We start from the raw sequence: 51,812 nt of genomic DNA on the forward strand, positions 1-51,812 counted from the left end.
CCGATGCCGGGCGGGCGGCCCCGCGCGCGCGGGGGGGACGGCCGCCCGTGGGGGGGGGGGTGGGCGGGGGGGGGGGGGGCCCCCACCCCCGGGGGGGGGGCCCCCCCCCCCCGGAACGGTCGTGCCCCGACGTGCGGCGCCGGTCAGGGAGCGGCGGCCAGCGTCGAGGGCACCGAGGTCCCGGTGCCGGCGTCGGTGAGGTTGGTGAAGACCTCCCGCGTCGCCGTCGACCGGTTCATGGTGATGAAGTGGATCCCGGGCACGCCCTCGTCCAGCAGCTGCCGGCACATCACCGTCGCCACCTCGACGCCGTAGGCGCGCACCGCCGCCTTCTCCTCGGGTGAGTCGCCGTCGAGCTCGGCGAACCGCGCGGCCAGGTCCTCGGGGAACGCCTGGCCCGACAGCTGCACGATCCGGGCGATCTGCCGCGCGTTGGTGACCGGCATGACGCCCGCGATGACCGGCACGTCGCAGCCGTGGGCGGCGACCCGGTCGCGCAGCCGCAGGTAGTCCTCGACGCGGAAGAACATCTGCGTGATCGCGAAGTCCGCGCCGGCCCGGCACTTGCGCACGAACATCTCGACGTCGGTCTCGAAGTCCGGCGAGCGCGGGTGCCGCTCGGGGAAGGCCGCGACGCCGACGGAGAAGTCGCCCATCGAGCGGATCAGCTCGACCAGCTCCGAGGCGTACTCCAGGCCCTCGGGGTGCCGGACCCACTCGGCCTGCGGGTCGGTGCCGGGCGGGTCGCCGCGCAGCGCCAGCAGGTTGCGCACGCCCGCGGCGGCCAGCCGGCTGACCACGTGCCGCAGCTCGGCGACCGAGTGGTTGACCGCGGTCAGGTGCGCCAGCGGTGTCATCGTCGTCTCGGCGGCGATCCGCTCGGTGACGGCGACGGTGCCCTCGCGGGTGGAGCCGCCGGCGCCGTAGGTGACCGACACGAACGACGGCCGCAGCCGCTCGAGCTGCCGCAGCGCCGTCCACAGCTGGACCTCGGCCTCGGGCGTCTTCGGGGGGAAGAACTCGAACGACCACGTGGGCCGCGACGAGGCGAGCAGCTCGCGGACGCTTCGGGTCACGGGTGCCGAGGGTACGGGGAGCCGCAGCCGCTGCATCCGTCCACACGCTCCCGGCAGAAGACCCGGGGAAGACGACGACAACGCGATGGCAGAGCGGCGAGGAGGTCCCGTGAGCGCCCACCACCGGCCCCTGGACAGGACGCGCACTACTCGATGGGGCGATACTGGCCGCGTGATCACCGGGGCGGCAGAGGCAGAGTCCGTGGTCCGGCCCCTGGCACCGCCCCTGGAGGCCGCCGACCTGGACCGGATCCGCGGCGCGGTGTCCGCGGCGCTGACCGGCTTCCTCGAGGAGCAGCGGACCACGCTCGCCGGGATGGCGCCGGCGCTCACCCCCGTCGTCGACGAGGTGTGCGCGCTCGCCGACGGCGGCAAGCGGCTGCGCCCGGCGTTCGCCTACTGGGGCTGGCGCGGGGTCACCGAGGACGTCAGCGGCCCGGCCGAGGACGACGCCGCGGTGCTGCGCGCGGTCGCCGCGCTGGAGTTCGTGCACGCCAGCGCCCTGGTCCACGACGACGTCATGGACGGCGCGCTCACCCGCCGCGGCCGGCCGGCCACCCACGTCGGGTTCGCCTCGCGCCACGGCGACGGCGGCCTGACCGGCGACGGCGCGGCCTTCGGCGTCGGCGCGGCCATCCTCGTCGGCGACCTCGCGCTGGTGTGGTCCGACGAGCTGCTGCGCCGCTCGGGCATCAGCGCCCCGGCGCTGGCCCGCGCCCGCTCGGTCTGGGACACCATGCGTACCGAGGTCACCGCGGGGCAGTACCTGGACCTGCTGCGCGCCGCCGGCGGCCTGCCCGGCGCCCAGGGCGCGCTCACCGTCGCCCGCTACAAGAGCGCCGGCTACACCGTCCAGCGGCCGCTGCAGCTCGGCGCCGCCATCGCCGGCGCCGGACCGCGCGCCGCCGACGTCTACACCGCCGTCGGCCTGCCGCTGGGCGAGGCCTTCCAGCTGCGCGACGACGTCCTGGGGGTGTTCGGCGACCCGGCCGTCACCGGCAAGTCCGCCGACGACGACCTGCGCGAGGGCAAGCAGACGCTGCTGGTGGCCCTCGCCGAGGAGGCCGCGGACGACGCCGGCCGCCGGCTGCTGCGCACCTGCCTGGGCAACCCGGACTGCGGCGCCGAGCAGCTGGACGCGCTGCGCCGGCTGATCGAGGACACCGGCGCGCGCGCCCGGGTCGAGGAGCGGATCGCCGAGCGCACCGCCACCGCCCGCCGCGCGATCGCCGACGCCCCGATCGCCGACGAGGCCCGCGCCGCGCTCGACGCGCTCGCCGTCGCCGCGACCTCGCGGACCGCCTGAGCGTGCGCACCGTCCCCGGGCCGACCGACCGGGTCGTCGTCGTCGGTGCCGGCCTCGCCGGTCTCGCGACGGCGCTGCGGCTGCGCGGCGCCAACCGCGAGGTGACCGTCGTCGAGCGCGGTGACGGTCCCGGCGGGCGCGCCGGCGTGGTCGCCCGCAACGGCTACGTGCTCGACACCGGCCCCTCGGTGTTCACCGCGCCGGAGCTGGTCGCCGACACGCTGGCCGCCGTCGGCGACAAGCTCGAGGACCGGCTGACGCTGGTGCCGCTGGAGACCGCCTACCGGGCGCAGTTCGCCGACGGCTCGCACCTGGACGTGCACGCCGACGTCGACCGGTTCGCCACGGAGGTCGAGGCGCTGGCCGGCCCGGCCGAGGCCGCCGCGCTGCGCCGCTACCTCGCCGACCTCGCCGAGCTGTACCGGCTGCAGCTGGACACCTTCATCGACCGCAACCTCGACACCCCGCTGGACCTGCTCGGCCCCGAGCTGTGGGCGCTGGTCCGGCGCGGCGGCTTCGGCCGGCTGTCGAGCCACGTGGCCCGGTTCTTCACCGACGACCGGCTGCGCCGGCTGTTCAGCTTCCAGGCGCTCTACGCCGGGGTCTCGCCGTTCCGGGCGATCGCCGCCTACGCCGTCATCGCGCAGCTCGACATCGGCGCCGGCGTCTGGCACCCGGCCGGCGGGATCGGCGCGGTGCCGCGCGCGATGGCCGCCGCGGCCGCGGACGCCGGCGTGGGATTCCGGTACGGCGCGACGGTGGAGCAGCTGGAGCTGCGCGGGCGGCGGGTCACCGGCGTCTGCCTGGCGGGCGGCGAGCGGCTGCCCGCCGACGCCGTCGTCGTGACCACCGACGTGCCCGAGCGGCTGGTGCCCGGGTTCTCCCGCCGGCGGCGGCCCACGTACTCGCCGTCGTGCGTGACCCTGCACCTCGGCGTCCGCGACGAGCTGCCCGGGCAGGCGCACCACACGATCAGCTTCGGCGCGGCCTGGCGGCAGGTGTTCGACGAGCTCACCCGCGACGGCCGGCCGATGAGCGACCCCAGCCTGCTGGTGAGCATGCCCTCGGTCACCGACCGGTCGCTGGTGCCCGGCGGCGGGCAGGTGCTCAGCGTCGTCGCGCCCGCGCCGAACCTCGACCCGCACTCCGGCGGCAACCCGGGCATCGACTGGGACGCCCTCGCCCCCCGCTACCGCGACGAGGTGCTCCGTGTGCTCGAGGCCCGCGGCTGGACGGGGATCTCCGACGCGATCGAGGTGGAGCACGTGGACACCCCGCTGACCTGGGCGCGGCAGGGCATGGCGGCCGGCACGCCGTTCGCCCTGGCGCACACGTTCGGCCAGACCGGCCCGTTCCGGACGCCGACGCTGCCCCGCCGCGGCCCGGAGAACGTCGTGCTGGCCGGCTCGTCGGTGCAGCCCGGCGTCGGCGTGCCGATGGTGGTCATCTCCGGGCGGCTGGCCGCCGAGCGGATCACCGGGCCGGTGCCGCGGTGACCGCGACCGAGCGGCCGATGACCCTGGCCGAGCGGCAGGAGCGCCTCGACGCCGCCTACCGGTACTGCGCGGCGGTCAACGCCGAGCACGGCAAGAGCTACCACCTGGCCACCCGGCTGCTCACCGCCGACCGCCGCCCGGCGATCCACGCGCTCTACGCCGCCGCCCGCACCGCCGACGACCTCGTCGACCACCCCGGCGCCGACCCCGAGCGCGACCTCGCCGACTGGTCGCGGGCGCTGCTCGACGAGCTGGAGGCCGGCTGGTCCGACGACCCGGTGCGGCTGGCCACGGTGCACACCTACCGCCGGTACCGCATCCCGGTCGAGCACCTCGTCGACTTCCTCGCTGCGATGACCAGCGACCTCACCGTCACCGGCTACGCCGACATCGCCGCGCTCGACCGGTACATGTGGGGCTCGGCGTCGGTGATCGGCCTGCAGGTGCTGCCCGTGCTCGGCACCGCGCCCGGCGTCACGCGGGAGGAGGCCGCGCCGCACGCCATCGCGCTGGGCGAGGCGTTCCAGCTGACCAACTTCCTGCGCGACGTCGCCGAGGACGCCGACCGCGGCCGGGTCTACCTCCCCGCCGACGTCATGGCCGCCCACGGCGTCACCCGGGAGCAGATCGAGGCCAAGCGGTACGACGCCCGCTTCCGCGGGCTCATGCAGGAGATGGTCGAGATCGTCCGCCGCCGCTACGACGACGCCGCCCCGGGGACGCCGATGCTCGCGCCGGAGTCCCGGGACTGCGTCCGCGCGGCGACGGCGCTCTACGGCGGCATCCTCACCGAGATCGAGCGCGCCGACTACCGGGTGCTCGACCGCCGGGTGACGGTGTCCAAGCCCCGCCGCCTCGGGATCTTCGCCCGCCGCCTCGCGAGCGCCCAGGCGGTGCGGCTCAGAAGGCGGCGCTCCTAGAAGGCGAGGGCCTGCGCGCGCCGGGTGACCTCGGTGTGCCGGTCGCCGCGCAGCGCCTCGACCGGGGTCCCGGGCAGCGACTCGTCCTCGCGGAACAGCCACGCGAAGACCTCGTCGTCGCTGAACCCGCCGTCCCTGAGGACGGTGATCAGCCCGGGCAGGTGCCGCAGGACGGCGCCGTCCTGCAGGAAGTCGGCGGGGATGCGGCTGTTGCCGCTGCCCGGCACGGCCATGAGCTTGCCCTCGCGGACCAGTTGCCGGACCTTGTTGGGCGAGACCCCGAGGGCGTCGGCGACCTCTGCCGGCGTGAGGGTCTTCATCTCGTCGGGCTGCACGGTCCGAGCCTAGGACGGCGCGGGACCCGGCTACCATCGGCGGCGGGCCGTGACTGGCGCATCGAGGTGGGGCACCACCGGGGAGCGGCCTGCACTCCCCCGCCGGGCGCCTGGGCACCGCTGACGCCGACACCCGCCAGGAGCCCCCATGAGCGACGTGACCCCCTCCTTCGACGCCGCCGCGGCGTCCACCGCCTACCGCAGCGCCCTGTCGGTCATCGCCGACGTCGAGCCGCGGGTGGCCGACGCGATCGGCGCGGAGCTCGCCGACCAGCGCGCCTCCCTCAAGCTCATCGCCAGCGAGAACTACGCCAGCCCCGCGGTGCTGCTGACCATGGGCAACTGGTTCAGCGACAAGTACGCCGAGGGCACCGTCGGGCACCGCTTCTACGCCGGCTGCCAGAACGTCGACACCGTCGAGGCGCTGGCCGCCGAGCACGCTCGCGAGCTGTTCGGCGCCCCCTACGCCTACGTCCAGCCGCACTCGGGCATCGACGCCAACCTGGTCGCGTTCTGGGCGGTGCTCGCCCAGCGGATCGAGTCCCCCGCCCTGGAGCGGGCCGGCGTCCGGCACGTCAACGACCTCACCGACGAGGACTGGGCCACCCTGCGGCACGCCCTCGGCGACCAGCGGATGCTCGGCATGAGCCTCGACGCCGGCGGCCACCTCACCCACGGCTTCCGCCCGAACATCAGCGGCAAGATGTTCGCCCAGTCCTCCTACGGCACCGACCCCGGGACCGGGCTGCTGGACTACGACGCCGTCCGCGCCCGCGCCCGCGAGTTCCGCCCGCTGATCCTCATGGCCGGCTACTCCGCCTACCCGCGCAGGGTCGACTTCGCGAAGATGCGCGAGATCGCCGACGAGGTCGGCGCGACGCTCGTGGTGGACATGAGCCACTTCGCCGGCCTGGTCGCCGGGAAGGTGTTCACCGGCGACTTCGACCCGGTGCCGCACGCGCACGTGGTCACCAGCACCAGCCACAAGTCGCTGCGCGGCCCGCGCGGCGGGTTCGTGCTGGCCCAGCCCGAGTACAGCGACGCCGTCGACCGCGGCTGCCCGATGGTGCTCGGCGGCCCGCTGCCGCACGTCATGGCCGCCAAGGCGGTCGCCTTCGCCGAGGCCCGCCGGCCGGAGTTCGCCGGCTACGCGCAGGCCGTCGTCGACAACGCGGTGTCCCTCGCCGAGGGGCTGTCCCGCCGCGGCGCCCGGCTGGTCACCGGCGGCACCGACAACCACATCGTGCTGCTCGACGTCTCCGGCTTCGGCCTCACCGGCCGGCAGGCCGAGTCGGCGCTGCTCGACGCCGGCATCGTCACCAACCGCAACGCGATCCCGGCCGACCCCAACGGCGCCTGGTACACCTCCGGCGTCCGGCTGGGCACCCCGGCGCTCACCACCCGCGGGTTCGGCGCCGCCGAGTTCGACCGCACCGCCGAGCTGATCGTCGACGTGCTGTCGCACACCAGCCCGACCGCCACGAAGGACGGCTCGCCGTCGAAGGCGAGGTACGTCGTCGACGGCGGGGTGGCCGAGAAGACCCGCGCGGCCGCGGCCGAGCTGGTCGCCGCGCACCCGCTCTACCCCGGGCTCGAGCTGTCCTGAGCCCGCGACGGCGGCCCGGCCCGGGGCGGGAGCCCCGGGCCGGGACCGTCAGACGTCGCTGTCGCGGTCCTCGGGCCTCTTCGACGTCTCGACCTCGGTCTCGGTGACCGGGGCGCCGCTGCCCTCGTCCGCGCCGCCGCGCTCGACCTCGCCCTGCGGGCCGGCCTCGGGTGTCTGCTCGCTCACGCGCTCGTCCTCCCCCTCGTCGATCGGTGCCCGCACGCCTACCCGCGCCGGGGCGGGTGCACGCGGGCGGCCCCTCCCGTGACCGGTGTGACGGGAGGGTGTGCCGGCCCGCCCGCCTGCGCGTGTGCCGACCGCTCCGGGGCGGTGCGCTCCTAGACTCCTGCCCGTGGACACCGCCGTGACCGACCCCGTGGTCGGCCTGGTCCTCGAGGGGCGCTACCGCCTCGAGGAGCGCCTCGCGCGCGGCGGCATGTCCACCGTCTACGCCGCCACCGACCTCCGGCTGCACCGCACGGTCGCGGTCAAGGTCATGGCCGAGCACCTGGCCCACGACCCGACGTTCGTCGGCCGGTTCACCCGCGAGGCCCGCGCCGCCGCGATGCTCAGCCACCCCAACGTCGTCGGGGTGAGCGACCAGGGCAGCGACCAGGGGCTGGTCTTCCTGGTGATGGAGCTGGTCCGCGGCCGCACGCTGCGCGACCTGCTGCAGGCCCGCGGCCGGCTGACCGTCGCCGAGGCCTTCGCCGTCCTCGAGCCGGTGCTGGCCGGGCTGTCGGCCGCGCACCGCGCCGGCATCGTGCACCGCGACGTCAAGCCCGAGAACGTGCTCATCGGCCACGACGGCACCGTGAAGGTCGCCGACTTCGGCCTGGCCCGCGCGCTCACCGGCACCGGGCAGACCAGCCACACCGGCGGCGTGCTCATCGGCACCGTCGCCTACCTGTCCCCCGAGCAGCTCGAGCGCGGCCGCGCCGACGCCCGCAGCGACGTCTACGCCGCCGGGCTGGTGCTGTTCGAGATGCTCACCGGCCACCCGCCCTACGGCGGCGACACCCCGCTGGCTGTGGCCTACCAGCACGTGCACCACGACGTGCCCCTGCCCTCGGCCGAGGTGCCGACCGTGCCGTGGCAGGTCGACGAGCTGGTCAAGCGGACGACGCGCCGCGAGCCCGCCGTCCGCCCGCTCGACGCCGGCGCCTTCCTCGCCGACCTCGAGGACGTCCGCAGCGACCTGAGCCTGGCCCGCGTGCCGGTGCCCACCGGGCGTAGCTCCGCCGGACCCGCCACCATCCGGCCGATCAACCGGCCCCCGCGGCGGCACCCCAGCGACCCCGGCGACGGCGGCACCGAGCCGGGCACCGAGGTGCTCGGCGGCGCCCGCTCCTCCCGCGCCGGCCGCACCAGCCTGCTGCCGAACGTCGGCACCGGCCCGACGGCCGACGTCGGCGGCCGGCGGCCCGCGCCGCCGCAGCGCACCGGCGTCTCCCCGCAGGTGCGGCGCCGCCGCGCGCGGCTGGCCGTCGCCGTCGTGCTGCTGCTAGCGGTCACCGTCGGCGCGATCGGCTGGTGGATGGGCTCCGGCCGCTGGACGCAGGTGCCCGCGCTGGTCGGCAGCGACCGCGCCGCCGCCGTCGACCTGCTGCAGGAGGCGGGCCTGGACCCGGTCTTCGGCGAGGAGCAGTTCAGCGAGACCGTGCCCGAGGGCGTGGTCATCTCCGCCGACCCCGACAGCGGCGAGGCGATCCGCAACACCGACGTCGAGCTGGTGGTCTCCAAGGGGCCCGAGCGGTTCACCGTGCCCACCGACCTGGTCGGGCAGCCGGTCGAGGCGGTGCGCGAGGCGCTGGCCGGCATCCCCGTCGTCCCCACCGAGCAGCAGGACTACGACGACACCGTCCCGGTCGGGTCGGTCACCGGCTTCGAGCCCGAGGCCGGCACGGAGGTCAGGCGCGGCGACCCGGTGGTCGTCTACGTCAGCCGCGGGCCGGAGCCGGTCGCCATCCCCAACGTCGTCGGCCAGCCCGCCGACGCCGCGCAGGCCAACCTGGAGGCCGAGGACTTCACCGTCGTCCGCACCGAGGGCCGCAGCGCCGACGTCCCCACCGGGGCGGTCATGGCGGTCACCCCGGGCCCGGGCACCGAGGCGCCCTACGGCAGCGAGGTGACCATCCAGGTCTCCATCGGCGTGCCGCAGGTGACCGTGCCCGACGTGACCGGCATGGGCGAGGACGAGGCGACCGCGGCCCTGGAGGCCGCGGGCCTGACGGTCACCACGTCCACCTTCATCACCGGCGACCGCGTGTACCGGCAGAGCCCGGGCGCGGGCACCGTCGTCGACCTGGGCAGCCAGGTGAGCCTGCTGCTGAGCTTCGGGTGACGTCGATCCCCGTCGGGGCGCACGTCCAGGTGGCCGGCGGCCTGGCCACCGGCGGGCTGCGCTACACCGACGACGTCGGCGCGCAGGCGGTGCAGGTCTTCGTCGGCAACCCGCGCGGCTGGAAGCGGTCGGCCGGCGACCCCGCGCAGGACGCCGCGTTCGTCGCGGGCCTGGCCGAGCGCGGCGTCCCGTCGTTCGTGCACACGCCGTTCCTGGTGAACGTCGGCTCCCCCACCCCGGCGACCGTCGACCGCTCGATCGAGACGATCGCCGCCGACCTCGCCCGCGGGGTGCAGCTGGGCGTGCGCGGCGTCGTCGTGCACGCGGGCTCCGCCGTGGACGAGGACCGCTACGAGGCGGCGCTGCGCCAGCTGCACGAGCGGCTGCTGCCGGTGCTCGACGCCCTCCCCGACGACGGCCCGCGGCTGCTGGTCGAGCCGACGGCGGGCGGCGGCCGGTCGCTGGCGGCCACCGTCGAGGACCTCGGCCCCTACCTCGCGGCGCTCGACTGGCACCCGAGGGTGGGCGTCTGCCTGGACACCTGCCACGCGTGGGCGGCCGGGCACGACCTGGCCACCCCGGGCGGGACGACGGCGACGCTCGACGCGCTGGAGGCCACCGTGGGCCCGGGCCGGCTCGGGCTGGTGCACGCCAACGACTCCCTCGACGAGCGCGGCTCCAAGCGGGACCGGCACACCACCATCGGCGAGGGCTCGATCGGCGTCGGTGCGTTCGGCGAGCTGATGGCGCACCCGTCGATGGCCGGGGTGCCGGTCGTCGTCGAGACGCCGAGCGCCGACCGCGGCCACGCCCGCGACATCGCCCTGCTGTGCGCCCTGCGCGACGGCCGTCCGGTGGAGTCCTCCGCCGCCTGAGCGGCGCGCGCGGGGAGGGCGACACGCCGCGGTCACCCTGCGGGTTCGCCTCTTCACTTGCGGTGATCTACGGCACGGGATTGGCTCGCATCCCACCGCGGCCGCCCGGTTGCGGAGAGTTCCCCGAGGAGCCGTCCTTGCCCACTCGTCGCACCCTGGCCGCCGGCGTCGTCGCGCTGGCGACCGCCGGCCTCGGCGTCACCGCCGGCCCCGCCTCCGCCGCACCCGCCGACGGCGGCCCGCGGGCCACCTACGTGGTCACCGTCGACCGCTCGACCCTCCCCGACCAGGCGGCGGACCGGGCCCGCGGCCTCGGCGGCCGGATCGCCCACGTCTACACCGCGGCGCTCACCGGGTTCGCCGTCGAGCTGCCCGAGGCCGCCGCGGGCCGGCTGTCGGCCATCCCGGGCGTGGTCGCCGTCGAGCGCGACCAGGTGGTCACCGCCGAGGGCACGCAGTCCGGCGCGCCGTGGGGTCTGGACCGCACCGACCAGCGCGACCTGCCGCTGTCCGGCACGTTCGGGTACGCCGCGACCGGCAGCGGCGTCACCGCCTACGTCATCGACACCGGCATCAACGACGCGCACGCCGACTTCGGCGGCCGGGCGGTCTCGGGGTACGACGCCGTCGACGGCGGCCCGGCGGACGACTGCAACGGCCACGGCACCCACGTCGCGGGCACCGTGGGCGGCACCACGTACGGCGTCGCCAAGGGCGTGCGCCTGGTCGGCGTCCGGGTCCTGGACTGCGCCGGCAACGGCACCACCTCCGGCGTCGTCGCCGGCATCGACTGGGTGACCGCCGACCACGCGGCGGGCGCGCCGGCGGTGGCGAACATGAGCCTGGGCGGCGGGGCGAGCACCGCGATCGACACCGCCGTCCGCAACTCCATCGCCGACGGCGTCACCTACGCCGTCGCGGCCGGCAACGGCAACAACGCGGGCGTGGCCCAGGACGCCTGCGCCTCCTCCCCCGCGCGCGTCCCCGCCGCGCTCACCGTGGGCGCCACCGACCGCACCGACACCGCCGCCTCGTTCAGCAACCACGGCACCTGCGTGGACCTGCTCGCGCCCGGTGTCGGCATCACCAGCGCCTGGCACACCTCGCCGACGGCGACCAGCACGATCAGCGGCACGTCGATGGCCACGCCGCACGTCGCCGGCGTCGCCGCGCTCTACCTGCAGGGCAACGCGGGCGCCGCGCCGGCCACGGTCGCCGGGGCGGTCACCGCGGCCGCGACGACGAACCACGTGACGCTCTCGCGCACCGCCACCCGGGCCGGCACGCCCAACCGGCTGCTGTTCAGCTCCTGGTGATCCGCGGCGCCCGCCGGCCACCCCCGCGGGGGCCGGCGGGCGTCTCAGCGGTCGAGGAGGTCGGCGAGGACGTCGCCGGCGCGGTCGACCGCGGCCCGGTCGACGTCGAGGTGCGTGACCAGGCGGATCCGCCGGGGGCTCACCTGGGACACCAGCACGCCGCGCGCCTTGGCGGCCTCGGCCACGACCGGCGCCGGGACGTCGTCGACGACGACCATGTTGGTCTCCACCGTGGCCGGGTCGACGCCCAGGCGCTTGGCCAGCAGCCGGGCGTGCTCGTGGTCCTCGGCCAGCCGGGCGAGGTGGTGGTCCAGCGCGTGCAGCCCGGCCGCGGCCAGCACCCCGGCCTGCCGCATGCCGCCGCCCAGGCGCTTGCGCCACAGCCGGCCGGCGGCGATCCGCTCGGCGGAGGCGACCAGCACCGACCCGACCGGCGCGCCGAGGCCCTTGGACAGGCAGACCGACGCGGTGTCGGCCAGCCGCCCGTAGGTCGCGAGCTCCACGCCGGAGGCGACGGACGCGTTCCAGATCCGGGCGCCGTCGAGGTGCACGGCGACGCCGGCGTCGCGGGACCAGGCGAACAGCCGCTGCAGCTCGGCCAGCGGCTGCACCCGCCCGCCGCCGCGGTTGTGCGTGTTCTCCACGGCGACGGCGGCGGTGGCGGTCAGGTGCCAGTCGCCGCGCGGGCGCACCTGCTCGATCAGCGCGTCCGCGTCGAGCAGCCCGCCGTCGGAGACGACCGTGCGGGTGGAGATGCCGAACACCGCGGCCGCGGCACCCATCTCGTAGGTGACCACGTGCGCGTCGGCGTCGCAGAGCACCTCCTGGCCGGGCTCGCACACCAGCCGCATGCCGATCTGGTTGCCCATCGTCCCGGACGGCACGAACAGCGCCGCCTCGTGGCCGAACAGGTCCGCGACCCGCTCCTCGAGCGCCCGGATCGCCGGGTCCTCGCCGTAGACGTCGTCGCCCACCTCGGCCTCGGCCATCGCCCGGCGCATCGCCGGGGTCGGCCGGGTGACGGTGTCGGAGCGGAGGTCGATGAAGGAGGTCATCCCGTCAGTCTTTCCGGCCCCGCTGCAGGGGCCCGCCGTGAGCCTGCGAACGGTGGGGGGCAGCGGGGTCCTTCATCCACGCAGCATCTCCGCCACGAGGAAGGCCAGCTCCAGGGACTGCCCGGTGTTCAGCCGCGGGTCGCAGGCGGTCTCGTACCGGCTGTTGAGGTCCTCGTCGCTGATCTCCATCGCCCCGCCGAGGCACTCGGTGACGTCCTCGCCGGTGAGCTCGACGTGGATGCCGCCGGGCCAGGTGCCCAGCGCGCGGTGCACGTCGAAGAAGCCGAGGACCTCGTCGACGACCCGGTCGAAGTGCCGGGTCTTGTAGCCGGTCGAGGACTCGTGGGTGTTGCCGTGCATCGGGTCGCACTGCCACACGACCTGGTGGCCGCTCGCGGTGACCTTCTCCACGATCGGCGGCAGGACGTCGCGGATCTTCCCGTTGCCCATGCGGCTGATCAGCGTCAGCCGCCCCGGGACGCCGTGGGGGTCCAGCCGCTCGACCAGCTCGGTGGCCTGCTCCGGGGTGGTGGAGGGCCCGATCTTGACGCCGATCGGGTTGGCGATGCGCGACATGAACTCCACGTGCGCGCCGTCGAGCTGGCGGGTGCGCTCGCCGATCCACACGAAGTGCGCCGAGGCGGCGTACGGCCGGCCCTCGTGCACCCGCAGCAGCGCGGCCTCGTAGTCGAGGATCAGCGCCTCGTGGCTGTTGTAGAGCTCGACGCCGCGCAGCGCGCTGTCGTCGACCCCGCAGGCCTTCATGAACGCCAGCGCCCGGTCGATCTCGCGGGCGATGACCTCGTAGCGGACGCCGGCCGGCGAGTTCGCGACGAAGTCCTTGTTCCAGTCGTGGACGGCGTGCAGGTCGGCCAGGCCGCCGTGCGCGTAGGCGCGGATCATGTTCATCGCCGCGGCCGAGTTGGCGTAGGCGCGCACCAGCCGGTTCGGGTCGGGGATGCGCTTCTCGAGCACCGGCTCCAGCGAGTTGACCATGTCGCCGCGGTAGGACGGCAGGCCCAGCGCGTCGGTGTCCGACGAGCGCGGCTTGGCGTACTGCCCGGCCACCCGGCCGACCTTGACCACCGGCACGCTCGCGCCGTAGGTGAGGACGACGGCCATCTGCAGCAGCGTGCGCGTGGTGCTCTGCAGGTGGGCGTCGGTGTTGAGGTCGAAGGTCTCCGCGCAGTCCCCGCCCTGCAGCAGGAACGCCCGCCCCTGGGCGACCTCGGCCAGCCGGCCGCGCAGCTCGTCGACCTCGCTGGGCGCCACGATCGGCGGCACGGACGACAGCGTCGTGAGGACGCCGTCGAGGGCGGCGCGGTCGGGCCAGGTCGGCTGCTGGGCGGCGGGGAGCTCGCGCCACCGGTCGAGGCCGGGCACCGGCTGCGGGGATGGGGACAGGCTCACGCCGTCGAGGGTACGGCGGTCCCCCGCCTCACCCGAAGAACACCTCGGCCTCGGCGTACCGCTCCAGCGGCACCAGCTTGAGCCGCGCGGTGGCCTCCGCGATCGGCACGGGGACGACGTCGGTCCCGCGCAGGGCCACCATGACACCGGAGCGCCCCTCGTGCAGCGCGCCGACCGCGGCCAGGCCGAACCGGGTGGCCAGCACCCGGTCGAACGCCGACGGCGTGCCGCCGCGCTGGATGTGCCCGAGCACCACCGCGCGCGCCTCCCGGCCGGTGCGCTCCTCGAGCAGCGCGGCCAGCGCCGCGCCGATGCCACCGAGCCGGACGTGGCCGAAGGCGTCGCGCTCGCCGGTGGCGGTCACCAGGTCGCCGTCGGCCGGCCGCGCCCCCTCCGAGACGACGACGATCGGCGAGTAGCCGGACTCGAAGCGGTGCAGGCAGTGCGCGACCACGGCCTCGACGTCGAACGGGCGCTCGGGCACCAGCACGACGGTGGCGCCGCCGGCCATCCCCGCGTGCAGCGCGATCCAGCCGGCGTGCCGCCCCATCACCTCGACGACCAGCGTCCGGTGGTGGCTGTCGCCGGTGGTGTGCAGCCGGTCGATGGCCTCCATCGCGACGCCGACCGCGGTGTCGAAGCCGAAGGTGTAGTCGGTGCCGTCGAGGTCGTTGTCGATCGTCTTGGGGACGCCGACCACCCGCACCCCCTCCCCCGTCAGCTTCGCGGCGACGCCGAGGGTGTCCTCGCCGCCCACCGGCACCAGCGCCTCGATCCCGTGCCGTTCGAGGGTGGCCATCACCCGCGCGGGCCCGCCGTCGATGGCGTAGGGGTTGGTGCGGGACGTGCCGAGCACGGTGCCGCCGCGGGGCAGCAGCCCGCGGACGGCGGGCAGGTCCAGGGGGACGGCGTCGTCGTCGAGCAGGCCGCGCCAGCCGTCGCGGAAGCCGACCACCTCGTCCCCCGCCCCGATGCCGCACCGGACCACGGCCCGGATGACCGCGTTGAGGCCGGGGCAGTCGCCCCCGCCGGTCAGGATCCCGATGCGCACGACGCCTCCCGGAGGGACGAACCGCAGGTCAGCACGATCCTGCACCCATCGGTGACCGCGGTCACCGTCTGCGCGCCGGAACCGGCAGGATCGCCGCCGTGGACCCCGCCGAGATGCTCGCGCTGATGCCCTTCGCCGTCGCCACCGGCGTCGAGCTGGACCGGGCCGGGCCCGGGGAGGTCACCGGCCGGCTGCCGTGGGCGCCGCAGCGGTGCACCGCGGGCGGGGCGCTGCACGGCGGCGCGCTGATGACGCTGGCCGACACCGTCGGCGCCGTCTGCGCCTTCCTCAACCTGCCGCCCGGGGCGTCGACGTCGACCCTCGCCTCCTCGACGTCGCTGCTGCGCGCGGTCCGCGGCGGGACGGCGCACGCCACCGCCCGCCCGCTGCACGTCGGCCGCTCGACGGTCGTCGTCCTCACCGAGGTGACCGACGACGACGGGCGGCCGGTGGCCTCGGTCACCCAGACCCAGGCCGTGCGCGGACCCGCCTGAGTCACGGTCCGCCCCACCCGCCCCAGCCGTCCCGGCGCGGCCCGTTCCGGTACAGGACCGGCCGCACCGTGCCGACGCTGCGGCGCGGTGCCGGGTGCTCTGCCCGGGCCGGGAGGGGGACGACGTGCTCGGACGGTGGGGCATCAGGACGAAGGTGGTCGCGCTGGCCGTCGCCAGCGTGGCGGCGACCGGCGGCGCGATGGCCGGGGTGAGCGCGTGGCAGAGCGCGCGGTTCGCCGACACCACGCAGGAGTCGGTGACCGAGCTGGTCGAGGAGAGCGTCGCGCGCACCGCGGCCGGCGTGCAGGACGTCGTCGCCACCCAGGGCCAGTCCACCGCCGCGCGGGTCGACAGCCAGCTCGCCGTCGCCCTCGACGTGCTGGCCCGCTCGGGCGGGCTCACCGTCGGCGGCCCCGGCGGGCCCGTGCACTGGGAGGCCAAGAACCAGCAGTCCGGCGAGGTGACGCCGGTCGACCTGCCCCGGGTCACCGTCGGCGGACAGTGGCTCGGCCAGAACGGCGACCCCGCGCTGCCCACCGCCGTCGTCGACCAGGTGAAGGCGCTGGTCGGCGGGACCGCGACGATCTTCCAGCGCACCCCGGCGGGCGACATGCTCCGCGTGGCCACCAACGTCACCGGCGCGGACGGCCGGCGGGCGATCGGCACCTACATCCCCGCGGTCAACCCCGACGGGCAGCCGAACCCGGTGGTCGCGGCGGTCACCTCCGGGCAGACCTACCGCGGCAACGCCTTCGTCGTCGGCTCCTGGTACGTGGCGGCCTACACCCCGCTGCTGGACCGGGCCGGCCAGCTGGTCGGGATGCTCTACGTCGGCGAGCAGCAGCAGGCCATCCCGGCGCTGCGGGAGAGCCTGGAGGCCACGCAGGTCGGCGCGCACGGGCACGTCGAGGTGTGGGGCGGCACCGGCGACCGGGCCGGCACCGTGCTGGTCAGCCCCGGCGGCGCCCGCGACGGGCAGGCGCTGATCGACGCCACCGACGCCGACGGCCGCCCCCACGTGCGCGAGATCGTGGACGCCGCCCTCGGCCTGGCGGACGGCGAGCAGGCCACCGTGCACTTCACCGACCCCGAGGCCGGCCCGACCACCGCCCAGGTCGCCTACTACGCGCCGTGGGACTGGGTGCTGGTCACCCTCGCCCGCGACGCCGACTTCACCGGCCCGGTGGACCGGCTCGCCGACGGCCGCGCCGCCATGGTCACCGCGCTGGTCCTCGCCGCCGTCCTCGTCGCGTTGCTCGGCGGGGTCGTCGCCTGGCAGCTCGGCCGGCGGCTCACCGCGCCGCTGCACCAGCTGCGCGCCCGCATGGCCGAGATCGCCGACGGCGAGGGGGACCTGACCCAGCGCATGACGGCCACCGGCGACGACGAGGTCGGCCAGCTGTCCGCGGCGTTCAACCGGTTCGTGGAGAAGGTCGCCGGCACCGTGCGCGACATCGGCGGCTGCGCCCGCCAGGTGGCGGCGTCGGCGTCGGGCGTGGCCGCGGTCGCCGACGGGCTGGCCACCCGCGCCGCCCGCAGCCGCGACCAGGCGCAGGCGGCGCACACCGCGGCCAGCGACATCAGCGCCGGCGTGTCCGCGGCCGCGGCCGGCGCGGAGGAGATGGGCCTGTCGATCACCGACATCGCCCGCAGCGCCGCCGAGGCCGCGCAGGTGGGCCGGCAGGCCGCCGAGCTCGCCCGCCAGACCGAGGGCGCGATCGCCGCGCTGGGCACCAGCTCCGCGGAGATCGGCGAGGTGGTGCGCGTCATCGCCGCCGTCGCCGAGCAGACCAACCTGCTCGCGCTCAACGCGACCATCGAGGCCGCCCGCGCCGGCGAGGCGGGCAAGGGCTTCGCCGTCGTGGCCAACGAGGTCAAGGAGCTCGCGCAGGAGGCCGCCCGCGCCAGCGACGACATCGCGCGCAGGGTCGAGGCCATCCAGGCCGACACCGGCGCCGCGGTCGGCTCGATCACCCGCATCGCCGAGGTCGTGCACGCGATGAACGACCACCAGCTCACCATCGCCAGCGCGGTGGAGGAGCAGTCGGCGACCACCCGCGAGCTGACCCGCAGCGTCGCCGCGGCCGCCGAGGGCGCGGGCTCGGTGTCCGCCACGCTCACCACGGTCAGCGCCGACGCCCGCGACAGCGCCGACGACGTCGACCGGGCGCACGCCGCCGCGGTGGAGCTCGACGGGCTCTCCCAGGAGCTCACCCGCCTGCTCGCCGTCTTCACGGTCTGACGGTGCATCTCCGCGGAAGTGCACGGTGCACCTCCGCGGAGATGCACGGGGATGGAGGCCGCCCGTGCCCGCCGCTCAGCGGGGCCGGGCGGCCTCCATCGCCTGCCAGCGGGCGAGGTTGTAGCGCGCGTCGACCAGCGCGTCGTGCGTGCCGGCGGGCTTGGGCGGCAGCTCCGGCCGGCCGAGGTCGTCCCACCGCTGCCGCAGCTCCCGGGTGAACCGCGGCACCGCCCGCGGCAGCGCCGTCATCGGTCCCCACAGCTGGGCCAGCGCCACGTGGTCGTAGGCGGCGAACCACGCCCACAGCTCGACCTCCTCCCCTGGGCCGGTGAGGAAGGCGAGCAGGTCGTCGCGGATGCGCCGGCGGCTGCGCCAGGCCCGGTCGGCCGGCGGCGGGAGCTGGTCGAGCACGTTGCGGCGCACCCACGGGATGGCGCGGCGCTCGTCGAACTCGGTGCTGACGGCGTAGAACTCGCGGCCGGTCTCGTCGACGACGCCGATCGAGACGAGGTCGATCGTCGTCCCGTCCTCGATGAACTCGGTGTCGTAGAAGAACCGCCGCACACCGCCCACCGTAGGTGCGCTCAGCCCGCCCGGCGGCCGCCCAGCGAGGACCGGCCGAACTCCTGCCCCTGCAGCGCCGCGATGTCCCGCTCGAGCTGCGGCACGCGGGCGGCCGACAGACTGACCATCACCTTCTCCGCCACCGCGCCGGTGACCGCCTGGCGCAGCGCCGAGACGACGCCGACCGAGCGCGGCACGAACACCCGGCGGCCGCGGGTCTCCAGGTTCTCCACCAGCGCCTCGGCGCACTCCTCCACCGAGGTGGACGCGCCCAGCGGGCCCGGCAGCCGCCGGCGGGTCGCGGCGAAGGTGGGCAGCGCCGCCTCGGTGTCGCGCACCAGGTCGGTGTCGATCCAGGTCGGGTGGGCGCTGGCCACGGTGACGCCGCGGTGGGCCACCTCCAGCCGCAGCGCGTCGCCGAAGCGCTCGAGCCCGGCCTTCGCCGCGCAGTAGGCGCTCATGCCCGGCAGCACCGTGAACGCGGCGGCGGAGCTGACCAGCAGCACGTGCCCGCGCCGCTCCGCCACCGCCGGCAGCGCGGCGTGCGCGGTGAGCATCGCACCGGTCAGGTTCACCTCGATCGTCCGCGCCAGCGCGTGCGCGGAGCTCGTCATGACGGTGGTCAGCGGGGCGATCCCGGCGTTGGCGACGACGACGTCGAGGCCGCCGAAGGTGTCCACGGTCCGGGCGACGGCGGCCCGCAGCGCCTCGGGGTCGGTGACGTCGCACTCCACCCACAGGTGCTCGGGGCCCAGCTCGTCGGCGACCCGGGCCAGCAGTTCGGGCTCGAGGCCGGCCAGCGCCACCCGGGCGCCGCGGGCGGCGGCCCGGCGGGCCAGCTCGGCACCGATGCCGCGGGCGGCGCCGGTGACCAGCACGGCCCTCCCGGCCAGCGGGGTGCGGGTCCTCCTGCGGGGCGACAGCGGCATCGGTGCTCCCTCGGGGTCTCGGCGCTCGTGTTGAGCACTGCTCAACGACGGTTGTAGCTTGTTGACCGTTGCTCAGCAAGCCGGACGTCGTAGGAGGAGCACCCGGTGACCAGCACGCTGGACAGGCCCGCCCCGGGCGCCGAGGACACCCGGGAGGTCGGGGTCGCGATCATCGGCACCGGGTTCGCGGGCCTGGGCATGGCGATCAGGCTGCGGCAGCGCGGCGATGCGGACTTTGTGCTGCTCGAGCGGGCGCACGACGTCGGCGGCACGTGGCGCGACAACCACTACCCGGGCGCCGCCTGCGACGTGCAGTCCAACCTCTACTCCTTCTCCTTCGCGCCCAACCCGGACTGGCCGCGCTCCTACTCCGAGCAGCCGGAGATCCAGGCCTACCTGCAGGCCACCGCCGACCGCTTCGACGTCCGGCGGCACTGCGTCTTCGGCGCCGAGGTCACCGCCGCCCGGTGGGACGACGCCGCCCGCCGCTGGGAGGTCGAGACGACGGCCGGCCGGTTCCGCGCCCGCGTGCTCGTCTCCGCCGCCGGCGCGCTGGCCGACCCGAGCCGGCCCGACATCCCGGGCCTGCGCTCCTTCGCGGGCACCGTCGTGCACTCGGCGCGCTGGGACGACGGCCACGACCTCACCGGCGAGCGGGTCGCCGTCGTGGGCACCGGCGCCTCGGCGATCCAGATCGTCCCCGCCATCCAGCCGCGGGTCGGCAGCCTCGCCGTCTACCAGCGCACGCCGCCGTGGATCGTGCCGCGCACCGACCACCCGGTGTCCCCGCGGGTGCAGCGGCTGTACCGGCTGGTCCCCGGCTTCCAGCGGCTGGTCCGCGCGGTGCTCTACCTGGTCCGCGAGTTCCTCGTCGTCGGCATGGCCAAGAACCGGCGCTTCCTCGGGCCGGTCGGCCGGGTGGCGAGGGCACACCTGCACCGGCAGGTCCGCGACCCGAAGCTGCGGAAGTCGCTGACGCCGGACTACACGATCGGCTGCAAGCGGATCCTGATCAGCAACGACTACTACCCGGCGGTGTCGGCCCCCAACGCCGAGCTGGTCACCGCGGGCATCGCGGAGGTCCGGCCGCACTCGATCGTCACCGTCGACGGCGTCGAGCGGCCCACCGACACGATCGTGCTGGCCACCGGCTTCCACGTCACCGACCTGCCCATCGCCCGGCGGATCACCGGCCGCGACGGCCGCACCCTCGCGCAGGTGTGGGACGAGGGCATGGTCACCAACCGGGGCAGCGCCGTCGCCGGCTTCCCCAACCTGTTCCTGCTGGTCGGGCCGAACGTCGGCGTCGGCCACACGTCGATGGTCTACATGATCGAGTCGCAGGTGGCCTACGTCGACGACGCCCTGCGCACCATGGCCGCCGAGGGCCTGGACGCCCTCGAGACCACCCCGGAGGCGCAGGAGGCCTACCGCGAGCTCATCGCCCGCCGGTCCCGCGGCACGGTGTGGCTGGCCGGCGGCTGCGGCAGCTGGTACCTCGACCGGCACGGCCACAACACCACGCTCTGGCCGGACTTCACCTTCCGCTTCCGGAGGCTGACCCGGCGGCTGGACCGCGAGAACTACGTCGGCACACCCGCCGGCGCGCCCGCCCGCACCCCGGAGGTGGCCGCGTGAGCACGACCGCTCCCCCGCGGCTGCGCCGCACCGCCGCCGTCGCCACCCCCGACGGCGCCCTGCTGCACGCCACCGTCGAGGGTCCCGACGACGCCCCCGTGACGCTGGTCCTCGCGCACGGCTGGACGCTGTCGCAGGCCGCCTGGGACGACGTCGCCGCGCTGCTCACCCCGCAGGTGGCCGACGGCCGGCTGCGCCTGGTCCGCTACGACCAGCGCGGCCACGGCCGTTCCAGCTGGGGCACTGCGGAGGTCTCCATCGACCGGCTGGGCGCGGACCTCGCCGCCGTGCTCGACCGGCTCGCGCCCACCGGCCCGGTCGTGCTGGCCGGGCACTCGATGGGCGGCATGACGGTCATGTGCCTGGCCGCGGCCCGGCCCGAGCTGTTCGGCGACCGGGTGCGCGGCGTCGCGCTCGTGTCGACGTCGGCCGGCGACCTGCAGCCGCCGCCGCGCACCCGCGCCGAGCGGCTCCGGCAGCGACTCACCCCCGGCGCCCTGTCGCTCGCGCTGGCCGGCGCGCGCGTGGTCGAGCGGCTGCGCCGGCTGGTGCCGCCGGAGCACCCGCGGCACCGGGCGCTGGTGCGCGACCTGCTCTACGGCGCCGACGCCACCGACGCGATGGTGCACGCCGGGGCGGAGATCGTGCACGCGACCACCGTGCGGGCGTTCACCGCGTTCCTGCCCGCACTGGGCGACCACGACAAGTCCGCCGAGCTCGCCGCGCTCACGCGCGTGCCGGTCGAGCTGCTGGTCGGCGACTCCGACAAGCTGACCCCCGTGCGCCACACCCGCCGGCTCGCCGAGGCCCTGCCCGGCGCGCACGTGCAGGTGGTCCCGCGGACCGGGCACATGCTCCCGAACGAGCGGCCGTCCCTGGTGACCGCGTCGATCGCGCGGCTGCTCACCGGGGCCGCGGCGTCCCGGGCCGCCGCCTGAGCGGTCCGGCCGTGCCCTCCTCCCCCGCGCGCTCCCGCCGGTCGGCCGCCGACCGGCGGGAGCAGCTGGTCGGCATCGGCCTGCAGCTGCTGCCCACGACGCCGGTGCAGGAGCTGACCATCGACGAGGTGGCCCGGCGGGCGGGCATCAGCCGCAGCCTGCTGTTCCACTACTTCCCGTCCAAGCGGGAGTACTACCAGGCCGTGACGCGGGCGGCGGCCGACCTGCTGCGGGCCCACCTCACCCCGCCGGCGGCCCTGCCGGCCGCGGAGCGACCGGCGTGGATGCTCGACCGCTACGTCGGCTGGGTGGAGACCTACCGGGAGTCGCACCTGGCGTTCGTCCGCGGCGCCGCCGGCGGCGACCCGTGGGTGGCCGAGGTCTACGAGGAGACCCGCGAGGCGCTGGTCGACCTCGGCATCGGCGCGCTCGGCGGGCTCGAGGACCCGCTGCGCCGGCAGCTGGTGCGCTCGTGGTTCGCCTTCACCGAGGACCTCGTCCACCAGTGGGTGCGCGAGCCCGCGACCAGCCGCGACGAGCTGCTGGCCCTGCTCACCGACCTGCTCGGCCGGCTCCTCGACCGTTAGCCGGCGAGGGTGTCGGGCGCCCGGTCACCGGCCTCGCCGGCCGGCGGCTGCAGCCGCCCGACGACGTCGGCGGCGCTGGCGCCGGTGGCCTGCATCGACTTCTTGACGGTGGCGCCGTAGACGTCGACGTACTCCTGGCCCGACATCGTCATGATCTCGTACATGATCTCGTCGGTGATGGACCGCTCGACGAAGCGGTCGCCGGCCAGGCCCTCGTAGCGGGAGAAGTCCAGCGGCTCGCCGAAGCGCACGCGCACCCGGACCAGCTTCCTGCCGAACGGCATCCGCCGGGGCCGGTAGACCATCGCCACCGGGATCACCGGCACGCCGGTCTCCAGCGCCATGCGCGCCACCCCGACCTTGCCGCGGTACAGCCGGCCGTCGGGCGAGCGGGTGCCCTCGGGGTAGATGCCCAGCAGCCGGCCCTGCCGGAGCATCCGGAGGCCGGTGCGGATGGCGTCCTCGGCGGCCGTGGCGCTGGAGCGGTCGATGGGCACCTGCCCCGCGCCGGAGAAGAAGGCGCGCTGCAGCCACCCCTTCACGCCGGTGCCGGTGAAGTACTCCTGCTTGGCCAGGAACGTGACCCGGCGCCGCAGCGACAGCGGCATGAAGATCCAGTCCGAGGCCGAGAGGTGGTTGCTGGCCAGGATCGCGGCGCCGTCGGCCGGTACGTGCCCACGCCCCTCCGCCCGCGGGCGGAACACGAGCTTCACGACCGGGCCGATGGCCACGAACTTGAGGAACCAGTAGAACAACACGCCTCCCTGTGGAACTGCCAGACTAGGGATCCGGGTGCCCCGCCGACAATCGGCCCCGCGCGTCGCACCGGCCGCACCCCACGCCCGACCCCGGAGGAGGACCACCGTGGCTGCTGACCGGCCGCTCCCCCGGGGAGCCGCGGCGTGACGGGGCCGCGGCGCGGGCGGGGCCGCCGCGACAACGGCCTGGACGCCGCGCTCTGGGCGCCGCTGCGCGACGTCGACCCGCGGGTCGGCGAGCACCTGCTCGACGTGCTGCGCGACGCCGGCATCGCCGCCTACCTCGAGCCGGCCGCCGACGTCGGGCCCTACACCCGCACCGTCTTCCTCCCCAGCCCGCCGGCCGACCGGCTGTTCGTCGACCGCACCCGCCTCGGCGAGGGCCGCTCCCTGGTCGAGCGGCACGCCGACGACCACGCCCCCGCCGGCGGCCCCGCGGCCGAGCGGCGCCCGCTGCGGCGCGACCTCGACGAGGACGCCGAGTGGGCGCGCATCGTCGCCGCCTACGAGGCCGAGCACGGGCGCACCGTCGTCGAGGACGCCGAGCCCGCGGAGCCCGCCGTCGTCCGGCCCGCCGCGCCGCCGCCCGACGACGAGGACGACCCGCTCGCCGAGGAGCACTACGAGCCCCCGCCGGCCCCGCCGGTGCCGATGCCCTCGCCGTCGACGCTGTACGCCGTGTTGCTGGCCGCCGCCGGCGTGGTGCTGGTCGGCGCGCCGGGCGTGCTGGGCCTGCGCACCGAGACCGGCCTGGTGCTCGGCGTCGCGGCCCTGGTCGGCAGCGCCGCCCTGGCGCTGTCCCGGATGCGCGACCGCGACGACGACGGCGACGACGGGGCCGTCGTCTAGCGGCGCGGGCGCCTAGCGCCCGGCGCAGACGGCCGCGCGGGCGAGGTCCGCCGCGCCGACCAGGCCGGCCGAGGCGCCGAGCGCCGCGGCGACCACCTTCGGGCCGGGCCGGAAGCCGCGGCCGGGCAGCGCCCGCCCCAGCCGCTCGCGCGCCGGGTCGAGCACCATGTCGCCGAGCACGCTCACCCCGCCGCCGATGACGACGACGTCCGGGTCGAGCACGCTGGCGAGGTCGGCGATGCCCTGGCCGAGCCACTCCCCGACGTCGCTCACCAGGCTCAGCGCCACCGGGTCGCCGTCGGCCGCGGCGCGGGCCACGTCCTCGCCGGTCAGCCGCGCCGGGTCGCCGTCGACGCGGTCGAGCAGCCGCGCCGCCGCGGCCGGCGAGCGGGTGGCCACCTCGCGGGCGGTGGTGGCCAGGGCGCTGCCGCTGGCGTACTGCTCCCAGCAGCCGCGGTTGCCGCAGGCGCACAGCCGCCCGTCGGGGACCACCCGCATGTGCCCCCACTCCCCCGCCACCCCGTGCGCGCCGCGCTGCAGCCGGCCGCCGGCGACGATCCCGCCGCCGATGCCGGTGCCGAGGGTGATGCACAGGGCCAGCTCCGCCCCGCGTGCGGCGCCGAAGCGGTACTCGGCCCAGGCGGCGGCGTCGGCGTCGTTGCCCACCCACAGCGGCCGCTGCAGGCGGGCGGCGAGGTCGCGGCGCAGCGAGGTGTGCCGCCAGGCCAGGTGCGGGCTGAACAGCACGACGTCGCCGGTGCGGTCGAACCAGCCGGCCGCGCCGACGCCGACCGCCGCCAGCGGGCCGCCGTGCCGGACGGCGAGCTCCTCGACCACCCCGGCGATCGCGGCCTCGGTCTCGGTCACCGACGCGGTCGGCGTCGAGCGGCGGGCGGTGTCCAGCACCGTCCCGTCCGGCGCGACGACGCCGCCGGCCACCTTGGTCCCGCCGACGTCGACACCGAGCGCGGGCAGGGCGGCGGGGTCGGTCCGGTCGCCGGCCACTCAGCCGAGCTCGATGTGCTGGACCTGCGCCGGCTCCGGCGCCGGGGCCGGCTCGGGCGCGGGCGGCGCCGGCGGCGTGGACACCGACCGCAGCGCCCCGGCGGCGCTGGTCAGCAGGTCGGCGAGCGCCTCGCTGACGTCCGGCCGGCGGGCGACGGCGGCCGCCCGGCACAGCGGGCACCAGCGGCAGTCCCCGCCCGGCTCGTGCCCGCCCGCTGCCTCCTCCGCGGCGGCGCCGGTCTCGGCCCATGCCTGTCCCAGCCCGGCCACCAGCCGCCGCGCCTGATCGAGCCAGTCGGCTCCCTCGGTCACCGTGTCCCCCTGTCGTCCGCCGGGCCGTCCGCCGCACTGCTCGACGGCGCTCCCTCCGCACCGTCCGCCCCGACGGCCGCCAGCAGGTCGGCCGGCCACTGCTGCGGGTCGGCGGCGAAGCCGACCACCAGCCGCGCGGCGGCGGTGCCCGGGTGGGCCAGGGTGCCCGACGTGACCACGCACCGGCGCAGCAGGGCGTCCAGGCGCAGCGAGCGGCGGGTGCCGGCGACCGTCACCACCAGGTCGTCGTCCCAGCGGGTGAGCCGGACCCCGGCGCGCTCGGCGAAGGGCAGCGGGAGCGTCAGCCGCCAGCCGCCGTCCACGCGCTCGGGTGCGGGGACCGGCGGGACCGACGCGCCGGCCGGCCCGGGGAGGTCGGGCAGCAGTGCGGCGAGCGCCTCGGCGCCGGCCGGCTCGACCGCGGCCTCGGCGACCTCCCGCACCGGCGCGACCCCGGCCAGCGCGGCGAGCGCGGCCTCCTCCTCGGCCGCCCGGGCGGCCGCCCAGTCCGCCGGCCCGCCGGGCAGCCGGCGGGCGAGCACGCCCACCGGGCGCTGCCCGTGCACGGCCAGGGCGGTGGTCGCGGCCCGCAGCGCGGCGACGGCGGAGGGCCGCGGCCGGCCCACCAGCCAGACCGCGGTCGCGGCGGGGTCGGTCAGGGGGAGCCGGTCGAGCAGCGCCTCGAGGTCGGGCAGCGCGTCGAGGGCGAGGTCGGCGGCGCCCCGGCGCACCGTGCCCGCGCGGACGGCGGCGGTGCGGACGGCGGCGAGCACCCGCACCCGGGTGGTCACCACCTGCTCCAGCCACCAGCGCAGCGCGCCCGGCAGCGCGACGAGCCCCGTGGCGGCGGGCAACGGCCCGGCGTCGAGGACGACGAGGTCGGTGTCCGGCCGCACCCGGCCGAGCGCCACGAGGACGCCGAGCTCGCCGGCGCCGGGCAGCGGCACCACCGAGCTCGGCGGAGGCAGCTCGAGGTCGGGCACCGCGGCGGCCGGCCCGGCCACCCGCTCGGCCCACAGCGCCTCGAGCCCGGCCTGCGGCTCGGCGACGACCACCTCGACGCCCGCGGCCGCCGTCCCCTCGGGGACCGGCTGCCGGGTCACGAGCACCACCCGGCGCCCGTCCCGGGCGGCGCGCACCGCGGCCGCGGCGGCGAGCGTGGTCGTGCCGGCCCCGCCGGGGCCGGTGAGGAGCAGGGTGCGCACGGAGGTCAGCCCTCGACGCGCTTCTTGAGCTCCTTGAGCGCGGTGTCGAGGATGACCTTCTCCGCCCGGCGCTTCATCATGCCGAGCATCGGGACGCCGATGTCGACGGCGAGCCGGTAGGTCACCTCGGTGCCGCCGCCGGTCTCGCGGAGCGTGTACGAGCCGTCCTGGCGCTTCATCAGCTTGCTGGTCACCAGGGTCCAGGAGACCTGCCGGTCGTCGTCCCAGGTGTAGTCGAGGACGTACTCGTCGGTGAGGACGGTGGCGTCGATGACGAACCGGACCCGGCGGGCGCGGCCGTCGGGCCCGCGCTCCTGCACCTCGACGGTCCGGGCCGCGTTCACCCACTGCGGATACGCCTCGAAGTCGGCGATCACGGCCATCACGTCGGCCGCCGGCGCGGAGACGACGATCGACTGGGTGGACTGCTCCGCCATGCGCTGAGGCTAGCCGTTCACCCGAAGGGTGCAGGGTGGGCGGGCAGGGCACGGCTACTCACCGGTAGCCCCAGCCGGTAGATTCGGCGGGACGTGTCCCGTGCGGGGACCGCGGGCAGCGGCGCCCCGGCCGCACGGGGAGGAGAGGACGGAGCGTGCGCGAGTACAGCGTCCCGGCGACGACCGAGGTGGGCGCCTCGGAGGCGCTCACCGACATGCTGGCGGAGAACGTCGCCGAGCACGGCGACGAGGTCGGCCTGCGCAGGCAGCGGGACGGCCGCTGGGTCGACGTCACCTGGCGGGAGTTCGGCGAGCAGGTGGCCGGCGTGGCCAAGGGGTTGATCGCCGCGGGCGTGCAGCCAGGCGACCGGGTCGCGCTGCAGGCCAAGACCCGCTACGAGTGGACCGTCATCGACTTCGCCATCTGGACGGCCGGCGCGGTCACCGTCCCGGTGTACGAGACCTCCAGCCCCGACCAGGTCGCCTGGATCCTCTCCGACTCCGGCGCGGTCGCCGCGATCGTCGAGAAGGCCGAGCACGCCACCGCCGTCGACTCGGTCCGCGACCAGGCCCCCGACCTCGGCCCGCTGTACGTCATCGAGGACGACGCCGTCGGCACGCTCACCGCCGCCGGCGAGGGCGTCCCCGACAGCGAGCTCGAGGCCCGTCGCGCGACGCTGAACGCCGACAGCCTGGCCACGCTCATCTACACCTCGGGCACCACCGGCCGGCCCAAGGGCTGCGAGCTCACCCACGGCAACTTCCTGTTCGAGGTCGGCAACGGCATGAGCCTGCTCGACCGGTTCATGAACGTGCAGGGCTCCCTGCTGCTGTTCATCCCGCTGGCGCACGTGCTGGCCCGCGTCATGCAGGTGGGCGCGGTGAAGACCCGCACCGTGATCGGCCACACGCCGGACGTGAAGAACCTGGTCGAGGACCTGGGCGGGTTCAAGCCGACGTTCGTGCTGGCCGTCCCGCGCGTGTTCGAGAAGGTGTTCAACCAGGCCAAGGCGAAGGCCGAGGCCGGCAGCCCGGTCAAGGGGAAGATCTTCGACCGGGCCGCCCAGGTGGCCATCGCCTGGTCCCGCGCCCAGGACACCGGCGGCGCGGGCCTGAAGCTCCGCGTCCAGCACGCGCTGTACGACCGGCTCGTCTACAGCAGGCTGCGGGCCGCGCTCGGTGGCCGCTGCCTCGGCGCCATCTCCGGCGGCGCCCCGCTCGGCGAGCGGCTCGGCCACTTCTTCCGCGGCGCCGGCGTCACCGTCTACGAGGGCTACGGCCTCACCGAGACCACCGCCGCCGCCTCGGTCAACCACGACCGCGCGCTGCGGATCGGCACCGTGGGGCGTCCGCTGCCCGGCGTCTCGTTCCGGATCGCCGAGGACGGCGAGATCCTGATCCGCGGCGGCGTCGTCATGCGCGGCTACTGGAGGAACGAGCAGGCCACCGCCGAGGCGATCGACCCCGACGGCTGGTTCCACACCGGCGACATCGGCGAGATCGACGCCGACGGCTTCACCCGGATCACCGGCCGCAAGAAGGAGATCCTGGTGACCGCCGGCGGCAAGAACGTCGCCCCCGCGGTGCTCGAGGACCGGCTGCGCGCCCACCGGCTGGTCAGCCAGTGCATCGTCGTCGGCGACCAGCGGCCGTTCATCGCCGCGCTGGTCACCCTCGACGCCGAGGCGCTGCCCGCGTGGCTGGAGAGCAAGGGCAAGCCGGCCGACACCCCGCCGTCGGCGCTGGTCGACGACCCCGAGGTCAAGGCCGAGCTCGACGCCGCCGTCGCCGACGCGAACAGGGCGGTGTCCCAGGCCGAGGCGATCAAGAAGTACCGCGTCCTCGCCACGGACTTCACCGAGGACAACGGGATGCTGACGCCGAGCCTGAAGCTCAAGCGCGCGGTGGTCATGAAGGAGTTCGACCAGGAGGTCGAGACCCTGTACAGCCGCTGAACCCCACCGGCCGAGCCCCGTCCCGCCACGTGCGGGGCGGGGCTCAGTCGTCCGCGGGCTCCAGCAGGGCGGCGAGGTCGGCGGCGATCGTCGTCCACGACCAGCGCCGCTCCACCCACGCCCGCCCGGCGACGCCCATGGCGCGGGCGCGGGCGGGGTCGTCGAGCAGCGCGGTGACCGCGGCGGCGACCGCGTCCGGGGACCGCGGGTCGCGGACGACCGTGCCGGTCTCGCCGTCGCGCACCGCCTCCGGCGCCCCGCCCGAGGTGCCCGCGACGACCGGCAGCCCGACGGCGGCGGCCTCCAGGTAGACCATGCCCAGGCCCTCGACGTCCAGGCCGCCGCGGCGGGTGCGGCAGGGCATGGCGAACACGTCGCCCGCCGCGTAGTGCTCCGGCAGCCGGTCCGGGGGCACCGGGCCGGTCAGCACCACCGAGTCGCCCAGCCGCCGGTCGGCCACCGCGCGGCGCAGCCGCTTCTCGTCCGGCCCGCCGCCGACCAGCAGCAGCCGCGCGCCCGGGTGCTCCGCGAGGACCTGCGGCCAGGCGGCCACGAGCACGTCCTGCCCCTTGCGCGGCACCAGCCGGGACACGCAGACGACGACCGGCGCCTCCCCCAGCCCGTGCCGCCGCCGCACGGCGGTGCCGTCGACCGCGGGGGTGAACCGGTCGACGTCCACCCCGGGTGACAGCTGCGCCAGCCGGGTGCGCCCGCCGAGGGCCGGCTCCAGGCGGCTGCGGGTGTACTCGCTGATGTAGGTCAGGACGTCCAGGCCGCCCGCGATGCGGCGCATGAGCTGCCGGGCGCCGGGCAGCGCGACCCAGCCGGTCTCGTGCCCGTGGGTGGCGCCGACCAGGTGCCGCACCCCGGCGTCGCGGAGGGCGGGCGCGAGCAGGCCCAGCGGCGCGGCGGCGCCGAAAAAGGCGGTGTCGCAGCCGTGCTCGGCGGCCAGCGCCGTCGCGGCGCGGGCGGTCGCCGGGGTGGGCAGCAGCATCGCGGTCCGCTGCCGGACCACGGGATACGGCAGCCGGGCGTCGTGGGCCTCCCAGCCCGGTGAGCGGGAGGCCAGCACGACGAGGGAGTCCGGGGGGCGGCGCTCGAGCAGCGCCGCGACGAAGGTCTGGATGCCGCCCTGCCGCGGGGGGAAGTCGTTGGTGACGACGAGCGTGCGGCCGCGGTCGCTCACCGGTCGCCCAGCCCCAGCCAGTCCCCGGCCATCGCGACCCGCTCGGCGGCCGTCGGGTGCGAGCCGAAGAACCACTGCCACGCCGCCGGCGGGCTCGGGTCGGCGACGTTCGTCTCGGCCAGCCGGCGCTGCATCTCGACGAAGCCGGCGGCGTCCCGGGTGAGGTCGAGCGCGTGCAGGTCCGCCCGGGCCTCGACGTGCCGCGAGACGAGGTTCTGCACCGGCGTCGCGACCAGGGACCCGACCGCGACGAGGAACAGCACCAGCGGCACCACGCGCGGGTCCCCCGCCGAGTCGGCGCCGGCCCGGCGCAGCAGCGGCGCCCAGGTCAGCAGCCAGCCGAGCAGGGCGACGGCGGCGGCCGCGCCGAGCGCCCCGATGAGCGTGCCGGTCAGGACGTCGTCGGTGGCGACGTGCCCGAGCTCGTGGGCGACGATCGACTCGATCTCCTCCGGGGGGACGTCGGCCAGCAGGGTGTCGTAGAGGACCACCCGGCGGGTGGAGCCGAACCCGGACACGTAGGCGTTGAGCGACGTCGTCCGCCGGGACGCGTCGGCGACCAGGACGTCCTCGACCGGGGAGCCGCTCTCCTCGGCCAGCCGCAGCAGGTCGGTGCGCAGCTCGCCGGCCGGCAGCGGCGTGAAGCGGTTGAACGCCGGCTCGATGACCACCGGGTAGAGGAAGGAGCCGGCGACGACCAGCGCGGCCGCGCCGCCGGCGGCCCACGCCCACCAGGTGCGGGGCGCGCGGCGGGCCAGCGCGACGAGCACGAGCAGGCCGAGCGCGGTGAGCCCGGCGTCGATGGCGGTGGAGACCGCGACGTCGCGCAGCCACAGCGGCCAGGAGCGGGTGGACAGCCCGTAGCGGTGCCGCACCACCTCGCCGTAGGCGGAGATCGGCAGCGTCACCAGCCGGCCGACGACGACCAGCGCGACCGTGCCCAGCAGCACGGTGAGCGGCCGGCGGCGGCCTCCCGCGCGGCCGACCGCGGTGACCAGCCGGCTGCCCAGGCGGGTGAGCCCGAGCAGCGCGGAGACCGCCAGCCCGAGCACCAGGTTGGTCAGCGACGCGGGACGGATGTCGGCGGCGAGGGCCTCGGCGCGGCGGACGACCTCGGCGGGCAGCCCGGCGTCGTCGGTGACCGGGGACGCGCCGCCGGGCGGGGTGGGCAGCAGCGTCCAGGGCGTGCGGAGGGCGATGACGACGACGAGCGCCGCACCGAGCACGAGCGCGACCAGCAGCGCGGCCCGGCGGGAGCCGGTGCGGCCGGGGCGGGTGGCCGCGGGGCCGGGGCGGGTGCTCGTCCCGCCCGCCCTGCTCACCCGGCCGATCCTAGGCGCGCGCCGGCCCCGCACCGCGATCTCCCTCCGCAGCGCTCTCCCTCCGCAGCGCTCTCCCTCCGCAGCGCTCTCCCTCCGCAAGGCGCTCCTCCGCGGACGCCGAGGGCCGGCGACCCGTCGGGGTCACCGGCCCTCGGTGGTGGTCCTTCGTCTAAGCGATGCGGCGCATCGCGGTGATGCCGCCCATCGAGTCGACCGACACGACCTTCACCGGCTGCCCCGATGTGGAGGCGTGCACCATCTGGCCGTTGCCGATGTACATCGAGACGTGGCTGACCGGGCTGTAGTAGAAGATCAGGTCGCCCGGCTGCAGGTCCGCCCGCGAGACGGCGGCGCCCATGCGCGACTGCATGCTGCTGGAGTGCGGGAGGCTGATCCCGGCCGCCGCGTAGGCGTACTGGGTCAGGCCCGAGCAGTCGAAGGCGTTCGGCCCGCCGGCGCCCCACACGTAGGGGTCGCCCACCTGGGCCAGCGCCGTCTGCACCGCGGTCTGCGCGGCACCGCTGCCGCCGCTGCCCGCCGACGGCGCCGGGGCCGGGGCCGGGGCCGGGGCCGCGGCCTGCGTGCCGGTCGCGGCCGGAGCGCTGTCGCCGCGCGAGCCGCCGGCCGGCTCGTCGCCCGCCTCCGCCTGCGCGCCGGCGGCCAGGCCGGCCTCCTGCGCGGCGAGCGCCGCCTGCCGCTGCGCCTCGGTGAGCGCGGCGAACTGCGCCTGGTAGTCGGCGATGTCGTCCTGGAGCTGCGCCTCCTGGGCGCTCAGGTCGTCGAGGGTGCGCTGCGCGGCGGCCTCGGCGGCCTCGGCGCCGGCCTGCGCCTGCCGGGCGGCAGCCGCCGCCTCGTTCACCTGGTCGAGGACGGAGGTGGTGTGGTCGGCGATCTGGCCGAGGGTGGCCAGCGAGGCGACGAAGTCCTCGGCGGAGTCGCTGGTCAGCAGCAGGTCGAGCCCGGCGAAGCCGTCGCCGTTGCCGTTGCCGGCGTAGGCGCTGCGCGCCACCTGGCGGATCTGGCCGTCGAGGTCCTGCAGCTGGTCCTGCGCCTCGGCGGCGGCCCGGTCGGCCTCGTCGGCGGCGGCCTGCTGCTGGGCGAGGACCTCGCGGGCCTCGTTGACCTGCTCGCTGACGACCTCGAGCCGGTGGCCGGCCTCGGCGGCGAGCTGGGCGGCCTGCTCCGGGGTGCCGGCCCGCTCGGGGTCGGCGGCCGCGGTGCCGGACAGCAGGCCGAGGGTCAGCGCGGCGGTGGTGCCGACGAGGGTGGCCCGGCCGAGGTGGCGGGGCCGCGACGGGCGGTGCGGCCCGGTGGTGCGGGTGGCGGATGTGGACTTCTCGCGTGCATGCCCCAGGACGGGGCGGGGGGTCGCCACGGGCGGCGGCTCTCCGTTTCTTCCTCAGCAACCGCCTACCGAGTTAGCTGACGGGTTCGGGCTGGGAAGACGTGCCCTATCTCCGCGCCCCGGTCGGGACCGGCGCGCACGAGAACTCACCCCAGTGCTGCGGTGGGTCCCCGGCTCACCTCGCGCACCTCCGGGGAGGGGCGTCCGGTGACTCGGCGGTGTCGGCCGAGGTCACCCTGCGTCGGGTGACGACCACCCGGCCGGACGGCGCCACAGTACGGACGTGATGCAGTTGTGACAAACGGGGGGTGCGTGGACTGTGAGAACACGCACGGTCAGCAGCCGCGCCACTCCGGTGCGTACCCGGTTTCGGGTGGTCCCCCGCCGGTCAGCCCGTGCGCCGGCGCCCGTCCCGCGACGGCCGGTGCCGCAGCGGCGGCACCAGGCCGCCCTCGGCCAGCGCCCGCACCGCCCGCCGCTCGACGTCGTCGAGCTCCACGACGACGCCCGGGCGCGGCAGGGCGCCGTCGGCGGTCCGGGCCGCCGGGACGGGGGGCACCGGCAGCAGCACGGGGCCGGTGTCCCGCTCCGCGGGCGGGGCGCCCAGCAGGGCGGTGACGACGCAGTCGGCGCAGCCGGCGCCGCGCGCGGTGCACGAGTCGCAGTCGATGAGCATGGCCGTGTCCCTCCGGTGCCCCGGCCGCGCCGCCCGGTGCCGGGCCGCGGTCGGGACGGGTCTCCCTGTCGGTTGCCCGGCACGCTAGGGACGGCCACCGACAGTCCCGGCTCAGCCGCCCGCGTACTCCCAGTGCCAGGGCTCCTCGCGGCCGTTGCCCGGGTCGGCCCAGGTCGGGTGCAGCCACCCGAACCGGCCGGCGTTGGCGACCATCCACGCGTACTGCGGCGTGCCGAAGCCGTCGACGCCGCCGCACAGGTCGACCGCCAGCCCCCACCCGTGGTTGCTGGTGCCCGGGACCGCGGCCAGCGCCGGCTTCTCCCCGTAGAGGCGGACCTGGCCGGCGTAGGTGCGGTAGGAGTCGGTGATGCAGAGCGGCTGCCCGAACGCCGACGCGAACGCCGCGCTCATCGCCCGCCAGGCCGCCGCGGCGTCGCAGCGCAGCGAGTGGCCGCCCACCCCGATCGGGCACAGCGCGCTCGGCGGGATGAGGCCGTTGGGGTATCCGCCCCAGGCCCGGGCGCCGTCGAAGCTCGGCGGGTAGACGGTGTTGCCGCACTCGACCCGCAGGGCGCCGCCGGCCGGGCCGGGGGCGGGCACCTCCGGCCGCGGGCCGAGGCTCGGCCGGCCGACGTGCAGCACCTGGTCGGCGGGCAGGCGGCGGACGACGACGGCGCCGGCCCACGCGTCGGCGGCGAGCATGGTCTGCGCGTCCAGCGCGATGCCGACGTGCCCCAGGCCCGACTCGGGGGTGCCGAGGAAGACCAGGTCGCCGGGCAGGACGTCGGCCGGGTCGACGGGCGTGGTGACCGCGAACAGGCCGGCCTGGTCGGCGGGCAGGTCGATGCCGGCGTCGCGGTAGACGGTGGAGACCAGCGAGCCGCAGTCCCAGGAGTCCGGGCCGGCCGTCCCCGGCGCGTAGGGCCGCCCGAGGGCGTCCATCGCCGCGGTGACCGCCGCCAGCGTCTCGGCGGGCAGCACGAGCAGCGACACCGGCCGGCGCGGCAGCTGCGCGGCGCCGCGCTGGGCGCCGCCGGCGGCCGCGCCGACCGGGGTGAGCCCCGCGGGCAGGCCCCGCACGGGGTCGAGCAGCTCGGCCGCCGGCGGCGCGGCGGCCCCCGCCTCGCGCAGCTGGTCGAGGTAGGCGCGCCAGTTGGCCGCCGTCTGGGTGTTGACGTCGACCTGCTGGCGCTGCAGGTCCGACAGCTGCCGGTCGACGTCGCCGAGCGCGACGTCGAGCTCCGCGGTCACCGCGTCGGCGGCGGCCTCCAGGTCGGCCACCTCCCCGGCCAGCCGGTCGGCCCGCTGCCGCGCCTCGGCGAGGACGGCGTCGGCGGAGGTCTGCCGGTCGACCGCGGCCCGCCGCTGCTCCTCGGCGGCGCCGACCACCTCGGCGGTGTGCGCGTCGACGGCCTCCAGGTAGCCCAGCGCCGCGACCACGTCGGCCGGGTCGCCGCCGGTGAGCAGCACGGTGAGCGGGGTCAGCGCGCCGCCGTCCCGGTAGACCGCCGACGCGTACTGCGCCACCACCGCCCGGTACCGCGCCAGCTCGCCCTCGGCGGCGTCGACCGTGGCGCGGGCGGCGTCGACGTCGGCCTGCGCGTCGGCCAGCTGCTGCCGCGCGGCGGCCACCTCGGTCTGCCGCAGCTGCAGGTCGGCCTGGACCTCGGCGGCGCGCTGCTGCAGCCGGTCCAGCGCCTCGCTGTCGAGGACCCCGCTGGTCCCGCCGGGCTGGTCGCTGGGCTCCGCGGCCGCCGGGGCCGCGAGCAGGACGGCCGCCACCGCCGTGACCAGCACGGACATCACGCCCCGCCGGGTGCGCCCCAGGGAACGCGCGCGCATCGGACCACCTCTGCAGTTCCGGACCCCGCTGGTCCGCCCGGGGATCGTCATCTCCGCGGAGCCGCTGCCGCAAGCGCGACGCACCCCACCGGTCCCCCGGTCGGGCGAGGCCTCCCCCGGGCGCGCGTCCCCGGGACTGTCCGACCCCCGGCCTACCGTCCCGCCGTGCTCTTCCCCGCCAGCGGCACGGGCTCCTCGGGGCCGCGCCACGAGCAGGCACCCGCCCACGGCGAGCGGCCGCTCCCCCGCACCCCCTACGTCCAGGCGAGCATCGACGACCTCGGCACGCCGCTGGCCGGCGTCACCTTCGTCGTCGTCGACCTGGAGACCACCGGCGGGTCGCCGAAGGACAGCGCGATCACCGAGATCGGGGCGGTCAAGGTGCGCGGCGGCGAGGTGCTCGGGGAGTTCCAGACGCTGGTCGACCCCGGCTGCGAGGTCCCGCCCTACATCAGCGTGCTCACCGGGATCACCACGGCGATGGTCGCCACCGCCCCGCGGATCGACGCCGTGCTGCCGGCCTTCCTGGAGTTCGCCCGCGGCACCGTCCTCGTGGCGCACAACGCCCCCTTCGACCTCGGGTTCCTCAAGGCGGCCTGCGAGCAGACCGGCACGCCGTGGCCCGCCGCCGCCTCGGTCGACACCGCGGTCCTCGCCCGGCGGCTGCTCTCCCGCGACGAGGTGCCCAACTGCAAGCTGGCCACCCTGGCGCCGTACTTCTCGGCCTCGACCTCGCCCTGCCACCGCGCCCTGGACGACGCCCGCGCGACCGTCGACGTCCTCCACGGCCTGTTCGAACGACTCGGCCCGCTCGGGGTGACGTCGCTGGAGGAGCTGCACGGGCTCACCCGCCAGGTCGACCCGGTGCGCAGGAAGAAGCGCCACCTGGCCGACGGCGTCCCGTCCGGGCCCGGCGTCTACGTCTTCCGCGGGCCGCGCGAGGAGCCGCTCTACGTCGGGACGTCGAACGACCTGCGCACCCGCGTGCGCAGCTACTTCTCCTCCGGCGAGCAGCGCAGCCGGATGACCGAGATGGTCGCGCTGGCCCAGCGCGTCGAGGCCGTCCCGTGCGCGCACGACCTCGAGGCCGCCGTCCGGGAGCTGCGGCTGATCGCCGAGCACAAGCCGCGCTACAACCGCCGGTCCCGCTTCCCCGAGCGCGCGCTGTGGCTGCGGCTCACCGAGGAGCCCTTCCCGCGGCTGTCGACGGTGCGGCGGGTGCGGCCCGACGCGGGGCTCTTCCTCGGCCCGTTCGCCGACCGGCGGGCCGCGGAGATGGCCACCGCCGCCATCCACGAGGCGCTGCCGCTGCGGCAGTGCACCGCCCGGCTGTCCCCGCGGGTGCACACCAGCACCTGCGCGCTGTTCGGCATGGGCCGGTGCGGCGGCCCGTGCGCGGGCCACCAGTCGGTCGAGGAGTACGCCGCGGTCGCCGCGGTGCTGCGCGCCGCGGTGGCCGGCGACCCGAGCGCCCTGGTCGCGCCGCTGCTGGACCGGGTCGACCGGCTGGCGGCCGCCGAGCGGTTCGAGGACGCCGGCGTGCTGCGCGACCGGGTCGCGGTCCTCGTGCGCGCGGTGCGCCGGCGGCAGCGGCTGGAGTCACTGGCCGCCGTCCCGGAGCTGACCGTCGCCCGGCCCGACGGCGCCGGCGGGTGGGCGCTGTCGGTCGTCCGGCGGGGCCGGCTGGTCGCGGCCGGGTGCGCGCCGCGCGGGACGTCGGTCCGCGACACGCTCGCCGTCCTGCGCGCCACCGCCGAGACCACCCCCGACGACGGCGGGCTGGCCGCCACGGTCGACGAGACCGAGCTGGTCATGCGGTGGATGGAGAAGCCCGGCACCCGGCTGGTCGAGGTCACCGGCACGCTCGCCTGCGTCGCGCCGGGCACCGGCGGGCTCAGCGGGTTCCTCGCCCGGGTGGAGGCCGGCCGGGCGCTGCGCGACCCCTTCCACGACGGCCGGCAGCTGGGCACCCGCGCCCGCCCCGAGCGGGTCACCCCCGAGGGGCCGTCCGCCGCGGACCCGGCGGCCCGGCGCCCGGCGGCCCGGTGACGTACTGGAACAGCCCTCCCGCAGGGGCCCGCGCCGAGCGGAGCGAGGCGTGGGGGGCAGGAGGGTCCTTCAACTAGCATCGCCGGCGTGATCACCGCCATCGTGATGGTCGACGCGGCCACCGACGCGATCCCCGAGGTGGCGGCCGCGATCGCCGACCTCGACGGCGTGAGCGAGGTCTACTCGACCGCCGGGGAGGTCGACCTGATCGCGATCGTGCGGGTCCGCGAGTTCGACCAGGTGGCCGAGGTGATCGCCGGGCGCATCAACAAGGTGCCCGGCGTGCTGGAGACCGAGACGCACATCGCCTTCCGCGCCTACTCGCGGCACGACCTGGAGGCGGCGTTCTCCCTGGGCCTGGAGGGCGAGTGACCGGTCTCAGCGGCCGGCGGCCTCGCGGCTGACGGCCACCCACCGGTCCAGCAGCGCGGCGGCCCGGCCGTCGTCGACCGCGGCGGCGGCCCGCGCGATCCCCGCGCCGAGCAGGTCCCCGAGCTCCCCGCCGCGCTCGTCGAAGGCGGCCAGCGCCGCGGCGGCGTTGAGCAGGACGGCGTCGCGCACCGGCCCCCGCTCGCCGTCGAGCACCCGCCGGAACACCGCCGCGTTGTGCGCCGGGTCGCCGCCGCGCAGCGCGTCCGGCCCCGCCGGGGCGATGCCGAGGGCGGCCGGGTCCACCCGCCCGGGCGTCACCGCGCCGTCGCGGGCCACCCACACGCTCGACGTCGTCGCCGTCGTCAGCTCGTCCAGGCCGTCGTCGCCGCGGAACACCAGCGCGCGGGCGCCGCGGCCGGCGACCACCTCGGCCAGCACCGGCGCCATCCGCAGGTCGGCGCAGCCGATCGCGGCGGCCACCGGCCGCGCCGGGTTGGTCAGCGGCCCGAGGAAGTTGAAGACGGTCCCGATGCCCAGCTCCCGCCGCGGCGCCGCGGTGTGCCGGAAGCTCGGGTGGAAGACCGGCGCGAAGAAGAACCCGATGCCGGCCTCCTGCACGCAGCGGGCGACGGCCGGGGCCGGCAGGTCGATGACGACGCCCAGCGCCTCGAGCACGTCGGCCGCGCCCGAGGACGACGACGCCGCGCGGTTGCCGTGCTTGGCCACCGGCACGCCCGCGGCCGCGGTGACGACGGCGGCCATCGTCGAGATGTTCACCGTGTGCGCGCCGTCGCCGCCGGTGCCGACGATGTCGACGGTGGGCACCGGCACCTCGACCGGCGTCGCGCGCTCGAGCATCGTGGCGGCGAGCCCGGCGACCTCTGCCGGCGCCTCGCCCTTGGCGCGCAGGGCGACGGCGAACCCGGCGATCTGCGCCGGCGTCGCCTCGCCGGACATCACCTCGCGCATCGCCCACGCCGTGTCCGCGGCGGTGAGGTCCTGGCGGGCCAGCAGGCGCGTCAGCAGACCGGGCCACGTCGGCCCGGCGGGAGTGCCCGCGCTCACCGCGAGACGGGACGGCGGCCCGCGTGCGCGCGCAGCAGGCCGGCGACGACCTCGGGGGCGGCCAGCGGGTCGACCGGGAACGCGAGGGTGGCGTCGGCCTGCGACCAGTGGGCCAGCCACCGGTCGGGCTGGCGGGCGATCAGCACGCACAGGGCCGGCCGGTCGGCGACCTCGACGGTCAGCTGCCGGGACAGCGCCAGGCCGCCGGTCGGCTGCGCCTCGCCGTCGAGGATGCACAGGTCCACGCCGCCGCCGTCGACGGTGTCGACGACGTCCTCCCCGGTGGCGCACTCGATCCAGGTCAGCGGTCCGACGTCGGGCGCCGGCCGGCGGCCGACCGCGGTGCGGACGGCCTCGCGGACCTCGGGCCGGGAGCTGTAGACCAGGACGGTGGCCGGCGCGTCGCTCACGCCCGGCAGCCTAGTGCCCGCGCGGCTCCCGTCCGGGTGGACGCGGACCCCCGTCCGGGGGACGGTCTCGGGCGGGTCACGGCGCGGCCACGCCGTGCCACCCACGGTCTGTGCACGTCGGCGGCCGATGCCATGATGGGCGGCGTGACAACGGCCCCCGTGGCGAGCAGCACCTTCGACACCTCGCGGGTGCACTCCCTGACCCGACCGAACATGGTCAGCGTCGGCACGATCATCTGGCTCTCCAGCGAGCTGATGTTCTTCGCCGGGCTGTTCGCCATGTACTTCACCGCGCGGGCGCGCTCGACCGAGGGCTGGCCCCCGGAGCCCACCGAGCTGAACCTGCCGTACGCGCTGGTCTTCACGCTGATCCTGGTGGCCTCCTCGGTCACCTGCCAGATCGGCGTGTTCGCGGCCGAGAGCGGCAACGTCTACGGCCTGCGCCGGTGGTTCACGATCACGTTCGTCATGGGGCTGGTCTTCGTGCTCGGCCAGGCGAACGAGTACCGGGTGCTCGTCACCGATCACGCGACCACCATCTCGAGCAGCACCTACGGCTCGGTCTTCTACCTGACGACCGGCTTCCACGCCCTGCACGTCATCGGTGGCCTCGTGGCCTTCATCTACGTGCTCATCCGGTCCACCATGGGCCGTTTCACGCCGGCGCAGGCGACCTCGGCGATCGTGGTCTCCTACTACTGGCACTTCGTCGACGTCGTGTGGGTCGGGCTCTTCGCCACGATCTACCTGATCCGCTAGGGAACCGGTGTCCACCACGAACCCGCAGTCCGACACCCTGCCCGACGAGGAGCCGCGGCGGTCGCGCTGGTCGCGCCGCCGTCCGGCCGAGGGGACCCCGGCTGCCGCCGCCCGCGCCCGCCGCCGTTCCAAGCAGCGCCGCCGCGTCGGCAACGTCGCCGCGCTCATGGCCGGGCTGGTCCTGACCGGCGCGCTCTACTCGACCCTCGCCCCGGGCGCCCAGGCCGCCGACGAGGGCAGCGAGTCCAGCGCCGAGGCCGCCGGCCGCGAGCTGTACGAGCGCAGCTGCATCAGCTGCCACGGCGAGAACCTCGAGGGCGTGCCCAACCGCGGCCCGTCGCTCATCGGCGTCGGCGAGGCCTCCGTGTACTTCCAGGTGCACACCGGCCGCATGCCGCTGGTCCGCCAGAGCGCCCAGGCCGACGACAAGCCGGCCGTCTTCTCCGACGAGGAGATCGACCAGCTGATGGCCTACGTCCAGGCCAACGGCGGCGGCCCCACGCTGCCCTCCGGCGACCTGCGCGACGGCGACCTGGCCGCCGGCGGTGAGCTGTTCCGGCTCAACTGCTCGTCCTGCCACAACTTCGTCGGCCAGGGCGGCGCGCTCTCGTCCGGCAAGTACGCGCCCAGCCTCGAGAACTCCAACGACCTCGAGATCTACACCGCCATGCTGACCGGGCCCGAGAACATGCCGGTCTTCGGGGAGAACCAGCTCACCTCCGAGGAGAAGCGGGCGATCGTCAACTACGTGCAGACGATCACCGACATGCCGGACCCGGGCGGCGCGGGCATCGGCCGCATCGGTCCCGTGAGCGAGGGCCTGGTCATCTGGACCGTCGCGATCTCCGCGCTGATGTTCGGGATCTTCTGGATGGGGAGCAAGGCGTGACCACGCACGACACCCGCCCCGGCTCGACCGGCGGGGCGGACACCGCGGGCCCGCTGCACGGCGGCCCGGACGACGACTACACCCCCGAGCAGCTCGCGGCCCTCCCCCGCGAGGAGCTCGACCGCCTCGGCGCCCGGTACGACGGCGTGCAGGTCCTCCACGTCGAGCCGGGCCCCGAGCCCGGGTCGGCGGTGGAGCGGCGCGCCGTCCGCCAGGTCGGCCTGATGTTCGGCCTGGCCGGGCTGTCGGCCTTCGCCTTCGTCGTCGTCTACGCCGGCGCCGGCTGGTTCCTGCCCGACTGGCAGTGGGAGCTGGGCAGCAGCACCTTCAGCACGCTCTACACGCCGCTGCTCGGCGCCCTCATGGGCCTGGCGTTCACCTTCTTCGGCGTGGGCCTGGTGCTCTACACGAAGAAGCTGCTGCCGCACGAGACGGCCGTGCAGGACAAGCACGACGGCTCGCACTTCGACCGCGTCACCACCGGCGCCACCCTCGTCGGCGGGCTGCACAACAGCGGCCTGAAGCGGCGCAAGCTCCTCACCCGCAGCCTGCTGTTCATGGGCGGCGGCCTGGGCCTGATGCTGATCGCCCCGCTGGGTGGCCTGATCAAGAACCCGAACCGGGGCAACCCGCTGGGCACCACCGAGTGGGCCGAGGGCGTCCGCCTCGTCCGCGACGACGGCACCCCGATCCGCCCCGGCGACCAGGCGCCCGGCTCGCTGGAGACCGTCTTCCCGGCCGTCCCCGGCGGCAACCGGCTGTCCGACGCCGCCACGATGCTCATCCGGCTGCGTCCCTCGCAGCAGGAGGAGTCGGTGCCGCGGGCGGGCCAGGAGGACTTCGGCTACGGCGACTACGTCGCCTACTCCAAGATCTGCACGCACGCCGGCTGCCCGGTGTCGCTGTACGAGCAGGAGACCAGCCGGATCCTGTGCCCCTGCCACCAGTCGCAGTTCGACGTCACGCAGGGCGCCAAGCCGGTCTTCGGGCCCGCCACCCGGTCGCTCCCGCAGCTGCCCATCACGGTCGACGACGAGGGCTTCTTCGTCGCGCGCAGCGACTACATTGAGGCCGTGGGTCCCACCTACTGGAACCGGGAGCGCATCTGATGGCTCGCACCGCCACCGCGCCAGGGGCGCCCACGACGCGCCTCGGCAAGGCCGCTCTCGAGGTCGACGACCGGCTCATCGTCGCCGGTCCGCTCCGCCGGACGCTGAACAAGGTCTTCCCCGACCACTGGTCGTTCCTGCTCGGTGAGATCGCGCTCTACTCGTTCATCATCCTGCTGCTCACCGGCACGTACCTGACGTTCTTCTTCCAGGCCTCGATGACCGAGGTCACCTACGACGGCTCGTACGCGCCCCTGCGCGGCGTGCACATGTCGATCGCCTACGCCTCGACGCTGGACATCTCCTTCGACGTCCGCGGCGGCCTGCTCATGCGGCAGATCCACCACTGGGCGGCGCTGCTGTTCATGGCCGCGATCGTCTGCCACATGCTGCGGATCTTCTTCACCGGCGCCTTCCGCCGGCCGCGCGAGACCAACTGGCTGATCGGTGTCACGCTGCTGATCCTCGGCATCTTCGAGGGCTTCGCCGGCTACTCGATGCCGGACGACCTGCTCTCGGGCACCGGCCTCCGGATCATGTCGGCGATCATCCTGTCGATCCCGGTCGTGGGCACCTGGGTGCACTGGGCGGTCTTCGGCGGTGACTACGTCGGCGAGCTGATCGTCGGGCGGCTCTACATCGCCCACGTGCTGCTCATCCCGGCGATCATCCTGGCGCTGATCGCGGTGCACCTGCTGATCCTGGTCAAGCAGAAGCACACCCAGTTCCCGGGCCCGGGCCGCACCGAGCACAACGTGGTCGGCAACCGGCTCTTCCCGACCTTCGCCGGCAAGGCGACCGGTCTGCTGCTGGTGGTCTTCGGTGTCTGCGCCGCCCTCGGTGGCCTCGTGCAGATCAACCCGGTGTGGCTGTGGGGCCCGTACAACCCGGCGCAGGTGTCCTCGGCGTCGCAGCCCGACTGGTACGTCATGTTCCTGGACGGCTCGACCCGTCTGTTCCCGGCCTGGGACATCTACCTGCCGGGCAACTACAACATCCCGGCGCTGTTCTGGCCGACGGTCGTGCTCCCCGGCATCATCTTCACGCTCCTGCTCGCCTACCCGGTGCTGGAGCGGAAGCTGACCGGCGACACCGCCTCGCACCACCTGCTCCAGCGCCCGCGCGACGTGCCCGTGCGCACCTCGCTCGGCATGATGGCGATCGCCTTCTACGTGGTGCTGCTGCTGTCGGGTGCGAACGACGTCATCGCCGACAAGTTCCAGATCAGCCTCAACGCGATGACCTGGATCGGCCGCATCGGCCTGATCGTCCTGCCGCCGATCGCGTACGTGCTCACCTACCGGATCTGCCTCGGTCTGCAGCAGCACGACCGCGAGGTCCTCGAGCACGGCATCGAGACCGGTGTCATCCGCCGGCTGCCGCACGGTGAGTTCATCGAGGTCCACCAGCCCCTCGGCGCGGTGGACGCGCACGGCCACAGCCAGCTGGCCTACGGCGGTGCTCCGGTACCCAAGAAGATGAACCAGGTCGGTGGCGCCCGCCGCGCCATCCGCGGGTTCTTCTCGCCGATCGAGGAGCCGGCGGCGGTGGAGCTCGAGCAGCGCGCCGAGGAGCGGGGCCTGTCCGCGGCGGAGCCGGGCCGCGAGCTCACCACCAGCGGCCGTCCCGCCGACGGCGGGCGCCCGGCCGAGGGCGGCCGTCCCGCGGAGGGTGGCCGGCCGTCCGAGGGTGGACGCCCGCAGGAGCCGCGCGACTGACGCGAGGCACTCAGGCCGCACGGCACCGAGCACGCAGGGCCCCGGTGGAGCACTCCACCGGGGCCCTGCTGCATCTCCGGCCCGCACCGCCGCGGTCCTCTCCGCGCTGCCTCGCGTGGCCGCTCGCCGGTGCCCCACCCCGTCCGGCCGGAGCGGCACCGGCGGCCTCACCGCCGTGGTCACCTCCCCTGGTCGGTGACCGGCAGGGACCGTGGCCGATGCGCAGGACGGAGGCCTCCTCCGCCAGCGCAGGCCCGCCCAGGAGACCCGGGTGCCCCCGCCCGGGCCGGACCGGCCGCTCCCCGTCCTGGCGGTTGCACCTCCGCCGTGGCTTCCCGCCGGGCCTGCCGGGTTAGCGAGGCGCGGACGCGGTTGCGTCGGCTCGCCCCCGGGCCTCGCCGCCGCTGAGCACCCGCCGGCCGGTCTCGGGCAGCTCCCCGGTGTGGAGATCGAGCAGCGGGACACCGCGCTGGCGCCTTGATGAAGGAACAACTGGCGGGCCCGGCGGCTGGGACGCGCGCTGCCGAGAGCCTGGCGCCCCCAGCACCGCCGGACTCCCGGCCAGGGCGCCACAGGTCACGTCGCGGAGGCTCCACGCGTCGTCGGGGCCCGGCGCCATCCCGGACGCTGCGCTCCCCCGCCCTGGCGTCCACGCCTCCTCTCCCGAGGACCTCACGGGGCGGCTCGTGGCCGGGGAACGCACGAGGGCCCCCTCCCGCGGTGCGGGAGGGGGCCCTCGTCAGCGGGCGGACGTCAGCTGGACTGCGCGTTCTGCCCGACGTAGAACTCGAACAGCAGGCCGCCGATGGTCACGAGCAGGCTCACGACCCCGATGATGATCAGCCAGTCGTACCAGAAGGCCAGGCCGAGCCCCGTGACGGCCGCGGCCGAGGCCAGGCCGAACGGCCAGTAGCTGGCCGGCGGGAAGAAGCCCAGCTCACCGGCGCCCTCGGCGATCTCGGCGTCCTTGCGGTCCTCGGGCCGGGCGTCGATGCGGCGGGAGATGAACCAGAAGAAGCCGCCGATGAGGCCGGTGAGCCCCCCGGACAGGATCAACGCGGTGGTGCCGATCGGCTCCTGCGCCCAGAAGCCGTACACGGCCGCAGCGACGATGCAGAACACCGCGATGAGGTTGAAGATGAGCGCCTCGACCTTCACGGCCGTCCTCCCTGCGCAGCGTCGGTGCGGTGGTCCTCGGTGCCGGCGGACACGTCAGTCGGCCGCACGCTGGTAGTAGCCGTCGCCCACGCGGAACGGCTCGGTCGTGGTGGCCTCGCCGTCCTGGCCGATGCTCTCGAGCGCCTCGCGGGTGTCCTGACCCGCCTCGCGGGCGGCCAGGTAGGCCTCGTAGTCCTCGGCCTCGACGATGCGGACCTCGAAGTTCATGTACGCGTGGTACGAGCCGCAGAGCTCCGCACAGCGCCCGACGTAGGCGCCCGTCTCGTTCGGGTGCAGCTCGAAGACGTTGTCCCGGCCGTTCTCGTTGCCCGGGATGACGTCGAGCTTGAAGAGGAACTCCGGCACCCAGAACGAGTGGATGACGTCCGCGGAGGCGACCTCGAAGCGGATGTCCTGGTCGACCGGCAGCACGAGGATCGGGATCTCGTCGGTCGCGCCGACCGTGCTCACCGGCTCGCCGTCGGGACCGGTGGTCTCCGGGTAGACGAACTGCCAGTTCCACTTGAAGGCGTTGACCGCGATCGTCGTGTCGGGGTCGTCGCTGCGCTCCTGCACGTCGTTCTGCACCGAGACGGTGAAGAAGAACAGGGCGGCGATGATGATGAACGGGAAGATCGAGTACGCGATCTCCAGCGGCAGGTTGTACGCCGTCTGCCGCGGCAGGTCGTCGCCCTTCTTCCGGTGCATGACCACCGACCAGATGATCAGGCCCCAGACGATGAAGCCGACGATCAGCGCCGCGATGACCGAGCCGGTCCACAGCTGGCGGATCTCCGTGGCTTCCTCGGTCACGCCCTCGGGGAACCCGAAGCGCCAGAACTCGTTGTTGAGGTCGCACCCGGTGAGGGTGAGCACCCCCAGGAGACCGAGCGCGGCGACCCGCGCGAGCCTGCTGCGTCGAGCCACTGCCCGCTGCCTCCTCGTCCTCCGCCCGGCGGTTCCCCGGGCGGCTCTCCGGCGCGGCCACCGGCGGGTACCCGCCCTGGTCCGTGCGCCGACCTCAGTCTGGGCCGAGACTAGCCGACCCCGCACGGCGGCCGACCACCGGAGACCCGGTACCGGCGGGTCGGCCGGGACCGCCGGGACGCCGGTGACCGGCCACCCGTGGCCCTGCTCACCGTGCCGCCTCGCCGGCGGCGGGGGCGGTTAGAGTCGGGGGCGTGTGGACGCGGCTGCTGACCCCCCGGTGGGTGCTGCTGCACCTGCTGGTGGCCGCCCTGTTCGTCGCCACGTTCTTCCTCGGCTACTGGCAGCTGTCCAAGGCCGAGAACGGCGGCGGCGCGGTCAACTGGAGCTACGCGCTGCAGTGGCCGCTGTACGGGCTCATGGGCCTGTGGTTCTACGTCCGCATGGTCCGCGTCGAGCTCAACCGCCACCCCGACGAGGACGAGCCGACCACCGCCGTCGTGCTGTACCAGCGGCCGCGGGTGGACACCAGCGGGGACCCGGAGCTGGCCGCCTACAACGCCTACCTCGCCGAGCTCAACGAGCGGGCGCTCGGCCAGCGGGGTCCCGGTGGCCGCTGAGCCGCAGCAGGCGGCGCTGGCCCCGCAGGTGGCCGGCGCGCTCACCCGCTACCGCGTCATGGCCTATGCCGTCGGCGTGATGCTCCTGGTGCTCGTCGCCGTTGCCATCCCGCTGCGCTACGCGGCCGGGGTGCCCGAGGTGTCCGCGGTCGTCTCGCCCGTCCACGGGCTGCTCTACATCGTCTACCTCCTGACGGCGTTCGACCTGGCCCTCAAGGCGCGGTTCACCGCCAAGGGCACCCTGCTGGTGCTGCTGGCCGGCGTCGTCCCCCTCGTGTCGTTCGTCGCGGAGCGCCGGGTGACCACCCGCGTCCGCGCCGGCCGCCCCCTCTGACCGTCCTCCTCACGCTCGGGAGAACTCCGCATGTGCGGCCTGCTGGCCTACCTGTCCACCGACGCGCCCCGGGTCGCCGAGCGGCACGTCGACGACGTCCGCGAGGCGCTGCACTGCCTGCACCACCGCGGCCCCGACGACACCGCGGTCTGGTCGGACCAGAACGTCGTCCTGGGCTTCAACCGGCTGTCGATCATCGACGTCGAGGGCAGCCCCCAGCCCCTCCCCTACGCCGGTGACCGCTACCGGATCCTCTTCAACGGGGAGATCTACAACTACGTCGAGCTGCGCGAGGAGCTGCAGGCCGCCGGCGCGCAGCTGGCCACGCACGGCGACACGGAGACGATCGTCGCGGGCTACCACCTGTGGGGCCAGGACGTCGTCCGGCGGCTGCGCGGGATGTTCTCCTTCGTCATCTGGGACACCGAGACCCGCACCGCCTTCGGCGCCCGCGACCCGTTCGGCATCAAGCCGCTGTTCACCGCGCGCCTGGCCGACGGCGGGCTGGTCTTCAGCTCGGAGAAGAAGGCGCTGCTGCAGCTGCTCGGCGGCAGCGCGGCCGCCGGCGGGGTCGACCCGGCGTCGCTGCAGCACTACCTGACGCTGCAGTACGTGCCGGAGCCGGCGACGCTGCACCGCGGCATCCGCCGGATCGAGAGCGGCACGACCTTCACCGTCGTCGACGGCGAGCTGTCCACGGCGCGCTACTTCCACCCCGCCTGGACGCCGCAGCCGGTGCCCGCCGGCCGGGAGCAGGAGCTCTACGACCGCATCGCCGCGGTGCTCGACGAGTCGGTGGCCAAGCACATGCGGGCCGACGTCACCGTCGGGTCGTTCCTGTCCAGCGGCATCGACTCCACCGCGATCGCCGCGCTCGCGCACCGCTACAACCCGGACCTGCTGACGTTCACGGTCGGCTTCCAGCGGCAGGCCCAGTCGGAGATCGAGATCGCCGCCGAGTCGGCGTCGATCCTCGGCGTCAAGCACGTGCCGGTCGAGGTCACCGCCGAGCAGTTCGCCGCGGCCATCCCCGAGGTGGTCTGGTACCTCGACGACCCGGTCGCCGACCCCGCGCTCGTGCCGCTGTACTTCGTGGCCCGCGAGGCGCGCAAGCACGTCAAGGTCGTGCTGTCCGGCGAGGGCGCCGACGAGCTGTTCGGCGGCTACACGATCTACCGCGAGCCGATCAGCCTCGCGTGGGCGTCGAAGCTGCCGCCGGCCGCCCGCCGGGCGATGGCCCGGATCGCCGACGTGCTGCCCGAGGGCGTCCGCGGCCAGGACCTGCTGCGCCGGGCGTCGATCCCGCTGGAGCAGCGGTACTACGGCAACGCCCGCAACCTGCGCGACGACGAGCTGGCCGCGCTGCTGCCCGGCCGCGACCCCGACCTGTCGCACGTGGCGGTCACCGAGGACCTGTACCGGCGCACCCGCGAGGCCGGCTACGACGACGTGACGGCGATGCAGTACGTGGACCTGTTCACCTGGCTGCGCGGCGACATCCTGGTCAAGGCCGACAAGATGACGATGGCCAACTCGCTCGAGCTGCGGGTGCCGTTCCTCGACCCCGAGGTGTTCGCGATCGCGAGCTCGCTGCCGGTGGACCAGCGGGTGCCCCGCCGCGGCGACGCCACCAAGTACGCGCTGCGCCAGGCCATGCGCCAGATCGTGCCGCCGCGGATCATGAACCGGCGCAAGCTCGGCTTCCCCGTGCCGACGGCGGACTTCCTCGCCGGCCCGCTGCACGAGTGGGCCCGCGAGATCGTCACCGCCAGCCAGACGCAGGAGTGGCTCGACCGCGACGTCGTCCTCGGGCTGCTCGACCGGCTGCGCGCCGAGGAGGTGCCGAGCAAGCGGGTCGCCCGTCAGCTGTGGACGGTGCTGGTCTTCATGGTGTGGCACGGGATCTTCGTCGAGGAGCGGATCGTCGTCGACGTCCCGGAGACGGTCTACCCCGTCAAGCTCTGAGAACGCGGAACGGCGCCCGTCCCCGGGAGGGGACGGGCGCCGTTCTCGCGCTCAGGCTCGGGCGCTCAGTGGAACGAGTCGCCGCACGCGCAGGAGCCCTGCGCGTTCGGGTTGTCGATCGTGAAGCCCTGCTTCTCGATGGTGTCGACGAAGTCGATCACCGCGCCACCCAGGTACGGGCCGCTCATCCGGTCCACGATGACCTCGACGCCACCGAACTCGTAGGTCTGGTCGCCGTCGAGGAACCGCTCGTCGAAGAAGAGCTGGTAGCGCAGGCCGGAGCAGCCACCGGGCTGGACGGCGATGCGCAGACGCAGGTCGTCACGACCCTCCTGGTCCAGCAGCGCCTTGACCTTCGAGGCGGCCGGCTCGCTGAGCAGCACGCCGGTGCTGCCGGTGGTCTCGGTGTCCTGCACCGTCATGTCGTTGTCCTCCCACATCCGAGGGCGTCCGTTGCGGCAGTCCCTGCCGCGGGTCAACACCGCCGTGGCGGGCCCTCTTCCCACTGTACGGCGCGCACCGCGGGAGGCCAGTCCCTCGCGGGGACGCACGTAGACTCGCCGGCGTGAAGCTCCGCCTGCCCGGGCGCCGGGACCGCGCCGCCGAGACCGCCCCGGACATCGCCGCCGACCTGACCGAGCAGCAGCTGGTGAAGGCCGGCGGCAAGGGCCGCCCGACGCCCAAGCGCGCCGAGGCGCAGGGCCGCCGTCCCGGTCCGCCCCCGCCGCCGCCCACCACGCGCAAGGAGGCCTACGCCCGCATGCGCCAGCAGCAGGCGCAGCGGCGGGCCGACACCCGGGCGGGCATGGCGCGCGGCGACGACGCCTACCTCCCGGCGCGCGACCGCGGACCGGTGCGCAAGCTCGTCCGCGACATGGTCGACGCGCGCCGCAACGCGGGCAGCTTCTTCCTGCCGGTCGCCGCGCTGGTGCTGGTCGGGTACTTCATCCCGAACCCGGCGGTGCAGAACTACACGGTCTTCGTCTGGTTCCTGTTCTTCCTGGTGATCATCGTCGACTCGGTGTTCCTGGGCCGGCGGATCTCGAAGACGGTGCGCCAGCGCTTCCCCGACCAGCCGCACCGGATGAAGGGCCTGGTCTGGTACGGCGTCAGCCGCGCGACGATGATCCGCCGCTGGCGGTTCCCGAAGCCCGAGGTCGCGGTCGGCGCCGAGGTCTAGCCGGCACTAGCGTCGGGGCACGTGGAGTACCGACGCCTCGGCCGTTCCGGCCTGACCATCTCCGAGATCGCCTACGGCAACTGGCTCACCCACGGGGGCCAGGTCGAGGAGGACGCCGCGCAGGCCTGCGTGCGCGCCGCCCTCGACGCCGGCATCACGACCTTCGACACCGCCGACGTCTACGCGGGCACCCGCGCCGAGTCGGTGCTCGGCCGCGCCCTGGCCGGCCGGCGCCGCGAGGGCCTGGAGATCTTCACCAAGGTCTACTGGCCCACCGGCCCCGGCCCCAACGACCGCGGCCTGGGCCGCAAGCACGTCACCGAGAGCTGCGACGCCTCGCTGCGGCGGCTGCAGACCGACCACATCGACCTCTACCAGGCGCACCGGTACGACCCGACGGTGCCGCTCGAGGAGACGATGACCGCCTTCGCCGACCTGGTGCGGGCGGGCAAGGTCCTCTACGTCGGGGTCTCGGAGTGGCGGGCCGAGGAGATCGCCGCCGGCGCGGCACTGGCCCGCGACCTCGGCATCCAGCTGATCAGCAACCAGCCGCAGTACTCGATGCTGTGGCGGGTCATCGAGGACGAGGTCGTCCCGACGTCGCAGCGCGAGGGCGTCTCCCAGATCGTCTGGTCGCCGCTGGCCCAGGGCGTGCTCACCGGCAAGTACCGGCCGGGCGAGCAGCCGCCGGCCGACAGCCGGGCCGGGCACGAGGAGGCCGGCCGGTCGATGCGCGGCTTCCTGAGCGACGACGTCCTCACCCGCGTGCAGGAGCTGCGGGCGGTCGCCGACGACCTCGGCCTGTCGATGGCGCAGCTCGCCGTCGCCTGGGTGCTGCAGAACGACAACGTGGCCGCGGCGATCATCGGCGCGACCCGCCCGGAGCAGGTGCACGACAACGTCAAGGCCGCAGGCGTGCGCCTCGAGGACGACGTGATGGCGCGCATCGACGAGGTGCTCGGGGACGTCGTGGAGCGCGACCCGGCCAAGACCGCCCGCGGATGACCCACCCCCGGCCTGGACCTCCAGCTGAGGTTCAGGCCGGGGCCAGCGCCATCGGCCCGTACGCCTTGGTGTCGCCGTCGAACAGGCTCACCGTGGCCACGCCCCGGGCGAGCAGGTCGCGCCAGTTCTCCCCCAGCCACGACTCGGCGTCGCCCTGGTTGTCCGCGGGCGGCACCTCGACGCCGAGCGCGGCCGGGTCCAGGGTCGCGCCGGTCGGGTCCTCCAGCCGCCACGTCCAGCTCATGGCGCGAGGGTAGTGACCGCGCCGCCGGACCGCGTCGTGTCCAGGGTGTGACCACGCGCGGGGTTACGCCGTCGATCTCCCCGGGCATGGGAGGTCATCGACCGCCCCGTTCCCCGGAGGACCGATGACCGTGCCCCCCGCGGGCGCCTCGCGCGCCACACCCCCGCCGCCGTCGACCGACGAGGCCTCGACCGGCCAGCTGATCAGCCAGCTGACCGAGCAGGTCTCCCGCCTGGTCCGCGACGAGGCCCGCCTGGCCCAGGCCGAGATGACCCAGAAGGCCAAGCGCCTGGGGATCGGCGCCGGCCTGTTCGGCGGCGCCGGGCTGGTCGGCTTCCTCGGGCTGTGCGTGCTGGTCGCCACCGCCGTCCTGGCCCTGGACGTCGTCCTGCCCGCCTGGCTCGCCGCCCTGATCGTCGCGGTGGTGCTGTTCGCCGTCGCCGGGGTCCTGGCGCTGGTCGGCAAGAAGGACGTGCAGAAGGGCACGCCGCCGGTGCCCACCGAGGCGATCGCCAGCACCAAGGCCGACATCGCGACGGTGAAGGAGAGTGCGCGCCGATGAGCACCCCGACCGGTGGCTCCCGTCCCGAGGACGCCGCGGCGAGCGGGCCGACCGACCCCGAGGCCATCAAGGCCGAGATCGAGGCGACCCGCGAGCAGCTCGGCCGCACCGTCGACGAGCTCAGCCACCGCCTCGACGTCCCCGCCCGGGCCAAGGAGGGCGCGGCCCGGGCCAAGGACACCGCCGTCGAGACCTACCGCGAGAGCCCGCCCGCCGTCATCGGCGCCGGCGCCGCGCTCGCCGGCCTGGTCGGGCTGGTCGTCTGGCGGCGGCGCCGCAGGCGCCGCCCGGCCGGGGGCCCCCCCCACCCCCGCGCGGCGCCCCGCGGCCCCGCGCCCCCCCCCGCCCCCCCCGCCCCCCCACAACCCCCCC

The 51,812-nt window shown here is 75.6% G+C and carries 51 protein-coding genes and 2 riboswitches; of the genes, 27 read left to right on the forward strand and 24 right to left on the reverse strand.

The window, feature by feature from the left end:
- Positions 1 to 143: 143 nt before the first annotated feature.
- Positions 144 to 1,076 (reverse strand): methylenetetrahydrofolate reductase [NAD(P)H], encoded by a 933-nt coding sequence (metF, locus tag ACI79L_RS20960; RefSeq protein ID WP_456938643.1) that lies wholly within the window; start codon positions 1,074 to 1,076, stop codon positions 144 to 146.
- Positions 1,077 to 1,278: 202 nt separating this feature from the next.
- Here metF and ACI79L_RS20965 point away from each other — a divergent pair, with 202 nt between their 5' ends.
- From ACI79L_RS20965 to ACI79L_RS20975, 3 genes are read left to right on the forward strand one after another with little or no spacing between them, the layout of a single operon-like run.
- A complete protein-coding gene (locus ACI79L_RS20965) occupies positions 1,279 to 2,382 on the forward strand; it encodes a polyprenyl synthetase family protein (RefSeq protein ID WP_456938644.1) in 1,104 nt (367 codons plus the stop codon).
- 2 nt (positions 2,383 to 2,384) lie between these two features.
- On the forward strand, positions 2,385 to 3,878 hold the full coding sequence (gene crtI, locus ACI79L_RS20970) for a phytoene desaturase family protein (RefSeq protein WP_456938645.1): 1,494 nt from the start codon (positions 2,385 to 2,387) through the stop codon (positions 3,876 to 3,878).
- Positions 3,875 to 4,798 (forward strand): phytoene/squalene synthase family protein, encoded by a 924-nt coding sequence (locus ACI79L_RS20975; RefSeq protein WP_456938646.1) that lies wholly within the window; start codon positions 3,875 to 3,877, stop codon positions 4,796 to 4,798. Before crtI ends, ACI79L_RS20975 begins: the two co-directional genes overlap by 4 nt.
- Here the strand turns inward: ACI79L_RS20975 and ACI79L_RS20980 are convergent.
- Positions 4,795 to 5,133, reverse strand: a complete 339-nt coding sequence (locus ACI79L_RS20980; protein WP_456938647.1) for an Rv2175c family DNA-binding protein — start codon at positions 5,131 to 5,133, stop codon at positions 4,795 to 4,797. The two genes, ACI79L_RS20975 and ACI79L_RS20980, sit on opposite strands and share 4 nt — an antisense overlap.
- Before the next feature lie 39 nt (positions 5,134 to 5,172).
- Positions 5,173 to 5,256, forward strand: a riboswitch (ZMP/ZTP riboswitch).
- A 25-nt stretch (positions 5,257 to 5,281) separates the two neighbouring features.
- Between ACI79L_RS20980 and ACI79L_RS20985 the strand changes: the two genes are divergently transcribed.
- Positions 5,282 to 6,739 (forward strand): glycine hydroxymethyltransferase, encoded by a 1,458-nt coding sequence (locus ACI79L_RS20985; protein ID WP_456938648.1) that lies wholly within the window; start codon positions 5,282 to 5,284, stop codon positions 6,737 to 6,739.
- Between the two features lie 48 nt (positions 6,740 to 6,787).
- Here ACI79L_RS20985 and ACI79L_RS20990 read toward each other — a convergent pair whose 3' ends face one another.
- Positions 6,788 to 6,925, reverse strand: a complete 138-nt coding sequence (locus ACI79L_RS20990; RefSeq protein WP_456938649.1) for a hypothetical protein — start codon at positions 6,923 to 6,925, stop codon at positions 6,788 to 6,790.
- 166 nt (positions 6,926 to 7,091) lie between these two features.
- On the opposite strand from ACI79L_RS20990, the gene pknB reads away from it, so the two are divergent.
- The 3 genes from pknB (at position 7,092) to ACI79L_RS21005 (ending at position 11,274) form a co-directional block, all read left to right on the forward strand.
- Entirely contained in the window at positions 7,092 to 9,083 is a 1,992-nt protein-coding gene (pknB, locus tag ACI79L_RS20995; RefSeq protein ID WP_456938650.1) for a Stk1 family PASTA domain-containing Ser/Thr kinase, read from the forward strand.
- The gene (locus tag ACI79L_RS21000) at positions 9,080 to 9,958 is read left to right on the forward strand and encodes a deoxyribonuclease IV (protein WP_456938651.1); all 879 of its coding nucleotides are present in this window, start codon (positions 9,080 to 9,082) and stop codon (positions 9,956 to 9,958) included. The genes pknB and ACI79L_RS21000 overlap by 4 nt, the downstream gene beginning before the upstream one ends.
- A gap of 137 nt (positions 9,959 to 10,095) precedes the next feature.
- Positions 10,096 to 11,274 (forward strand): S8 family peptidase, encoded by a 1,179-nt coding sequence (locus ACI79L_RS21005; RefSeq protein WP_456938652.1) that lies wholly within the window; start codon positions 10,096 to 10,098, stop codon positions 11,272 to 11,274.
- 44 nt (positions 11,275 to 11,318) lie between these two features.
- Here ACI79L_RS21005 and ACI79L_RS21010 read toward each other — a convergent pair whose 3' ends face one another.
- From ACI79L_RS21010 to ACI79L_RS21020, 3 genes are all read right to left on the reverse strand, one after another.
- Positions 11,319 to 12,329: a threonine aldolase family protein gene (locus ACI79L_RS21010; RefSeq protein WP_456938653.1), complete on the reverse strand. Its 1,011-nt coding sequence runs from the start codon at positions 12,327 to 12,329 to the stop codon at positions 11,319 to 11,321.
- 72 nt (positions 12,330 to 12,401) lie between these two features.
- Positions 12,402 to 13,739: a class II 3-deoxy-7-phosphoheptulonate synthase gene (locus tag ACI79L_RS21015; protein ID WP_456938654.1), complete on the reverse strand. Its 1,338-nt coding sequence runs from the start codon at positions 13,737 to 13,739 to the stop codon at positions 12,402 to 12,404.
- A gap of 28 nt (positions 13,740 to 13,767) precedes the next feature.
- A complete protein-coding gene (locus ACI79L_RS21020; RefSeq protein ID WP_456938655.1) occupies positions 13,768 to 14,790 on the reverse strand; it encodes an ATP-dependent 6-phosphofructokinase in 1,023 nt (340 codons plus the stop codon).
- 98 nt (positions 14,791 to 14,888) lie between these two features.
- Between ACI79L_RS21020 and ACI79L_RS21025 the strand changes: the two genes are divergently transcribed.
- A complete protein-coding gene (locus ACI79L_RS21025) occupies positions 14,889 to 15,284 on the forward strand; it encodes a PaaI family thioesterase (RefSeq protein WP_456938656.1) in 396 nt (131 codons plus the stop codon).
- Between the two features lie 124 nt (positions 15,285 to 15,408).
- Complete coding sequence (locus tag ACI79L_RS21030; RefSeq protein WP_456938657.1) at positions 15,409 to 17,526, forward strand: methyl-accepting chemotaxis protein; 2,118 nt, start codon at positions 15,409 to 15,411, stop codon at positions 17,524 to 17,526.
- Between the two features lie 75 nt (positions 17,527 to 17,601).
- On the opposite strand, the gene ACI79L_RS21035 is transcribed toward ACI79L_RS21030, so the two are convergent.
- Both ACI79L_RS21035 and ACI79L_RS21040 read right to left on the reverse strand, forming a co-directional pair.
- Complete coding sequence (locus ACI79L_RS21035) at positions 17,602 to 18,090, reverse strand: polyadenylate-specific 3'-exoribonuclease AS (protein WP_456926597.1); 489 nt, start codon at positions 18,088 to 18,090, stop codon at positions 17,602 to 17,604.
- Between the two features lie 20 nt (positions 18,091 to 18,110).
- Complete coding sequence (locus tag ACI79L_RS21040; RefSeq protein ID WP_456938658.1) at positions 18,111 to 19,019, reverse strand: short-chain dehydrogenase/reductase; 909 nt, start codon at positions 19,017 to 19,019, stop codon at positions 18,111 to 18,113.
- Between the two features lie 105 nt (positions 19,020 to 19,124).
- Here ACI79L_RS21040 and ACI79L_RS21045 point away from each other — a divergent pair, with 105 nt between their 5' ends.
- The 3 genes from ACI79L_RS21045 to ACI79L_RS21055 are packed head-to-tail and all read left to right on the forward strand — an operon-like array spanning position 19,125 to position 22,182.
- A complete protein-coding gene (locus ACI79L_RS21045) occupies positions 19,125 to 20,657 on the forward strand; it encodes a flavin-containing monooxygenase (RefSeq protein ID WP_456938659.1) in 1,533 nt (510 codons plus the stop codon).
- Positions 20,654 to 21,595 (forward strand): alpha/beta fold hydrolase, encoded by a 942-nt coding sequence (locus ACI79L_RS21050; RefSeq protein ID WP_456938660.1) that lies wholly within the window; start codon positions 20,654 to 20,656, stop codon positions 21,593 to 21,595. Before ACI79L_RS21045 ends, ACI79L_RS21050 begins: the two co-directional genes overlap by 4 nt.
- Positions 21,596 to 21,606: 11 nt before the next feature.
- Positions 21,607 to 22,182, forward strand: a complete 576-nt coding sequence (locus tag ACI79L_RS21055) for a TetR/AcrR family transcriptional regulator (protein WP_456938661.1) — start codon at positions 21,607 to 21,609, stop codon at positions 22,180 to 22,182.
- Here ACI79L_RS21055 and ACI79L_RS21060 read toward each other — a convergent pair.
- Positions 22,179 to 22,940 (reverse strand): lysophospholipid acyltransferase family protein, encoded by a 762-nt coding sequence (locus ACI79L_RS21060; protein ID WP_456938662.1) that lies wholly within the window; start codon positions 22,938 to 22,940, stop codon positions 22,179 to 22,181. The genes ACI79L_RS21055 and ACI79L_RS21060 overlap by 4 nt on opposite strands.
- A 144-nt stretch (positions 22,941 to 23,084) precedes the next feature.
- Between ACI79L_RS21060 and ACI79L_RS21065 the strand changes: the two genes are divergently transcribed.
- Entirely contained in the window at positions 23,085 to 23,789 is a 705-nt protein-coding gene (locus tag ACI79L_RS21065; RefSeq protein ID WP_456938663.1) for a hypothetical protein, read from the forward strand.
- Between the two features lie 12 nt (positions 23,790 to 23,801).
- Here the strand turns inward: ACI79L_RS21065 and ACI79L_RS21070 are convergent, their stop codons facing one another.
- Genes ACI79L_RS21070 through ACI79L_RS21085 form a run of 4 tightly spaced genes read right to left on the reverse strand, consistent with a single transcriptional unit; the run spans position 23,802 to position 26,748 of the window.
- Positions 23,802 to 24,794, reverse strand: a complete 993-nt coding sequence (locus tag ACI79L_RS21070; protein WP_456938664.1) for an ROK family glucokinase — start codon at positions 24,792 to 24,794, stop codon at positions 23,802 to 23,804.
- Positions 24,795 to 25,106: a hypothetical protein gene (locus ACI79L_RS21075; RefSeq protein WP_456938665.1), complete on the reverse strand. Its 312-nt coding sequence runs from the start codon at positions 25,104 to 25,106 to the stop codon at positions 24,795 to 24,797. It abuts the gene before it with no gap.
- On the reverse strand, positions 25,103 to 26,311 hold the full coding sequence (locus ACI79L_RS21080) for an ArsA-related P-loop ATPase (protein ID WP_456938666.1): 1,209 nt from the start codon (positions 26,309 to 26,311) through the stop codon (positions 25,103 to 25,105). The genes ACI79L_RS21075 and ACI79L_RS21080 overlap by 4 nt, the downstream gene beginning before the upstream one ends.
- 5 nt (positions 26,312 to 26,316) lie before the next feature.
- Positions 26,317 to 26,748, reverse strand: a complete 432-nt coding sequence (locus ACI79L_RS21085; protein WP_456926587.1) for an SRPBCC family protein — start codon at positions 26,746 to 26,748, stop codon at positions 26,317 to 26,319.
- Between the two features lie 155 nt (positions 26,749 to 26,903).
- Here ACI79L_RS21085 and ACI79L_RS21090 point away from each other — a divergent pair, with 155 nt between their 5' ends.
- Positions 26,904 to 28,703, forward strand: a complete 1,800-nt coding sequence (locus ACI79L_RS21090; RefSeq protein WP_456938667.1) for an AMP-dependent synthetase/ligase — start codon at positions 26,904 to 26,906, stop codon at positions 28,701 to 28,703.
- A 43-nt stretch (positions 28,704 to 28,746) separates the two neighbouring features.
- Here ACI79L_RS21090 and ACI79L_RS21095 read toward each other — a convergent pair whose 3' ends face one another.
- The 5 genes from ACI79L_RS21095 to ACI79L_RS21115 all read right to left on the reverse strand — a co-directional run bounded on the left by ACI79L_RS21095 (position 28,747) and on the right by ACI79L_RS21115 (position 35,074).
- Positions 28,747 to 29,889 carry a glycosyltransferase family 4 protein gene (locus tag ACI79L_RS21095; protein WP_456938668.1) on the reverse strand — a complete coding sequence of 381 codons (1,143 nt, stop codon included), beginning with the start codon at positions 29,887 to 29,889 and terminating at the stop codon, positions 28,747 to 28,749.
- Positions 29,886 to 31,211 carry a M48 family metallopeptidase gene (locus ACI79L_RS21100; protein WP_456938669.1) on the reverse strand — a complete coding sequence of 442 codons (1,326 nt, stop codon included), beginning with the start codon at positions 31,209 to 31,211 and terminating at the stop codon, positions 29,886 to 29,888. Before ACI79L_RS21100 ends, ACI79L_RS21095 begins: the two co-directional genes overlap by 4 nt.
- A 169-nt stretch (positions 31,212 to 31,380) precedes the next feature.
- On the reverse strand, positions 31,381 to 32,586 hold the full coding sequence (locus ACI79L_RS21105) for a C40 family peptidase (RefSeq protein WP_456938670.1): 1,206 nt from the start codon (positions 32,584 to 32,586) through the stop codon (positions 31,381 to 31,383).
- Positions 32,587 to 32,602: 16 nt separating this feature from the next.
- A riboswitch (cyclic di-AMP (ydaO/yuaA leader) is annotated at positions 32,603 to 32,784 on the reverse strand.
- Positions 32,785 to 32,944: 160 nt separating this feature from the next.
- Entirely contained in the window at positions 32,945 to 33,232 is a 288-nt protein-coding gene (locus tag ACI79L_RS21110; protein ID WP_456903171.1) for a hypothetical protein, read from the reverse strand.
- Between the two features lie 111 nt (positions 33,233 to 33,343).
- On the reverse strand, positions 33,344 to 35,074 hold the full coding sequence (locus ACI79L_RS21115) for a D-alanyl-D-alanine carboxypeptidase family protein (protein ID WP_456938671.1): 1,731 nt from the start codon (positions 35,072 to 35,074) through the stop codon (positions 33,344 to 33,346).
- Positions 35,075 to 35,239: 165 nt separating this feature from the next.
- On the opposite strand from ACI79L_RS21115, the gene ACI79L_RS21120 reads away from it, so the two are divergent.
- The gene (locus tag ACI79L_RS21120; RefSeq protein WP_456938672.1) at positions 35,240 to 37,123 is read left to right on the forward strand and encodes a DEDD exonuclease domain-containing protein; all 1,884 of its coding nucleotides are present in this window, start codon (positions 35,240 to 35,242) and stop codon (positions 37,121 to 37,123) included.
- 87 nt (positions 37,124 to 37,210) lie between these two features.
- Positions 37,211 to 37,495 (forward strand): Lrp/AsnC family transcriptional regulator, encoded by a 285-nt coding sequence (locus tag ACI79L_RS21125; RefSeq protein ID WP_456938673.1) that lies wholly within the window; start codon positions 37,211 to 37,213, stop codon positions 37,493 to 37,495.
- 6 nt (positions 37,496 to 37,501) lie between these two features.
- Here ACI79L_RS21125 and trpD read toward each other — a convergent pair whose 3' ends face one another.
- A complete protein-coding gene (gene trpD / locus ACI79L_RS21130; protein WP_456938674.1) occupies positions 37,502 to 38,560 on the reverse strand; it encodes an anthranilate phosphoribosyltransferase in 1,059 nt (352 codons plus the stop codon).
- On the reverse strand, positions 38,557 to 38,970 hold the full coding sequence (locus ACI79L_RS21135; protein WP_456926577.1) for a hypothetical protein: 414 nt from the start codon (positions 38,968 to 38,970) through the stop codon (positions 38,557 to 38,559). Before ACI79L_RS21135 ends, trpD begins: the two co-directional genes overlap by 4 nt.
- Positions 38,971 to 39,105: 135 nt before the next feature.
- On the opposite strand from ACI79L_RS21135, the gene ctaE reads away from it, so the two are divergent.
- Genes ctaE through qcrB form a run of 4 tightly spaced genes read left to right on the forward strand, consistent with a single transcriptional unit; the run spans position 39,106 to position 43,445 of the window.
- Entirely contained in the window at positions 39,106 to 39,729 is a 624-nt protein-coding gene (gene ctaE, locus ACI79L_RS21140) for an aa3-type cytochrome oxidase subunit III (protein ID WP_456938675.1), read from the forward strand.
- Between the two features lie 7 nt (positions 39,730 to 39,736).
- On the forward strand, positions 39,737 to 40,618 hold the full coding sequence (gene qcrC / locus ACI79L_RS21145; protein WP_456938676.1) for a cytochrome bc1 complex diheme cytochrome c subunit: 882 nt from the start codon (positions 39,737 to 39,739) through the stop codon (positions 40,616 to 40,618).
- Positions 40,615 to 41,727 (forward strand): cytochrome bc1 complex Rieske iron-sulfur subunit, encoded by a 1,113-nt coding sequence (qcrA, locus tag ACI79L_RS21150; protein WP_456938677.1) that lies wholly within the window; start codon positions 40,615 to 40,617, stop codon positions 41,725 to 41,727. Before qcrC ends, qcrA begins: the two co-directional genes overlap by 4 nt.
- Complete coding sequence (qcrB, locus tag ACI79L_RS21155) at positions 41,727 to 43,445, forward strand: cytochrome bc1 complex cytochrome b subunit (protein WP_456938678.1); 1,719 nt, start codon at positions 41,727 to 41,729, stop codon at positions 43,443 to 43,445. Before qcrA ends, qcrB begins: the two co-directional genes overlap by 1 nt.
- A 753-nt stretch (positions 43,446 to 44,198) precedes the next feature.
- On the opposite strand, the gene ACI79L_RS21160 is transcribed toward qcrB, so the two are convergent.
- Both ACI79L_RS21160 and ctaC read right to left on the reverse strand, forming a co-directional pair.
- Complete coding sequence (locus ACI79L_RS21160; RefSeq protein ID WP_456938679.1) at positions 44,199 to 44,603, reverse strand: cytochrome c oxidase subunit 4; 405 nt, start codon at positions 44,601 to 44,603, stop codon at positions 44,199 to 44,201.
- Between the two features lie 54 nt (positions 44,604 to 44,657).
- Positions 44,658 to 45,530: an aa3-type cytochrome oxidase subunit II gene (gene ctaC / locus ACI79L_RS21165; RefSeq protein ID WP_456938680.1), complete on the reverse strand. Its 873-nt coding sequence runs from the start codon at positions 45,528 to 45,530 to the stop codon at positions 44,658 to 44,660.
- A gap of 254 nt (positions 45,531 to 45,784) precedes the next feature.
- On the opposite strand from ctaC, the gene ACI79L_RS21170 reads away from it, so the two are divergent.
- The 3 genes from ACI79L_RS21170 to asnB are packed head-to-tail and all read left to right on the forward strand — an operon-like array spanning position 45,785 to position 48,449.
- Positions 45,785 to 46,150 carry a metalloprotease gene (locus tag ACI79L_RS21170; RefSeq protein WP_456938681.1) on the forward strand — a complete coding sequence of 122 codons (366 nt, stop codon included), beginning with the start codon at positions 45,785 to 45,787 and terminating at the stop codon, positions 46,148 to 46,150.
- The gene (locus ACI79L_RS21175; protein ID WP_456938682.1) at positions 46,140 to 46,484 is read left to right on the forward strand and encodes a DUF3817 domain-containing protein; all 345 of its coding nucleotides are present in this window, start codon (positions 46,140 to 46,142) and stop codon (positions 46,482 to 46,484) included. The genes ACI79L_RS21170 and ACI79L_RS21175 overlap by 11 nt, the downstream gene beginning before the upstream one ends.
- 30 nt (positions 46,485 to 46,514) lie before the next feature.
- Positions 46,515 to 48,449, forward strand: coding sequence for an asparagine synthase (glutamine-hydrolyzing) (asnB, locus tag ACI79L_RS21180; protein WP_456938683.1), 1,935 nt, complete (start codon positions 46,515 to 46,517; stop codon positions 48,447 to 48,449).
- Positions 48,450 to 48,514: 65 nt separating this feature from the next.
- On the opposite strand, the gene ACI79L_RS21185 is transcribed toward asnB, so the two are convergent.
- A complete protein-coding gene (locus ACI79L_RS21185) occupies positions 48,515 to 48,871 on the reverse strand; it encodes a HesB/IscA family protein (protein ID WP_089402984.1) in 357 nt (118 codons plus the stop codon).
- A 143-nt stretch (positions 48,872 to 49,014) separates the two neighbouring features.
- On the opposite strand from ACI79L_RS21185, the gene ACI79L_RS21190 reads away from it, so the two are divergent.
- Both ACI79L_RS21190 and ACI79L_RS21195 read left to right on the forward strand, forming a co-directional pair.
- Entirely contained in the window at positions 49,015 to 49,629 is a 615-nt protein-coding gene (locus ACI79L_RS21190; RefSeq protein ID WP_456938684.1) for a DUF3043 domain-containing protein, read from the forward strand.
- 21 nt (positions 49,630 to 49,650) lie between these two features.
- Entirely contained in the window at positions 49,651 to 50,634 is a 984-nt protein-coding gene (locus ACI79L_RS21195) for an aldo/keto reductase family protein (RefSeq protein ID WP_456938685.1), read from the forward strand.
- Between the two features lie 31 nt (positions 50,635 to 50,665).
- On the opposite strand, the gene ACI79L_RS21200 is transcribed toward ACI79L_RS21195, so the two are convergent.
- Complete coding sequence (locus tag ACI79L_RS21200; RefSeq protein WP_387989214.1) at positions 50,666 to 50,878, reverse strand: hypothetical protein; 213 nt, start codon at positions 50,876 to 50,878, stop codon at positions 50,666 to 50,668.
- Positions 50,879 to 51,002: 124 nt separating this feature from the next.
- Here ACI79L_RS21200 and ACI79L_RS21205 point away from each other — a divergent pair, with 124 nt between their 5' ends.
- Together ACI79L_RS21205 and ACI79L_RS21210 are read left to right on the forward strand one after the other, a co-directional pair.
- A complete protein-coding gene (locus tag ACI79L_RS21205) occupies positions 51,003 to 51,440 on the forward strand; it encodes a phage holin family protein (RefSeq protein WP_456938686.1) in 438 nt (145 codons plus the stop codon).
- On the forward strand, positions 51,437 to 51,812 hold a 376-nt coding region (locus ACI79L_RS21210), incomplete at its 3' end, for a DUF3618 domain-containing protein (RefSeq protein WP_456938687.1). The genes ACI79L_RS21205 and ACI79L_RS21210, both read left to right, overlap by 4 nt.

This window comes from Geodermatophilus sp. SYSU D00684 (genome assembly GCF_054050455.1).

What these genes read in the sequence shown, in the direction of transcription:
- qcrB (WP_456938678.1), top strand. Translation starts at nt 41,727, where the DNA reads ATGGCTCGCACCGCCACCGCGCCAGGGGCGCCCACGACGCGCCTCGGC.
- ACI79L_RS21185 (WP_089402984.1), bottom strand. Translation starts at nt 48,871, where the DNA reads ATGACGGTGCAGGACACCGAGACCACCGGCAGCACCGGCGTGCTGCTC.
- ACI79L_RS21085 (WP_456926587.1), bottom strand. Translation starts at nt 26,748, where the DNA reads ATGGCGGAGCAGTCCACCCAGTCGATCGTCGTCTCCGCGCCGGCGGCC.
- ACI79L_RS21110 (WP_456903171.1), bottom strand. Translation starts at nt 33,232, where the DNA reads ATGCTCATCGACTGCGACTCGTGCACCGCGCGCGGCGCCGGCTGCGCC.
- ctaE (WP_456938675.1), top strand. Translation starts at nt 39,106, where the DNA reads ATGGGCGGCGTGACAACGGCCCCCGTGGCGAGCAGCACCTTCGACACC.
- ACI79L_RS21040 (WP_456938658.1), bottom strand. Translation starts at nt 19,019, where the DNA reads ATGCCGCTGTCGCCCCGCAGGAGGACCCGCACCCCGCTGGCCGGGAGG.
- ACI79L_RS21115 (WP_456938671.1), bottom strand. Translation starts at nt 35,074, where the DNA reads ATGCGCGCGCGTTCCCTGGGGCGCACCCGGCGGGGCGTGATGTCCGTG.
- ACI79L_RS20985 (WP_456938648.1), top strand. Translation starts at nt 5,282, where the DNA reads ATGAGCGACGTGACCCCCTCCTTCGACGCCGCCGCGGCGTCCACCGCC.
- ACI79L_RS21205 (WP_456938686.1), top strand. Translation starts at nt 51,003, where the DNA reads ATGACCGTGCCCCCCGCGGGCGCCTCGCGCGCCACACCCCCGCCGCCG.
- ACI79L_RS21200 (WP_387989214.1), bottom strand. Translation starts at nt 50,878, where the DNA reads ATGAGCTGGACGTGGCGGCTGGAGGACCCGACCGGCGCGACCCTGGAC.
- ACI79L_RS21010 (WP_456938653.1), bottom strand. Translation starts at nt 12,329, where the DNA reads ATGACCTCCTTCATCGACCTCCGCTCCGACACCGTCACCCGGCCGACC.
- asnB (WP_456938683.1), top strand. Translation starts at nt 46,515, where the DNA reads ATGTGCGGCCTGCTGGCCTACCTGTCCACCGACGCGCCCCGGGTCGCC.